Consider the following 56,574-nt stretch of genomic DNA (forward strand, 5'->3'; position numbering starts at 1 on the left):
CAGCCCGGGCTGCTGAATCACGCGCTGGATTTCACCGAAACGGAGCACCAGCGCCTGCTGGCGTTCCGAGACGATGAAGGCCGAGTTCCAGACGAACAGCAACGCGACAGCGACCGTCGCCAGCACGGCATAGAAACGGTTGCTCATCAGTTGCGCCCCTGCGTGTTCGCGGATGTGCCGGACGGCGGTATCGATGCGGCGCCGGCGCCGTTGCCGGTTCCGCCCTGGTTGGTGTTGTTGCCGTTATTGGTGTTGCGCAGCCTGTCGATCTCGGTCAGGGGCAGATAAGGCACGACGCCGCTGGCATTGCCGTTGCTGTCCATGATGACCTTGTTTGAATCGCGCAGCACGCCTTCCATCGTCTCCAGATAAAGCCGGCGGCGCGTCACTTCCGGCGCCTGTTCGTAGGCCTCGAGGATGGACGCGAAGCGCTGCGATTCACCGATCGCTTCCTGTACGACGCGGTTGCGATAGGCCAGTGCGTCCTCGTTGATCTGCGCCGCCTCTCCCCGCGCGCGGCCAAGCTGCTGGTTGCGGTAGATGTTCGCCTCGTCCACGAAGCGATCCTGATCCTGCGTTGCGCGCTGCACCTCCTCGAAGGCGCTGGCAACCTGCGTCGGAGGCGCGGTTTCCTCGATGGACACGGCGTTGATGGTGATGCCGGCGCCATAATTGTCGAGGGTCTGCTGCGTGATGGCGCGCACCATCTCGGCGATGGCGGCACGGTCGTCGCGGAAGAGGTCGTCCACCGGGTTGCGGCCCACCACTTCGCGCATCGCGCTTTCGGAAACCTGGCGCAGCATGCCCGGCGCGTCGTCCACGTTGAACAGGTAGGCCTGCGGATCGGAAACGAAGGAGAGGACCGAGAACTTGACGTCGACGAGGTTCTGGTCCCCCGAAAGCATCAGGCCCGACGTGTCGCTGCCGCCCGTCCCGCCGATCTGAAGGCGATTCTCGACGGCTGGCACGGTCTCGAAGGTTTCGAGAGGCCAGAGGGTCATGTGCAGGCCCGGCGGCGACAGTTCCTCGCGCGGCTGTCCGAGGAGGATCTTGACGCCGTTTTCGCCCGGCTCGACGACATGGATGGCGTTGAGCGCCCAGATGACGGCCAGGCCGGCCAGCACGAGGCCGCCGAAGGCCAATCCGCTGCCGCGGCTGCCGCCACCCGATCCGCCGCCGCCCGGCATGGCGCGGCGCAGCCTGTCCTGGCCACGGCGCAGGATTTCCTCAAGGTCGGGCGAGCCGCCACCGCCGCCCGGGCGGGGGTTCTGCGGCCCCTGCCCCCATGGGCCGCCATTGTTGCCACCGCCGCCTTTCCAGCCGCCGTTCCCGCTCTGATTACTCCAGGGCATCTATGTCCTCTCGCACAAGGGCACGCCCACCACGGACATGGCGGCGACCTGACGTTTCAGGCCCTTATAGGAATTGCCTATTCGGCATTCAATGACGGCCGGTGGATTCCGCAAAGCACAAATCCGAGATTTGCGCCTAAATCGCAACGCGCCGTCGTTCCAGGGTCAGGAAACGGGCGTCCGCGTCGTCGCGCGTCCCGCGCCTCATCGGCGCGTCCCGCACCATTTGCCATTCCTCGTCGGAAATGTCCGGGAAGACGGCATCGCCGTTCATCTCGGCTTCGATCAGCGTCATTTCTATACGGTTCGCCATCGGTAGGAACTGGCGGAAGATGTCTTCGCCGCCGACCACCATGATGGCGTCGGAGCCTCGCTCCGCAGCGCTGGCGCGCGCCAGCCTCAGCGCGGTTTCGAGGGTGTCGGCGTGCCAGGCGCCGTAGCGCACCCGCCCCGCATCGTGGGACAGCACGATCGAGTCGCGGCCATCGAGAAGGCGCCCGATTGCGTCCAGCGTACGACGCCCCATGATCATCGGCCGTCCCATCGTCAGGCGTCGATAGCGGGCGAGATCGGTGGGCAGCGTCCAGGGCATGCCGCCATCCGCGCCGATCACGCGGTTGCGGGCCATTGCGACGACGAGGACGATCGGAATGTCTGTCATGGGCGGCATCATGACCCTTTGCGGGTCGGAGCGATAGGCCCCGCCTCAAGGGCGGTAAAGGGCTTCCAGTTCCGGGAACGGCTCCCATCGCAGGCCGGGCCGCGCGCAGAGCGGATCGTTCAGCGCGGTGGCGACCGGACGCTCGTTTCGGACGAAGACGGCCATGGCCTTGCGCCCCAGATCCTCACCGCCCGTATTTGCGGCGTCAGCGCGGACGCAAACGTAATGGCGATCGCGCAGGGCATCGAACGGCATGGTCGAAATCTCGGCCCGGCGCAGGACATACGGCCCCGCCATATAGGTGCGCGCGCCGTTGACGATAGCCGTCCTGACGGATTCCGGCGCGGGGCCGGCCTCCATCTCAGCTCTGTCCATCTGGCTGGTGGCGACACAACCGCCAAGGCTCAGTCCGAGGGCCAGCAGAACGAGCTTGTGCACGGGCATTCTCCGAATCGGGTTTCAGCCGGAGAGTATCTGAAGCGATGTCGGGATCAGTCAAACACGACGCCCGGGATCCGATACTCCAAGACGCTCCGGTCCATGCCGCCGGAACCCTTGCTTTGCTGAAGTTAAAACATCGGACCGCCCGCGCCTCCGCCGATCAACCGATCCTGCGTACGCATGACCAAGGCAGCGATCAAGCACCGACCATCGGGGCAACCTGTTCGGCAAGCAGGATGATGGCAATGACGATCATGGCAGTGCCCGAGAAGCAACCAAGGCCGAGGTGAACAAGCCCCTTCTAGGTGCGTCAGGCCATGCGCGTTGAGCCGCTACCGCTTCTGACGTAGGGGTGAGTTGGTTGCATCCGTTGCGTGGAGCAGCTCGTCCAAACGGCAGGCTGCGCGGTAGATTGCGCTCCTGGTGCCATTGTTCGCGCCCTCCCCGTCCATGCGCTCCAGACACGCGAGAACAATGGGCTTGAACTTCTCGACTTCTGTTGTTCCAGCCGGGAGGCCCATGATCGCGTTGGCGATGGGCAGAACCTCCGACGCATCCTTTGGCTCTACGACCACCCCTGATGTGAAACCTTCGAGTATTCGCGCCGGTCTCCCTAGGTGGACCTTGTGGGCACTCTCCTCCCTCCGCAACCGCTTCACGACCGCAGCCCGACTAGAGGGGAGAGAAGACACCCGCGCCATTAGATCATCTACGATGGCATCCACTTTGCGGTCCGCCTGCGCCACGTAGTACCACACGGGAAGCCACTTGCGCTGGCAGTGCGCCTGGGCGTGGATGTACTGCATCGGGTCATAGACCTTCTCACTTTTGAGGAAGTTGCTGATGACGGCGTCTGGAGTGACGTTCTCCCGGATGATCCGAGCCCGTTCTTTTTCCAAGTCGGACACGGGCTCCACGTCGCCGATGAGCCGTAGCGCAGGAGCCCCTTTTACTTCGCTGAACTCCCCCTCCCGGATGAACTGGATGCTGGGCAGGAGGTCTTCGTCGATCACGAAGCTACCGCTTCTTCCAGTCACCTGCCCGGTATCAAGATCGACGGTGGCTGCTGCGCCCGATGCAATTTGGTTCATCCTTCGAGTGAACTCTGCGACTGCCCGCTGCTCCCGGTTGGCAATGATCTTCCTCAACTCACCCGGTTTAATGGACCGAGTTTCGCCCACGTACCGGTAGTAGATCGTCCCTTCTTTGAAGACGCCCCCACCAATGTTTTTAAGCGCGATGACCGGGGCGTTCTCGTGCTTCTCCACGTACAGCGCGCCGATAGTTTTCCCACCAATCGTCACGGAGGTCTTGGTGACGTGCGGGACTGGATCGAGAGCCCCGGCAAGGCAACGGTTGATGTCTGCTGGATCGGTCTTGACGAAGTATTCTGCCGTTAGCCCATCGACCGATTGCGTCTTGTCGTTCACGCCAAACAAGACGTGTCCACCCTTGTTGTTCGCAAATCCAGCAATCGTCTTAATCACATCTGCAAATCGCTCCTCCGGCATGAGGCGGAAGTTCTGTTTGCACTCGGCTTGATCGGTCTCGCCCAGCCGCAAAGTCCAGACACCCTGGGTCTCCGTGAACATAGCAATGATGGTTTCAGGATCGGTTGGAGACGCTGGCCCCCTCGCCGCTCCTGTCAGTTGTCGAGACTGCCAGTTGGAAATGAAAGTGCCCAGTTCAGCCGGGGTAGCCACAGGAACTGCCGCGCCATACTGACCCTGTTTGATCTGGGTGATGCGGCCAGTGCTGATCAGGCGGTCAGCGCGGTTAAAGTAGAAGTGCGCCTCGTCGTTCTTCATGCCCTTTGCGAGCATCGCCTTGATGAGGCCAATCTCCTCATCCGTGAGGGTCCTTTCGCGACCCTTCTTCTTTGCCATCTGCCCGCCCCTGGCCCAACATCCTTAATAGGATGTTTACCCTATTCATCAGCAGGTTCGGCAGTGGCCAATGAACAGAGCCCAACTATCCACAGCCCCTCGCCGGGGCATGTTCTAGCTGCGCGAGTGAAGAAAGAGTGTTCGATAAGGGAAGGATAGATCACCAGATGGGGGCTTATGCGGTGCAAATCACGATGCCGTACATCCGGGATACCAGTTTGGGCTACCAGAGCCGAACTCCACTCCCGCAGGTTATTGATTAACTGCATTTTAAGGAGCCAAGAAAGGATGGCTGGGGCGCCTGGATTCGAACCAGGGAATGGCGGTACCAAAAACCGCTGCCTTACCGCTTGGCTACGCCCCACCGGCCGCTGTCGCAGCGTGGGGTCTATACCCTCTCGCGGACGGGCTGGCAATCCGGGACAGGAGGCCAAATTTTGCCGAAAGAACCGCTTGCGTGGCAGCCCCCTCCCGGCTATACGGACGGCGGTTTCGGAGTGTAGCGCAGCCTGGTAGCGCACCTCGTTCGGGACGAGGGGGTCGCAGGTTCGAATCCTGCCACTCCGACCAGCAAGCTCCCTCACATCATCGATGCATTGTCCCAGCCCTTCGGGGCGGCAGCCCGCAGTCCGTTCGCGTCGTCGACAGGCCGGCCTGTCTCTGCCGAGATCTCCGGCAGGGCTCCGGCTAATGCGCGCGCTCGCGCCAGCCGAACCAGATCGCGTATAGCGTTGGCAGCACGATCAGCGTCAGTAGCGTCGCAACCAGCAGCCCGCCCATGATCGCAAAGGCCATCGGCCCCCAGAACACCGTCGGCGCAATCGGGATCATGCCGAGCACCGTCGACACGGTGGTCAACATGATCGGCCTGAATCGCGCGCTGCTGGCATCCATGACCGCTTCGGCTACGGCCTTGCCCGACCGTCTTTCGGTGTCGATCTGGCCGATGAGGATCACCGCGTTCTTGATGATCATTCCCATCAGCGCCAGGATGCCGAGAATGGCGACGAAGCCGAGCGGCTTGCCGGATAGCATCAAGGCGCCGACCACACCGATCAAGCCAAGCGGTGCGACGCTGAGCACCAGCGCAAGCCGCTGGAAGCTCTTCAATTGGAAGATCAGCACGGTGAACATGATGAGCAGCATCACCGGCACCACCGCGACGACCGATTCCTGCGACCTGGCGCTTTCCTCCACGGTGCCGCCCAGGTCGATATGGTAGGAGCGCGGCAAGGTGGCGGCCAGAGCCTCGACCTGTGGCGTCAACGCCGAAACCACGGTTTCGGGCAGCACGCCCGGCGTCACGTCGGCCTGGATGGTCAGGGTGGGTACGCGGTCCCGCCGCCAGACAAGCGGATAGGACTGCTCATATTCGAAACTGGCGACCTGGCCCAGCGGCACCGTGCGCCCGCCGGGCAGCGGCAACGCCAGCATACGCAGCGAGGCTAGCGATACGCGCTGCTCGTCCGTGGCGCGGGCAACCACATCGACGAGGTAAATATCGTCGCGCACCTGCGTCAGCGGCATGCCGGTGATGACCGTGTCGAGCACCGAGGAGATCGCCTGCGAGCTCAGGCCGAGACGCCGCGCCTCGTTCTGGTCGACACGAATGCGCACCTCCCGGGTCGGCTCGATCCAGTCGAAATTGACCATCTTGGTGTCGCTGTTGGCCGCCACGATCTCGGCCACATCGAAAGAGATGTCGCGCACCGTTTCGATATCCGGTCCGCTGACGCGGTACTGGACCGGCCAGCCGACGGGCGGCCCCAGCTCGAGCGGGTAGACGCGGGCGACAAGGCTGGGAAACTCTTCGGCCAGAAGTGCCTCGAGCCGGACCTGCAGGCGCTCGCGCGCAGCCACATCCTTGGCCACCACCACCGCCTGGGCAAAGAAATCATTGGGAAGCTGCGCGTTGAGCGGCAGATAGAAGCGGATCGCACCGCGCCCCACATAGCTGCTCCACCGTTCCACGTCCGGATCGCCCCTGAGGGCATCGTCGAAGCGCCTTGCGACGCTTTCGCTGGCATGGATGGAGGCGCTTTGCGGCAGGCGAAGGTCGACGAGCAGTTCGGGCCGGTCGGAAGAGGGAAAGAACTGGCGCGGCACCAGCGGCAGCAGCAGCACCGCCCCGAAGAACATCGCCAGCGTCACGGCAATGGTCACCCATTTGAACCGTATGGCCTTCGACAGGAAGCCGCGATAGGCGCCGATCACCCTGCCCGGTTGCGATGTCCCGGTCCGCTTTGGCGCCTTTAGTATGAAAACGCCGAGCAGCGGTGCGAAAACCACCGCCACGAACCATGAGACGACCAGCGATATGCTCACCACGGCAAACAGCGAATAGGTGTATTCGCCCGCCGAACTCGCGGCAAAGCCGATGGGGACGAAACCGGCGATGGTGACCAGCGTTCCGGCCAGCATCGCGAAGGCATAGGTGCGGAAGGCGAAGGTGGCGGCAGTGTGCTTGTCGTCGCCGGCTGCAAGCCGGTTCAGCATCGCATCGGTCGTCGTCATCGCGTCGTCGACCAGGAGGGCAAGAGCGATTATGAGCGCTCCCAGCGACACGCGCTGCATGTCGATACCGGCAATGTCCATCACGGAAAAGACGATGGCCAGCGTCAGCGGTATGGACAGCGCCACCACCAGCCCCGGCCGCAGCCCCAGCGCGATGAAGCTGACGACCAGGATGATGGCGATCGCCTGGAACAGCGATGTCATGAAATCGGCGATCGCCAGTTCCACCGTCACCGCCTGGTCGGCCACCAGATGGGCCTCGATGCCGACGGGCAGTTCGGCGGTGATCTCGGCCATGCTGTCGGTGACGTTCTGCCCGAGCGCCAGTATGTCGCCGCCATCGCGCATGGCGATGGCCAGCCCGATCGCCTCGGTCCCGTTAACCCGGAACAAGGGTTGCGGCGGGTCGCTCTCGTCACGCCGCACCACGGCGATATCGCTGAGGCGCAGCAGCCTGTTGCCGACGAAGAAGTCGACATTCCTGATATCGTCCTCGGTCTCGAACGAGCCGGAAACCTGCAATGCGAGGTTTTCATCGCCGGTGCGTATGGTGCCGGATGGGCGCACCACGTTCTGCGCCTGCAGCGCCGCGATCAGCGCCGTGCGGTCGACGCCCAGATTCGCCAGTTGCTCCATCGAGAATTCGATGAAGATCTGCTCGTCCTGCGCGCCGATGATGTCGATCTTGGAGACGTCCGCCACATGCAGGAGCCTGGATCTTGCATCTTCGACAAAGTCCCGAAGCTCGCGGGACGAGAAGCCATCGGCGGTAAAGCCGTAGATGATGCCGAACGTGTCGCCGAACTCGTCGTCGAAGCCCGGCCCGACGATACCCACGGGCAGCGTGTGGCGCATGTCGCCGACGCTCTTGCGCACATGGTACCAGGTGTCGTTCACCTCTGCGGGCGTCGCCTTGCCCTGCAGGTTGACGAAGATGGTCGTCAGCCCGGCGCTTGTGTAGCTGCGCAGGAAATCCAGCTGGGGCGTTTCCTGCAGCGTGCGCTCCAGCCGCTCGGTGACCTGGGACAGCGTTTCCTGCACGCTGGCGCCCGGCCACGCCGCCTGCACCACCATGGTCTTGATGACGAAGCTCGGGTCCTCGTTGCGGCCCAGCGTATTGTAGGACGCCAAACCGATGACCACCGCGATCATCATCAGATAGACGACGATCGAACGGTTCCGGAGCGCCCAGTCCGAAAGGTTGAATCCCCTCATTGCTGCGAACCGAGCAGCCGGACGACCTGCCCGGGGTGCAGCGCCTGCACGCCGGCCGTGACGACGATCTCACCGAGGTCGAGCCCCTGCGCCACCGTCACGAATGCCGGGTCGAAACCAGCGATCTCGACATTGCGGAGCGCTACCGCGTTGCTGGCCGGATCGACCACCCAGACGGCGGGGGCGTTGTCGACGCGCGTCAGCGCGGATGCCGGCAGGCTGATCGCCGAGGCGCTCTCCGCGGTGACGCTGCCGGTCACGCTGGCGCCCAGCCGCATCGCCGCGGGCGGGTCTATCAGGCCGACGCGCACGGCAAAGGTACGCGTGACGGGATCGGCCTGTGGCGCAACCTCGCGGACACGGCCCAGTGCCGAAACCGCATTGTCGTCCGTCAGGCTGACGGTGACTTCTGGGTCCGCGGGCAGGTTGCGCAGCAGCTGCGCGGGAACGTCGAACACCGCGTCCTGCCCGTTCTGCCGGGCGATCTGCAGGATCATCCGGCCGGCCTGCACCACTTCGCCCGGCTCGGCGCCGCGCGCCGTGACGACCCCGGCCGTGTCCGCCTTCAGCTCGGTGAAGGCAACCTGATCATGAGCAATTTTCAGCCGCGCCGTCGCGTCGTCCACCTGCGAGGTCGCCGTCTGCAGGGCCTGTTGCGCCTGGTCGTGAAGGGCGCGCGTGGTGAACCCCCTGTCCAGCAGTTGCCGCTGGCGCTCGAAGGCGTTGCGCGCCGTGCGGAGTTGCCCCTCGGCCGCCGCCAGCGCCGCCTGGGCCGAACTGAGCGCGTTCAATTCGTTCTGCGGGTCAAGCCGCGCAACCACCTGCCCCGGCGTCACCGCGTCGCCCACATTGACGGAACGCTCGACCATGCGGCCGGCAATACGAAAGGCCAATGCCGCCTCGTTGCGGGCCTCGACCCGGCCCGACAGCACGATCGGGTCCATGCTCCGGCTCATTGCAACCTGCACGGTCCGGACCGGACGGGGCGCCGCGGCCTGCGGCTCTTCGTCGCCACTGCACCCCGTCAACAGCAGCGTGGCCAGCACCACAGGCAGAACATGCGATAGGTTCAACCGGTCGCAAGAGTGTTCCTTGTAGGCGTTCACCGCTCTTCCCCCTCTTTGCGAGCATCAACCTGGCTGGGACGTGACAGCCATGCAGTCATTGTTTGTTACGGTTGATGGACAGATAAAAAACCAGCGGCACGAGCACGAGCCCGATCGCCGCACCAAGGTGCAGTATGTCTCTGTTGCCGTCCCATGCGACGGCCTCCTTGAGAAACAGAACCGACAGTACAGCGATGACAACACTGACGAGATGATCCTTGAGATCATCGAGGTTACTGATGATCAACCACTTCGGCAGGGGGGCCTTATCATCGACAAACAAGCTGTAGAGCCCAATGGAGATGATATAGACGGCGATGGAGATCAGAAAGACATCGACTGCCTCGATCACCTGGATCGCCAGCAGTTTCGTGTCACCGGAATGCCCCCCAAGGAACTCCGACATCCGGAATGCCGTCATGATGATGCTGACGCTCTGATGAAGCATCAGGAACAGAGAGCAGCCAAGCGTTATGATAACCGGAATGATCAACATGTAACGACTTGCCGCGAAGACTTTCCGGATCAATGAGCGCCCCTCCTGAAACTCCATGAGCCATGTCGCTGACGTAGACGAGGCCATCCACGGCCCCGTCGCGCCATGGTCAGAATGACCCGACATATGTCCCAAGAAGAAGAACCACGATCAACGAGATCACGACGCCGACGATGACGGTCATGACCATGTCCTTGTAACTTTCGGCGTGCGTCAGCCTGCTGATCTGCAGCAGCATCAGCACGGTGCCGTTATGCGGAAGGGCATCCAGTGTTCCCGCGCTGATCACCGTTATTCGGTGCATCAGGGCCGGGTCGATACCGTATGTCGCAGCCAGCTCCAGGAAGTGGTCGCCCAGTGCGGCCAGCGCGATGGCCGAGCCGCCAGAGGCCGTACCCGTAAGGGCGGCAAGCGTGTTCATGGCGACCGTCAGTGAAATCAACGGGCCACCCGGGATCGACAGAACCGCATCCCGAACGGCAGTGAAGGCCGGCAGGGCGGCGACGACGGCCCCGAAGCCGACGAGGCTGGCGATGGTCAGCATCGGCAGTGCAGCGGAATTGGCGCCCGCGTCGAGACTTTCCCGAATATTAGGCAGTCGACGGAAGTTCAGGATGATGACGGTCAGGTTGGCGGCCGCCAGGGCCACGATGACCGCCCATACACCACCGACGGCTGCGAAGCTGGTGGCGCCCCATTGCGGTTCGGCTAGAAAGGCGAAGTCCAGGCGGGGAAGCACCACCAAAGCCATCAGGAAATTCACGATGATGACAACGGCGAGCGGCATGGCCGCAGCGATGAAGGGTGGCTCCGCATCCGCCCTTTTCCCGTGCTCCAGCTCTGCCGGATCGAATTCGCCGGAGGCGCTTGCCCGCTCGCGCAGCTTTTCGTCGATCGGTGCCGGTGTTTCGACAACGACGCCGAAGCCTTCGCCCGCACGGCGTGCCGCGGCTTCCGCGCGTGCCAGCCACCACAGGCCGAAGGCCAATGTAATCAACGAAGCGATGATGCCGATACCGGGCGCGGCGAAGGTCGTGGTGCCGAAATAGGGCATGGGGATCGCGTTGTTGACCGAGGGCGTTCCGGGCAGAGCCGTCATGGTGAAGGTGAAAGCACCCAGCCCGATGGTGGCCGGCATAAGCCGGCGCGGAATATCGGCCGCCTCGAACATGCGCTGCGCCATCGGCACGAGAACGAAGAACGCAACGAAAACGCTGACGCCGCCATAGGTTACGACGGCCGATGCCAGAACCACCGACAGGATCGTTCTTTTCGTTCCCAGGCGGCGGGTCAGGAAATTGGCGATGGATGCAATCGAACCGCTGTCGTCCATGAGCTTCCCGAACAGGCCGCCCAGCAGGAAGATCGGAAACCATTGCGCCACGAAGCGCGCAACTCCCGGCATGAAGGTTTGTGTCCAATGCGGAAGGGCCGGCTCGCCGGCCAGCAAGGCCGCCGTCAGGCCAGCCGCCGGGGCCACCAGAAGGACGCTCCACCCGCGATATGCGAACCATATCAACAACGCCAGGGCGACAAGGATACCGATCAATCCCACGGTTGAAACTCCACTTCCAAATCATGCAATCGACGCCGGACGGCCGGCGCGATCCAGATCATCCACCGGGTGCGTCAGCCACGTTCAGGGCCAGAAGCACCGAGACGATAGCGCTGCGTGTTGGCCTCCGGCGTTATCGCATCTGCCGGCGCAACCGGCCGAAGGGCGCCGAAGCCATGCGCCCCGATGAGCATGAGCCAGGTGACGAGAACGAAAGCCGAGGTCAGCACAGGCATTCCAATCGGTTCGAGGAAGATCGCGACGGACGCCCAAAGCCAGGTCGTCAGCACGATCCCGAAGAGTGTGTACAGAAAGCTTTGCCAGGTCAGCACAAGAAAGAAGCCGCCGAGGGCAATGGCCGTCAGGGCGGCATTGTAGCCGAACAGGCCGTCGCGGATCGCCCCTTCCGGCCCCCCGAACACCACGGCCACCAATGCGGCGAAGGCAGCGCCCAGAAGGGCCATTGCCGCACTGATGCGGGAATTGACGGCAATTCCTGCCAGGATCAGATAACCCGCTATCCAGTTGTCCTGGAAGAATATCTGACCGATCGCATTGCCTATTCCCATGTACCAGGTCGGCAGGACGTAGACGGCCGTGGCGACATAATCGTCTGGCGAAACCGGCTTCGATAAGGGCCCCGCCTCGATATTGGAGAATTTGAGGACGGCGAACAGGAAGAGCCAGCCCACAAGAACGAAGGGCATCGTCAGCGCGGCCACCTTGTAGGGTTGCAGGATGGAGCCGATGGCCGAAAACACGACACTGGTCATGGCCGCCGCGAAGATGATGTAGACCAGCATATGAGCCGACGGAATTGCACCGGTGCGAAAGTCCGCGCTCGTGAAGGCAACGAGAGACAGGCCGACAAGAGCGCCGTTGAAGCCGTAAAGGCCGTTTTCGATCAGCCCGTCGTCTGCCTTGAGCACTCTCGCGGTCGCGGTGGCGACGACCGCGCCGAGAAGGCAGATCACGCCGTAGATCCAGGAATTGAAGAAAAGGGCGGCCAGGATGATGAGCCCGGACACTGGGTTGTTCTGGAAGACGACCTGGCCGATCCCGCGGAGGACATGGTCGCCGAAAGCGGCAACCGGATTACCCGGAACCCATCGCGTTTGCATCCGGCAACTCCTCCACCACCACGCTCGGGATGAGTCGGCATCGCGACGCACGCTCGCCATGCCGACTCGATCTGGCTCGTTCTGCCGCGTTGTCCAACGCCGAAACGATTCCGCTTCGGCTGGAGATGCTCAGAACAGAAAGTAACGCTGCGTCATCGGCAGTGAGCTTGCCGGTTCACAGGTAATCAATTCTCCGTCGATCCGCACCTGATAGTTCTGCGGGTCGACTTCGATGTTGGGTGTCAACGTATTATGGATCATATCCTTCTTGCGGATACCGCGCGTGCCTTTGACGGCGACGAGTTGCTTGCTCAAGTGCAGCTTCTCGCCGATATCGTCGTCCAGTGCAGCCTGCGAGACGAACGTCACGCCGGTCTTGCCCCGCGCCCGCCCCAGAACACCGTACATCGGCCGATAGTGGACCGGCTGGGGCGTCGAGATCGACGCGTTCGGGTCTCCCATCGGGGCCGTCGCGATCATGCCTCCCAACAGGACAAGCGATGGCTTCACACCGAAGAAAGCCGATTTCCAGAGGACGAGATCGGCGCGCTTGCCGACTTCCACGGAGCCGATCTCATGGGCGAAGCCATGGGTGATGGCCGGGTTGATCGTGTATTTGGCGACATAGCGCTTGCAGCGGAAATTGTCGTTCCGCTCGCTGTCCTCGGGCAAGGGGCCGCGCTGGACCTTCATCTTGTGCGCGGTCTGCCAGCACCGGAGGGTCGTCTCGCCGATCCGCCCCATGGCCTGCGAATCCGACGACATCATCGAGAACGCGCCCAGATCGTGGAGGATATCTTCGGCGGCGATCGTTTCCTTGCGGATGCGGGATTCTGCGAAAGCCACGTCTTCCGGTATCTGCGGGCTGAGGTGATGGCACACCATCAGCATGTCCAGATGTTCATCGATCGTGTTGACCGTGTAGGGCCGCGTCGGGTTGGTGGACGAGGGCAGGATGTTCTCCTGCCCGGCAGCCGTGATGATATCGGGTGCGTGGCCGCCGCCCGCCCCCTCGGTGTGGAACGAGTGGATGGCGCGGCCCTTCATGGCCGCGAAGGTGTCGGCAACGAAGCCGCTCTCGTTCAGCGTATCCGAATGCAGCGCCACCTGGACATCCATCTCGTCGGCGACGGCAAGGCAGTTGTCGATCGCCGCCGGAGTCGTGCCCCAGTCTTCGTGAAGCTTCAGGCCGATGGCGCCGGCACGAATCTGCTCGCGGAGCGGCTCGGGCAGGCTGGCATTGCCCTTGCCCAGCAGGCCGACATTGATCGGCAGCTCCTCGGTGGCCTCCAGCATGCGGTGAATGTACCATGGCCCCGGCGTGACCGTGGTCGCGAGCGTACCGACGGAAGGCCCCGTACCGCCACCGACAAGCGTTGTCGTGCCACTGGTCAGAGCTTCTTCGGCCTGCTGCGGCGCGATGAAATGGATATGGGTATCGATGCCGCCAGCGGTGAGGATCTTTCCCTCACCGGCGATGACATCGGTTCCCGGGCCGATGACGATATCGACGCCGGGCTGGATATCGGGATTGCCAGCCTTTCCGATTGCCGCGATACGTCCATCCTTGATACCGACGTCCGCCTTGATGATGCCCCAGTGGTCGAGGATGACGACATTGGTGATGACGAGATCGACGACATCGGCGGCGTTGCGCTGGCTTTGCCCCATGCCGTCGCGGATGACCTTGCCGCCACCGAAGGTGACTTCGTCACCATAAACCGTCCTGTCTTCCTCGATCTCGATCGTCAATTCGGTATCTGCCAGGCGGATACGGTCGCCCTTGGTCGGGCCGTAGAGCGAAGCGTAAGTCTCGCGGGAAATGCTCGGCATCTCAGACCTCCAGTTTTCCCATGACCTTTGCATTGAAACCGTAGACCGTCCGGTCGCCGGCCAGCGCCACCAGTTCGACGGTGCGCGATTGCCCCGGCTCGAACCGGACGGCCGTGCCGGCCGGAATGGCGAGACGGTAGCCCCGTGCCATGTCCCGGTCGAAATGAAGGGCGGCGTTGGTTTCGAAGAAATGGTAGTGCGATCCGACCTGTATCGGCCTGTCGCCCGAATTGGCCACCTCCATGGACCGCGTCTCACGACCGGCATTCAGTTCGATCGTGCCATCCTCGATGAAAAACTCGCCTGGGATCATACCGGAACCTCACGGAATAGGGCTGTGGACTGTGACCAGCTTGGTCCCGTCCGGGAATGTGGCCTCGACCTGAATGTCGTAGATCATCTCCGGAACCCCATCCATGACATCGTCACGGGTCAGCAGGGTAGCGCCGTAGGACATGAGATCTGCAACGGACCGGCCATCGCGCGCGCCTTCGAGAATTGCCGCTGAGATGAAGGCGATCGCTTCCGGATAATTCAACTTGAGCCCCCGCTCCTTTCTGCGTTCGGCAAGCAAGGCAGCGGTGAAAAGTAGAAGTTTGTCCTTTTCTCGGGGTAGAAGCTCCATCGGTCACCTCTTTGCTTTCATGTTCCGGTCACGTTGCCCAGATACGGGGAGCACACGCCGCTTTGTTCTGCATCAGCATTCGCAATGCATCCCATGCCCTGACGAATAATCGCTTGCCATCGGCAACGCGTGGCCCGAGATAACGGCACACCACGACCTCTTCCATCTGGCTGACGGAGAATATGCCTTCGCCGGTGCTGCCGACCGCCTCCCGCACCTTGTCCGCGGCATCGTCTGCAATGGCGCCGGCGTAGATCATGGTCCCCCAGGTCGGCTGCCCTGCAAGAACGAAAGGCGCGGGAATCAGGGGCGAGCCGCCCGCAAGGTCGATCCGCTCGATCCATATGGGGCGGCCGTCCCGCCGGATCTCGGTGCGTTGGATCAGTCTGCCGGTCTCGAAGCGCTCATTGGCCGCCGGGCGGCCAAGGCAAATGAAATCCCAGCCGACGTAAGTGCCGTCCGATGACAGCGACACATCGTTGCGCAGACGGGCTTCGGCCCCGTCGAAAATAATGGATTCCTGGGGCAGGTATTCGCATGTCGCGCCCGCGCCGACATGGATGCGGACGGACTGGGTACTGGCATGCGGTTCGCTTCGGTAGAATTTCGTCGCCCCCGGCGTCGTCAGAACCGCCCGCGCCTCGGCATCCAGATGGAAATCCATATCTAGCCGATCCCCCCCGGCAAGCCCCGCCGGCGGATGCAGGATATAGACATGGCACGTTCCATCCTTCTCGGGATGGAAAGGCTGCTGCACGACAAGGGGACCAACGTGCCGGCGACGCATCAGGCGGGTCTTGCCCGCATTGCGCGCGAACCACAATTCCAGTTCCGCACGCCAGTGACTTGGCTCCGCCAAGTAACTTACACGATGATTCGCATTGTGACCAAGATTTACAACCGCACTCATAGCACGCCACCCCAGCCACGGCAGACGATTGCCGCTGCGGTTCATCACGATAATGATCGTAGACTAATAAAATCTCCTTTTGTCAATTGGTGCGTGCAATTTTGACGCAGGATGAACATATTTCAACAATCTTTATACGTAATTTCACACAGCATCACGCCCCTCGCAGATGCAAGGTTGAATATATATCAGTCCAGATCGGGAGACGATCATCCCCCAGGTGTGACTAAACCGTACAAATATCCAAATTATGCCAATCGATAACCTTTCGTTCAGGATTGAAAAAGGCGACTATACTGGGTCTCGTGCCAGGCGCTGGCCATGGCCAATGCGGGGGCCATGTTGCCGATGTCGTCATCCGCCATCGAAGCGGCACGCGCCGCTGCCCGCTCGATCGGCTCCACCGCGTGTATCAGGATGCGCTGCCCGGCCGTATGTCCAAGCGGCACCAGCCTGATCGCGGCCGTTACCTGCCCTTCCACGAAGATCCACATCAACCCTTGCAGCGCCACCATCGGCGCGATCCGCCAGTGATGAACGGCCAGGGCGAAAACTGCGGCAAAGGTGAGTTGCCTGTTATGGCCGCGGCGCGCGCCCGGCACATCGAGGTCGGTCAGCAAGCGCAGCAGCGCCTGGCCCAGCCGCCTGTCCTCGAGCTGGAACTCGCGGCTTTCGCGGCTGGCGGCCAGCCATGCATCGGCCGCCAGGAAGCGTTCCTCGTCGCCCTGGGCCAGCGCCGATGCCAGACGCCAGAACAGCGCGCCATCCAGCTGCGCGAAACTCGACTGCAAAACCCCGATGATCCACTCCCGCGCGGAAGCCTCGTCGCAGACCCAGCCCGCCAGAATGGCCGGCTCCAGACCCCTGGAATAGGAGAACCCGCCGATCGGCAGGGTCTGGCTGACGAGGCGCAGCAAATGCAGATGCGCCGTCTCGCCCCCGCCGAAGGATGCCGAAGCTGGATCCATCGTCCTATGGCCTTCCCACGCCGGCCGCCTTGTCGTGCCCCACGGCAAGACCACCGTGCTCCACGATGAACTCGATGACCCGGTCGAGCCCCTTGCCACGCGACAGATCGGTGAAGCCGAAGGGCCGGGCTCCGCGCATACGGTTCGCATCCCGTTCCATCACGTCCAGGTCGACATCGACATACTGGGCCAGATCCGACTTGTTGATGACGAGGAAGTCTGAGCGGGTAATTCCCGGTCCTCCCTTGCGGGGGATTTCCTCCCCCTGACATACGGAAATGACATAGAGGGTCAGATCGGCCAGATCGGGCGAGAACGTGGCGGCAAGGTTGTCGCCGCCGGACTCGATGAAGACGATATCGAGATCGGGGATCCTGCGGGTAAGCTCGGCGATGGCCTGGAGGTTGATCGAGGCATCCTCGCGTATCGCCGTGTGCGGACACCCCCCCGTTTCGACACCCACGATCCGGTCTTCGGACAAAGCCTGGCGTCGCGCCAGTATCAGGGCGTCTTCCTTGGTATAGATATCGTTGGTTACGACGGCGACGGAAAAGTCTTCCCGCATCGCCTTGCAGAGTTTTTCCGTCAACGTCGTCTTGCCCGAACCGACCGGGCCACCAATGCCGACGCGGAGAGGCCCGTTGCTGGATGCCATGGTTCGTATCCTCCAAATTGGTAAACCGGTCTCAAGCGTTGATCCGTCGCGCCCTGTGGCGCCTCAATGCGCGCTGTGTCCCGGATGGGCGTGGCCATGCGCGTGGCCATGTCCATGGCCATGGCCGGAATAAGCGCCGCGCATGGGGTTGAACGGCATCACGACGTCATGGACATGGGCGCCGAGCCCCTCCAGCATTGCCTTGATGACATGGTCGCGCAGGATGAGGATCCGTTCCGCGTCGATCGCCGCCGCAAGATGACGGTTTCCGATGTGCCACACGAGTTCCATCATATGGATCGGATCGCGTCCGTGCACCTCGTAGAGGTCTTCGTCGGCTGCCGCGATCTCGACGAGGCCACCGTCCTCGATCACCAGCCGGTCGCCAGCGCCCAGGACAACCGTTGCTGGAAGATCCACCAGCACGGAGCGACCATCGTCCAACCGAATCGTGCGCCGCCGCAGATGACGCTCGTCATGCGGCAGAACCGCCCTGCCCACCACCGGTGTGTCGTCCGGAGCCTCGCCCACCGCCATCTTGACGGCTGTTGCCTTCAACATCCTGGCCCCATCATGGCAACGCGGTTGACAATGCCGGGTGCGGGCTGTGCCAAAACACCACACCAGGCCAATACAAACTACAACTGATGAGGTAAGTCCATGCCTTCGCTGTCGGGCCTGGCCCGACCGCCGGAAACCGGGCTGGCGAACGGTAGCCGCATAGGCGGCCCAGCCTTCCAGAAAAGGATGTCGGATGATCAGGGCTCAGCTGGGTGCGATAATCTCCGGGACAAGTCTCATACAGCTTGCCAACGGCTTCTTCACGACCGTCGTTTCCCTGAACATCGGGTCGGCGGACCTTGCACCTCTTCTCGATGGATTGATCGTCAGCTCTTATTTCCTGGGCTTTACCGTCGGCGCGGCGACAGCCGGCCGCCTTCTGTCGCGTACCGGCCACGTCCGGGCCTATGCTGCCTTCGCCGCGATCGTGATTGCGTCGACGGCCGGGATGGCGATGCAGTTCGATGCCATCACCTGGGCCATATTGCGCACCCTGATCGGCTATGGGTGCGCCGGGCTGTTCGTGACCGCCGAGAGTTGGCTGCATACCCGCGCGCCCGCTCAGGCCCGCGGGCGCGTGTTCGCGATCTACATGATCGGGACGTTTCTGGCGCTCGCGCTCGGCCAACTGCTCACGGGCCTGGTCAACCTGAACGGGCCGGTTCCGTTCAGCATCATCACCGCCCTGTTCGCGCTTGCGATCGTCGTCGTCAGCACGACCTATGCGGACCAGCCGGCGATGACCGTGGCCAAGAGCGTGCAGTATCGCGAAATTCTGGGCAAAGCGCCTCTTGCCGTCGTCGGATGCGTCCTGTCCGGCATGATCAGCGCCACCTTCTACGCGGTCTTCCCGGCGTGGATGCTGGTGACGGGTTTCTCGCAGGTCACGATCTCGATGTTCATGCTGGCCGCCGTTCTCGGCGGCCTCTCGTTTCAATATCCGGTCGGGCGCCTGTCCGATCGATTCGACCGGCGCAGTGTCCTTTCCGGCATCGGCATCGGCCTCGGCGTGATGGCGCTGGCCATCACCTTCGCACCGAGGACCTACCCGAGCATCCTGCCGATCGCCTTCGTGCTCGGCGGCGCAATGTCCACCATCTATCCCGTGGCCGTGTCCCACGCGCTCGACCAGCTGGCGCCAGACAAGATCGCGTCCGTCAGTTCACGGATGATCCTGCTCAGCGGGCTGGGGTCGATCACCGGCCCCATTGGTGCGTTCTGGGTCATGGAGCGGCTGGACATCGATGGGGTTGCCTACATGATCTCCATCCTGGCCACCCTGCTGGCGGTCAGCGGGGTTCTCATGATCCGGTTCGGCGCATCGCCGAAGGCAAAGTCGGAGCACCACCTCGGCGTCGTCGCCCCCCAGGCCATCAGCATCGATGAATCCTGACTTGCCCGATCGTCGGGGAATGGCCGTCTTCGCGGACGAGATACACTTTCGTTTTTGCTTCGTACCGATTTCGTTTTATGAAGCGATGACGACGCGAGCGAAGGAGGGAGGCCGATGCTTTCGGAACGGCAGAACGCCATCATGGAGCAGGCGCGCAGCGAGGGCCGCGTCCTGGTGGATACGCTGGCCGGCCGCTTCGCCGTCAGCGTGCAGACGATCCGGAAAGACCTGAACGAGCTTTGCGATGCGCGCCTTCTGTCGCGCATCCATGGCGGAGCGGTTCTCGGCTCGGGCGCAGAGAACCTCAATTACGATGCACGACGCGCCATCGCCGCCAGCGAAAAGGCGGCCATCGGCAGGGCCGCCGCGGACCTGATCCCCGACCGTTCTTCCCTGTTCATCAACATCGGCACCACCACCGAAGCAGCCGCCCGCGCGCTGCTGCATCATTCGGGCCTGATGGTCATCACCAACAACCTCAATGTCGCGCACGCGCTGCGGGCCAGCCCGGAAATCGAGGTCATCGTGGCCGGCGGGCTGATCCGCCGCTCGGACGGCGGCATCGTCGGCGAAGCAGCCGTCGACTTCATCCGGCAGTTCAAGGTGGACTTTGCCGTCATCGGCGCATCGGCCATCGACGAGGATGGCGCGCTGCTGGACTTCGACTATCGGGAAGTCCGCGTCGCGCAGGCCATCATCGCCAATGCGCGCCATGTCGTACTCGTCTCCGATTCGACCAAGTTCGAACGCACCGCGCCCGTGCGCCTTGCCCGCCTGGAGCAGATCGGAACTTTCGTCACCGACCGCTGTCCGAGCGAAAGGGTGCGGGCCCTGTGCGAGGCGGCCGGAGTCCGCCTGATCGAAACGAGCATTCAGGCCGATTCTGTCGCTTGACTTTCGTTTATCTTCGTTTCTAAATCACATCGCTTTCGAAATTGCCCGTCAGTGTTGCAATGCGAAAGCAGGGGTGGCGACGAAACATGCTGGATGTCTTCATCATCGGCGGCGGTATCAACGGCTGCGGCATCGCGCGGGACGCGTCCGGCCGTGGGTTCTCCGTCATGCTGGCGGAGCGCGGCGACCTCGGCTGCGGCACCTCGTCATGGAGCACGAAGCTCATCCATGGCGGGTTGCGCTATCTCGAACATTACGAGTTCCGGCTGGTCCGCGAAGCGCTCGCCGAGCGTGAGGTCATCTGGGGCATCGCCCCGCATATCGTGCGGCCCCTGCGCTTCATCCTGCCGTTGCACAAGGGGCTGCGGCCCGCCTGGCTGCTGCGCATCGGGCTTTTTCTCTACGATCACCTCGGTGGTCGAAAGCGGCTGAGGGCGACGACCGCCGTGGACCTGACCGGTCCAATGGGAGCCCCGCTCAAACCCGAGTTTCGCAAGGGCTTCGAATATTCCGACGCTCGCGTGGACGATACGCGCCTCGTCGTCCTGAATGCGCGGGACGCGGCGGCGCGCGGCGCCAGGATCGCCGTGCGTACCGAGGTCGTGACCGCGCGGCGCATTGCGGGCGGCTGGCAGATCAGGCTTCGCGATGTGCGCACGGGTGCCGAAAGCGATGTCGAGGCACGGTTTCTGGTCAATGCCGCCGGACCATGGGTGGACGGGGTGCTGGCGAATGTCGTCGGGCACGTCGCGCCCCATAACGTCCGCCTCGTCCAGGGCTCGCACATCGTGCTGCGCAAGCTGTACGAGCATGACCGGGCCTACATCTTCCAGAATGCCGATGGCCGTATCATCTTCGCCATTCCCTATCATTCCGGCACCACGCTCGTCGGAACAACGGACCGCGACTACGAAGGCGACCCGGCCAAGGCTGCCATCGCCGACGAAGAGATCGACTACCTGATCGCCGCCGCGAGCGAGTACTTTGAAAAGCCGCTGCGGCGCGACGACATCGTCTGGAGCTTCTCGGGCGTCCGCCCGCTGTTCGACGATCATGCCGGCAAGGCGCAGGAGGCGACGCGCGACTACGTCCTGAAGACGGAGGGCGGCGCCGGCGAAGCGCCGCTGCTCAACATCTTCGGCGGCAAGATCACCACCTACCGCAAGCTGGCGGAAGACGTTCTGGGGGAGGTCGAAAGCCGCCTCGGCGTCCGCAAACCCGCCTTTACCGGCACGCAGCAATTGCCCGGCGGCGATTTCCCCCTGGATGGCGTCGCCACGCTGGAAGCGCGTCTCGGCGAAATCGCGCCCGGCTTGGATTCGGCGACGCGGACGCGCATGGTGAGCGCCTACGGCACGGATGCCCTCGCCATCGCCGGCGATCTCGGGGCCGATCTCGGCCATGGCCTGCACGAGGGGGAAGTGCGGTGGATGGTGGAACGGGAATGGGCCATGAGCGCCGAGGACATCCTTTGGCGACGGTCCAAGCTGGGGCTCGTTTTCGCCCCCGATGAAACACAAGCCCTGGAGAACAGGGTCGAGGAAATCGCAAGGCCGCAACTGGCGGCAGAGTAACATCTGTCCGGTGCACGCACGGGAGGAAACGGTGCTGCAACTCATCGATGTGGAGAAGCGTGTCGGGGCCGAGACGCATATCGGCGGCGTATCCCTGTCGCTCGAGCATGGAACGCTGACCGTTCTTCTCGGCGCCACGCTGAGCGGCAAGACGAGCCTCATGCGCCTGATGGCCGGCCTCGACAAGCCCACCAGCGGGCGCATCCTGATGGATGGGGTCGATGTGACGGGAGTGTCCGTGCGCCGTCGCAACGTGGCCATGGTGTACCAGCAATTCATCAACTATCCGGCGATGACCGTGCGCGAGAACATCGGCTCTCCCCTGCGCGTCGCCGGGCGCAGCCCCGGCGAGATCGACGCCGCGGTGTCGCGTGCCGCGCGCCTGATGAAGCTGGAGCCCTATCTCGACAGGACGCCGCTGAACCTGTCCGGCGGACAGCAGCAACGCACCGCACTGGCCCGCGCCATCGTCAAGGGCGCGGATCTGGTGCTGCTGGACGAGCCGCTGGCCAATCTCGACTACAAGCTGCGCGAGGAGCTGCGGGAGGAGTTGCCCCGCATCTTCAGCGAGACGGGGGCGATCTTCGTCTACGCCACGACCGAGCCCACCGAGGCCCTGCTGCTGGGCGGGCGCACGGTGACCTTGCGCGAGGGCCGCGTCACGGCCATCGGCCCCACCAGCGAACTCTACAGGCAGCCGGCCGACCTGGAAACGGCGCGCATCATGTCGGACCCGCCCCTCAACGTCATAGAGCTGACGGTCTCCGGCGGCGTCCTGGTGGGGTCCGACGGCCTGACGCTGCCCGCCGGCGCGCTCGCCGGGCTTGGCGACGGCGCCTATGCACTCGGCATCAGGGCGCACCGGCTGCATCCGGGCGCGGCCACCGCGGCCGAGGGGAGGCTTGTTGCCCGGCTTTTGACGTCCGAGGTCACCGGCTCGCAGACCTTCGCCCACGCGGACGGCGCGGGCGCCCGCCTTGTCGCCGTGCTGCCGGGGGTGCGCCGCCTGCAGCCGGGTGAAACGATGGAGCTGGCCTTCGATGCGGCCGACATGATGCTGTTCACCGCCGATGGCCGCCGCATCGACCGGACGCGCGCCGCCAGCCGGGCGGCTTGAGGGAAAACGCCGATGGCCAGTATCCGCCTGGATCGCCTCCGCCACGCCTACACGCCGCAACTGGCGGCTGCCGGCACCTATGCGCTGCGGCAGATCGACCATACGTTCGACGATGGCGGTGCCTATGCGCTGCTGGGCCCGTCCGGCTGCGGCAAGACCACGCTGCTCAACATCATGTCGGGCCTGCTGACCCCCACCGAGGGGCGCATCCTTTTCGACGAGCGTGACGTGACCGACCTGTCGCCCGAGCGCCGCAACATCGCGCAGGTGTTCCAGTTCCCCGTGATCTACGACACGATGACCGTTGCGGAAAACCTCGCCTTCCCCTTGCGCAACCGCCGCGTGCCCGAGGCCGAGATCGGCCGTCGCGTGGCCGCCATGCTGGAGCGGCTCGGGCTTGCCGGCAAGGCAGGCCGCAAGGCGCGCGGCCTGACCGCCGACGAAAAGCAGAAGATATCGCTGGGGCGCGGGCTGGTCCGCTCGGACGTCGCCGCCATCCTGTTCGACGAACCGCTGACCGTCATCGACCCGCACATGAAATGGATCCTGCGTTCGCAATTGAAGGAACTGCACGGCCAGTTCGGCACGACGATGATCTACGTCACCCACGATCAGACGGAAGCCCTGACCTTCGCCGACAAGGTGGTGGTAATGTACGAGGGCGAAGTGGTGCAGATCGGTACGCCGGAGGAGCTGTTCGAGCGGCCGCGTCACACCTTCGTCGGCTATTTCATCGGCTCTCCCGGCATGAACGTTCTGTCCTGCCGCCTCGCCGATGGCGTCGCCTTCGTCGGCGGGCAGCGCCTGCCCTTGCCACCGGGCCTGACCGCATCGGCGGATGCCCGCACGCAGATCGGCGTCCGCCCGGAATTCGTCCGCGTCGTGCCCGCGGGCACGCACGGTGCGCTTCCGATCACCGTCGACAAGGTCGAGGATATCGGCTCCAGCCGCATCGTGCGATCGCGCCTGGGCAACGAGACGCTGGCGGCGGTGCTGACCGACGACACACCGGTTCCGGCCGACGCCGCGGTGCTTTTCGAGCCGCACGCCGTCAACCTGTATGCCGATTCCTGGCTTGTGGGCGGGAGGGCCTGACCGATGGACAAAACCTGGAACAACCGCGCCTGGCTGATGGTCCTGCCGGTGCTGGTCCTCGTCGCGTTTTCGGCGGTGATCCCGCTGATGACGGTCGTCAACTACTCCGTCCAGGACACGTTCGGCCAGAACGAGTTCTTCTGGGCCGGCACGGAGTGGTTCACCGAGATCCTGCAATCGTCGAGATTCCACGACGCCCTGGGGCGCAACCTTCTGTTCTCGGCCATCATCCTGGCGATCGAGGTGCCGCTGGGCATCGTGGTGGCGCTTGCGATGCCGCGCAAGGGTTTCTGGGTGCCGGTCTGCCTGGTGCTGATGGCACTGCCGCTGCTGATCCCGTGGAACGTGGTCGGCACCATCTGGCAGGTCTTCGGGCGCACCGATATCGGCCTTCTCGGCGCCACGCTGACGCGGTTCGGCATCGACTACAATTACGTGCAGAACCCGCTGGACGCCTGGATCACCGTCATCGTGATGGATGTCTGGCACTGGACGAGCCTTGTCGTGCTTCTGTGCTATGCGGGCCTCGTCTCCATTCCCGACGCCTATTACCAGGCAGCCCGCATCGACGGCGCCTCGCGCTGGGCGGTCTTCCGCTACATCCAGTTGCCGAAGATGAGCCGCGTCCTGGTGATCGCCGTCCTGCTGCGTTTCATGGATTCCTTCATGATCTACACCGAGCCGTTCGTCGTCACCGGCGGCGGACCCGGCAATTCGACCACCTTCCTGTCGATCGACCTCGTCAAGACGGCGGTCGGCCAGTTCGACCTCGGCCCCGCGGCGGCGATGAGCCTGATCTACTTCCTGATCGTGCTCGCCCTGTCGTGGGTGTTCTACACCGTGATGACCAATGTCGGCGTGGACCGGCCACAGGGCCAGGGAGACCAGTGATGAGCAGCGTAACCCATCCGGCCTCGTCCGTGCCGCCCGCCCTGCATGCCGAGGATGCCCTGAAGCGCCGCTCGGCACAGGCCGCCAGCCGGCGCTTCCACCCCAAGGCGCTGATACCCGCCCTCTACATTCTGTTCCTGCTGGTGCCGATCTACTGGCTGGTCAACATGAGCTTCAAGACGAACCAGGAGATCATCAGCGGCGTCACGCTGTGGCCGGCCAATCCGACGCTGGACAATTACCGTACCATCCTGACCGATCCGTCCTGGTATCGCGGCTACATCAACTCGATGATCTACGTGGCGATGAACACGGTCATCTCCGTGGCCGTGGCGCTGCCGGCCGCCTATGCCTTCTCGCGCTATCGCTTCCTGGGCGACAAGCATCTCTTCTTCTGGCTCCTGACCAACCGGATGGCGCCGCCGGCCGTGTTCGCCCTGCCCTTCTTCCAGCTCTACTCGGCGTTCGGCCTCATCGACACGCATATCGCGGTGGCGCTGGCGCACTGCCTGTTCAACGTGCCGCTGGCGGTCTGGATCCTGGAAGGATTCATGTCGGGCGTGCCGAAGGAAATCGACGAGACCGCCTATATCGACGGCTACTCGTTCCCGCGCTTCTTCTTCAAGATATTCATGCCGCTCATTGCCAGCGGCATCGGGGTGGCGGCCTTCTTCTGCTTCATGTTCTCATGGGTCGAACTCCTGATCGCCCGCACGCTGACGGTGACGGATGCCAAGCCCATCTCGGCCATCATGACACGCACCGTCTCGGCTTCCGGAATGGACTGGGGCGTACTCGCCGCTGCCGGCGCGCTAACGATCATCCCCGGAGCGATCGTCATCTGGTTCGTGCGCAACTACATCGCCAAGGGCTTTGCCCTGGGCCGGGTCTGACGGAGGTGACCATGCCCGATTTTTCCTGGATGGCCTGGACCTGGCCAACGGCGATCTTCTTCATGACCATCGCCCTCCTGATCGCCCTCATGGGCGTCTGGGAGGCCGTGTCGCCAGGGGGCGGCCCGCGCTACGGCATACTGCGCTTCGAGACGACGCGCGGCGACCGCCTGTTCCTGTCGCTGCTCGGCTCGGCCTTCATCTGCCTTGGCTCCCTGTTCTTCTTCGAGGACGCGACCTTGTGGCCGGCGCTTCTCGTCTGCCTCGCCTATGCGGGGCTGGTGTTCCGCTTCGTGTGAAGCGGTTTGCCTCTTGCCCGCCGCGCGCCACCGGTCGCGCGGGAACGGGTTTATCTCCGGTCAACATCGTTCCTGGGAGGGAATCTTCATGAAGACGAGATGGATGCTCGGTGCCGCAAGCCTTGCGATCATGGTCGCGGCCGGCCCCGCTGCGGCGGACATGGACGCCGCGAAGGCATTCCTGGACAGCGAGATCGGCGAATTGTCGACGCTGGATCGCGCGCAGCAGGAAGCGGAGATGCAATGGTTCATCGATGCGGCGAAGCCCTTCGCCGGCATGGAGATCAAGGTCGTCTCCGAAAACATAACCACCCACGACTATGAGTCGAAGGTGCTTGCCAAGGCGTTTTCCGACATCACGGGCATCAAGCTGACGCACGACATCATCGGCGAAGGCGACGTGATCGAGAAGCTGCAGACGCAGATGCAGTCTGGCGAGAACATCTATGACGCCTATGTCAACGATTCCGATCTCATCGGCACGCACTGGCGCTACAATCAGGTGCGCAACCTGACCGACTGGATGGCCGGCGAAGGCGCCGACGTGACCAATCCGGGGCTGGACCTGGCCGACTTCATCGGCACCAGCTTCACCACCGCGCCGGACGGCAAGCTGTACCAGCTGCCCGACCAGCAGTTCGCGAACCTGTACTGGTTCCGGTACGACTGGTTCAACGACGAGAAGAACAAGGCCGACTTCAAGGCCGAATACGGCTACGACCTCGGCGTGCCGGTCAACTGGTCGGCCTATGAGGATATCGCCAAGTTCTTCACCGGCCGCGAGATCGACGGCAAGAAGGTCTACGGCCATATGGATTATGGCAAGAAGGACCCGTCGCTCGGCTGGCGCTTCACCGATGCCTGGCTGTCCATGGCCGGCAATGGCGACAAGGGCCTGCCCAACGGCGTGCCGGTGGACGAATGGGGCATTCGCGTCAACGACAAGTCGCAGCCGGTCGGCTCCTGCGTCGCCCGGGGCGGCGATACCAACGGTCCTGCCGCCGTCTACTCCATCGAAAAGTACCTGGAGTGGCTGAAGGCCTACGCACCGCCATCCGCACAGGGCATGACCTTCTCGGAAAGCGGTCCGGTGCCGGCGCAGGGCGAGATCGCCCAGCAGATCTTCTGGTACACGGCCTTCACCGCCGATGCCGTCAAGAAGGGCCTGCCCGTCGTCAACGAGGACGGCACCCCGAAATGGCGCATGGCACCCTCGCCGCACGGCGTCTACTGGGTGGAAGGCATGAAGCTCGGCTATCAGGACGTCGGCTCCTGGACGTTGATGCAGTCCACCCCCACCGAACGGGCCAAGGCTGCCTGGCTCTATGCGCAGTTCGTGTCGTCCAAGACGGTGGACGTCAAGAAAAGCCATATGGGCCTGACCTTCGTGCGCGAATCCACCATCCGCGACAAGAGCTTCACCGAGCGGTCCAAGGATCTCGGCGGTCTTGTCGAGTTCTATCGGTCGCCGGCCCGCAAGCAATGGTCGCCCACGGGCACCAACGTGCCGGATTATCCGAAGCTGGCGCAGCTCTGGTGGCAGGCCATCGGCGATGCGGCGGCCGGCAACAAGACCCCGCAGGAGGCGATGGACTCGCTCTGCGAGGAGCAGGAGCGCGTCATGGCGCGTCTGGAACGCGCCGGCGTGCAGGGCGACAAGGGCCCCCTGCTGAACGAGGAGCACGACATGGAGTACTGGGTGGAGCAGGCCAAGGCCAACGGAACGCTCGCGCCGCAGCCCAAGAAAGAAAACGAGAAGGAAACGCCCATCACCGTCAACTACGACGAGCTGGTGAAAAGCTGGGCCGATGCGGCCGGCGGCGACCGCGCGGACGCGGCCCCGGCCAATTGAGCCCCTGGCGTATATCTGTCATCCAACGGAGGGGGCCGGGCCGGGAGGTCCGGCCCCTTCTTTTCACCGCCGTCGCCACAGACCCAACGGGAGGACCCCCAACCCATGTCCGGCTATATCCTCGCCATCGACCAGGGCACGACATCCACGCGCGCCATCGTCTTCGACGCGTCCTTCCGTGTGGTCGGTGTCGCGCAGGAAGAGTTCGGGCAGATCCTGCCGCAATCCGGCTGGGTGGAGCACGATCCGGAGGAAATCTGGCGCACCGTGGTCGCCACGGTGAAGCGGGCCCTGGCCGATGCATCGCTGTCGGCGGCGGACATTGCCGGCCTCGGCATCACCAACCAGCGTGAAACGACCATCGTCTGGGAGCGGGACACGGGCCGGCCCATCCACAACGCCATCGTCTGGCAGGACAGGCGGACGGCCGAACGCTGCCGGCAACTGGTACGCGACGGGGCGGAAGCGACCGTCATGGACAAGACCGGGCTTGTCATCGATTCCTATTTCTCGGGCACCAAGATCGCCTGGATCCTCGACAATGTGGACGGCGCGCGGGCAAGGGCCGAAGAGGGCAAGCTGGCCTTCGGGACGGTCGACACATTTCTGCTCTGGCGGCTGACGGGGGGCCGCACACACCTCACCGATGCAACGAACGCCGCCCGCACCATGCTGTTCGATACTGCGGCCAACGCCTGGGACGAAGAGCTTTTGCGCCTGGTCGGCGTGCCGGCTGCGCTGCTGCCGGAGATACGCGACTGCGCCGCCGATTTCGGCGAAACCGACCCTGCCCTCTTCGGGAGCGCCATCCGCATCTGCGGAATGGCCGGCGATCAGCACGCCGCCGTGCTGGGCAATGCCTGCTTCAGGCCGGGCATGATGAAATCCACCTACGGCACCGGCTGCTTCGCCGTCCTCAACACCGGGACGGAGCGGGTTCGCTCCGGCAACCGCCTTCTGTCGACGCTGGCCTACCGGCTCGACGGACAGTCCACCTATGCCTTGGAAGGCTCCATCTTCATCGCGGGTGCGGCGGTGCAATGGCTGCGCGACGGGCTGAAGATCGTGCAGCGCGCCTCCGATACGGGCTTGATGGCCGAACGTGTCGACGACAGGCAGGATGTATACCTCGTTCCTGCCTTTACCGGGCTCGGCGCGCCCTGGTGGGATGCGGACGCGCGTGGGGCGATCTTCGGGCTGACGCGCGATACCGGGCCGGACGACCTTGCCAAGGCGGCGCTGGAAGCCGTCTGCTATCAGACGGCCGACCTGCTGCACGCCATGCGGCGCGACTGGCCCGCCGCCTCCGACACCGTGCTGCGCGTGGACGGCGGCATGGTGGCGAGCGACTGGACGATGCAGCGGCTTGCCGATCTTCTGGACGCCCCGGTGGACCGCCCGACCGTCCTGGAAACCACCGCCCTTGGCGCGGCCTGGCTGGCGGGCCGCCATTGCGGGGTCTGGCCGGACATGGAGGGTTTCGCCGAGCGCTGGAACCTCGACCGGCGGTTCGAGCCGTCGATGCGGCAAGACCTGCGGCGCCGCAAGCTGGCGGGATGGGAAGATGCCGTCCGGCGCGTTCTCAGCGACCGGGCGTGATCAACTGCTGCTTGCGCCGATCCTCGGTGTAGAGAGACCAGACGGTCACGAAAAGGGCGGCGATCAGTGGACCGATGATAAAGCCGTTGATGCCGAGCAGCGTCAGGCCGCCGACCGTCGAAAACAGGACCATGTAGTCGGGAAGCCGCGTTTCCTTGCCCACCAGCGGCGGCCGCAGCACGTTGTCGACGAGGCCGATGACCGCGACGCCGACGCCGATCAGGATCGCGCCCTTGACGTATTCGCCGGTGATCAGGAAGTGAATCGCGACCGGCATCCACACGATGGCCGCGCCGACGGCCGGCAGCAGCGACAGGAAGGCCATGACGGTTCCCCACAGCACGGCGCCGTTGACGCCCAGCGCCCAGAAGGCGATGCCGCCGATGGCGCCCTGCAACGCCGCGATAATGAAATTTCCCCGGACGGTTGCGCGCACCACCGAGATGAAGCGGCTCAGGATCGCTTCGGTATGATCCGGCCGCAGCGGCGATGCGTTGCGCACGGCGCGGGCGATCCGGTCGCCATCGCGGAACAGGAAGAACAGAAGATAGATCATCAGGCCCGCGGCGACGAAGAAGCCCAGTGTGCCCTGCCCGAAATTCCATGCCTGCCCGGCCACGATCTGCCCGGCCTGCGCCGCGGCCGAGGTGATGCGCTCCGAAAGATTGTCGGCGCCCAGCCCCTGCAGAAACTCCTGCAGCTCGGTCGGCAGGCGGTCGTAGAGGGCCTGCCCGTAGGCCGCCGGCTCGAAGCCTCCGCTCGTCATGCGGCTGTAGAGGCTTCGCCCCTCCTGCACGATCGAGCCCACCAGGAAGGCCATCGGAATGATCGCCACGAGAATGCACACGAGGACGCTGATCGCCGCTGCAAGCGAGTCGCGGCCGTTCATGCCGGACTGGATACGGCGGTGGACCGGGTCGAAGATGACGGCCAGCACGATGGCCCACAGCACGGCGCCCATATAGGGCTGGATCAGCCACAGGAAGCCGATCGTCACGACCGTCAGGAAGATCATGAAGGCCCGTCGCTGCGTACCATCGCTCATCGGTGATCTTCCTTTTTTCCGAATGCCGTCTTAGAGCGTTTCGGAAGCCTGATCCAGCCTCGGGGCGCTTGCCAGAAGCGACCGCGTATAGGCGGCCCGGGGCGCAGCGAACAGCCTTTCGGCCGGCCCCGTCTCCACGATCTCGCCCCCTTGCATCACCATGACCCGATCGCAGATCGCCTCGACGACCGCAAGGTCGTGGCTGATGAAGACATAGGTCAGGTCGAATTCGGCCTTGAGCCTGTCCAGCAGCAGCAGAACCTGCGCCTGTACGGATACGTCCAGCGCACTGACGGGCTCGTCCAGCACGATGATGCGCGCCTGTGCCGCCAGCGCCCTTGCAATGGCGATGCGCTGTGCCTGTCCGCCCGAAAATTCATGCGGGTAGCGCTGCAGCGCCTCGGCCTCCAGCCCCACATGATGCAGCAGCTCTTCCATGCGGGCGCGGCGTCCGGCCGCGTCGGCCATCCCGGCAAGCCGTTTGAGCGTATTGCCGAGTATCTCGCCGATCCGGTGGCGCGAGTTCAAGGACGCGACCGGGTCCTGGAACACGTACTGGATGCAGCGCCCGAGCATGCGCCGGTCCCGCCCTTTCAGCGTGGACAGATCCTCTCCCTCGAGGCGGATCGCCCCGCCGGTCGGCCTGTCGAGGCCGACGAGCATGCGCGCAATGGTGGATTTGCCGGAGCCGGACTCCCCGACGATCGCCAGGGTCTCGCCCCGTGCGACCGCAAAGGTAGCATCGCGCACGGCAACGATTTCGGCGCCGCGCGACAGCCAGCCGCCGCGCCGGAAGGTGCGGTTGAGGTTCTCGGCCTCGATGACGGGCTGGTCGATCATGCGCGCGCCTTGAGGGCGTCCATGTCCCGCATGGCCCGGACGCGCGACAGGAAATGCCGGCCTTCGCCCGGCCTCGGCACGCTGGCGATCAGGCGGCGCGTATAGGCATGCGCCGGCGCATGGAGCACGCTCCGCGTGGCGCCCTCTTCCACGATGGAGCCATCCTTCATCACCGCGACCCTGTCGCACATGCCGGCGACGACGCCGAAGTCATGCGTGATCAGCAGCAGGGACAGCCCGCGCTGCCGCTGCAGATCCTTCAACAGCGCCAGGATGCGGGCCTGCACCGTCACGTCCAGCGCCGTCGTCGGTTCGTCTGCAATGAGGATTTCGGGATCGTTGGCGAGCGCCATGGCGATGCCCACACGCTGGCGCTGGCCGCCGGACAGTTGATGCGGATAGGCCCCGTATCGCCCGGCCGGGTCCGGCAATCCCACCTGTTCCATCAGGGCCAGCGTTCGGCGCCGCGCCTCGGCCCGGCCGACCGGGCGATGGGCCGTGACCGCTTCGGCGATCTGGCGGCCCACGGGCATCATGGGATGCAGGCTGGTCAGCGGATCCTGGAAGATGTAGGCCACCCTTGCACCCCGCAGGGACGCCATGTGCGAAGGCTGCTCCAGCAGGTCGTGTCCGTCCAGCCGGATCGCGCCGGCGGTGATGACGCCGGGCGGCGAGGTGACGAGGCCCATGATCGACAATGCGGTCACGCTTTTGCCCGAGCCCGACTCGCCGATCACGCCAAGGCATTCGCCCTGCCGCAGCGTCAGGGAAACGTCGCGCACGGCCGGGCGTATCGTCCGCCCGGACCGAAAGCCGACGGATAGCGCCTCAACCGCCAGGGGCGCCCTCATCTGCGGGGTGGATGTCTGTGCCCCTGCCCCCGGAGCGGCCTGCCGCGCGACCTCCGTAACGGCCTGCGGGCGCGCAAGGGCGCCCGAGCGAAGACGCGGGTCGAGGACATCGCGGATGCCATCGCCGGCAAGATTGATGCTCATCACCAGAACGAAGATCATCAGGCCGGGAACCAGCGCCACATGCGCCGCGGTAAAAAGCTGCGCCCGCCCCTGTCCGAGCATCGAGCCGAGGTCCGCTTGCGGCGGCTGCGCGCCGAGCCCCAGGAACGACAGGCCGGCCGTCTCCAGGATCATCCAGCCGACGGTCGACGACATGGTCACCACGATGACCGGCAGTATGTTGGGGAAGATTTCCGTTGCCAGGATCGCCAGATTGCCCTTGCCCGACAGGCGCGCCGCGTCCACGAAAGGCTGGTGGCTCAGCCCCAGGACCCGCCCCCTTATGTTGCGCGCGAAGAAGGGTATGTTGACGACCGCGATGGCGTAGAGGGCGTTGACCAGCCCCGGCCCCAGCACGGCGACGATGGCCAGCGCCAGCAACACGTAGGGAAAGGCCATCAGCATGTCCACGAGGCGCATCAGCACCGTATCGGTGCGCGGGCCGGCGTAGCCGGCCACCAGCCCCAGAGCCGTGCCAAGCACCGCCGCTACCAGCGTAGCGCCGATTCCGACGGCAAGGGAGACGCGGGTGCCCCAGACGAGGCGGGCAAGGACATCGCGGCCGAGCGGGTCGGTGCCGAGCGGATGCCCGGGCGAAAAGGGTGGCCGCAATCTTGCGGCCGTGTCCGTCGCATCGGGGTCCGGCAGCGGCAGCAGCGGCGCGGCAAGCGCGATTAGCAGGATCAGGACAAACAGCGCCATGCCGATCGCCGAGAGGCGGTTGGCAAGGATGAGGCGCAGGGTGGAGGGGCGCGCCTGCACCGTCATGCCCGCAACCTCGGATCGACCATCGCCTGCGCGATATCGGCCGCCAGATTGACGAGGACGTAGCAGCCGGCCGCAATCAGGACGCCGCCCTGCACCAGCAGGAGATCGCGCGTCGACACCGCCTGCACCAGCATGGCTCCCAGCCCCGGCCACTGGAACACCGTTTCGACATAGACGGCCCCGCCCAGGACGAAACCGGCCTGCAGCCCGACTATGGGAATGATCTGCACCAGCGCTGCGCGCAAGGCATGGCGTCCGATCACGAGGCGTTCGGGCAGCCCCTTGGCGCGGGCGGTACGGATGAAGTCCTGCCGCAGCACCTCCAGCATGGCCGCGCGAGACAGCCGGGCGATGACGCCGGCCGCTATGATCGCCAAAGTGGACGCGGGCAGGATGAGATGCAGCATGATATCGCCGGGCCCGCCCCCGCCATACACCGCCGTCATGCCAGAGGCCGGCAGCCAGCGCAGCCGCACGGCGAAGACGAGGATGAAGACGAGCCCCAGCAGGAAGGCCGGCATCGAGATGCCGATCAGCACGGCAAAGGTGACGATACGGTCCGCCCAGCCGAACTGCCGGACCGCCGAGATCACCCCGGCAAGGATGCCGAGCAGCGAGGCGAGGACGAGCGCCGTTCCGGCAAGGATCAGGGTTGCGGAAAACCGCTCGGCCACCTCGTCCAGCACCGGCCGGTTGAGGATGTAGGATTGGCCCAGATCGCCATGCAGCAAATTGCCGGCCCAGATCAGGTATTGTTCGGGCAGGCTGCGGTCGAGGCCGAGTTGCGCGTTCAGCCGCGCGACGTTTTCAGGCGTCGCATAGGATCCCAGTATGGCCAGCGCCGTATCGCCCGGTATCATCGCCATGATGGCGAAGACGAGGATCGACAGGCCGACCAGCACCGGCACGGCCGCCAGCAGGCGCTTCAGGATCGTGGCCGCCATGCCGGCCTCAGTTCTTCACGACGTCGCGCAGGATCAGGGTGAAATCGGGCTGCAGGGTGAACCCCTCCACCCGTGACGTCGTCACGGCGTTCTGCTTCCAGTTGGCGACGAAGAGCCAGGGCGCCTCCTCATGCACGAGGCCCTGAATTTCGCGGTAGAGGTCCGCTCGCTCCTCGAAGTCGATCGCCGTGCGGGCCTGATCCAGCAAGCCGTCCAGATGCGGGTTGCTATAATATCCGGAATTGAAGCCACCCGCCTCCGGCATCGCGTTGGAATGCAGGGTCAGGAAGGGCAGCGTATCCGGATCGTTCGTCATCCACGCCATTTCCGCCATGTCGCCCTTGCCGGACAGCCCGCCATTCACCTGTGCAAGGTAGCTGTTCCACTCATGGGTCTGGATATTGGCGTTCAGCCCGACGGCGGCGAGGTCCGACTGGATGGCCGTCGCCATCTGGACCGGGTCCAGCATGCCGGAACCGCCTTCCGTCGCAAGGAAGGTCATGTCCGCCTCGGTGACGCCGGCCTCCGCCAGCAGCGCCTTGGCGCGTTCGGGATCGTGCGGATACGGTGCGATGCCAGGGTCGGTCGCCCAGTCGAAGGCGGGCGGGATCGGGCCGGCGGCTACCTCCGCCGTACCCTGGAGGATGTTGTCCACGATGCCCTGCTTGTCGACCGCATAATTGACCGCCTGCCGCACCCGCTTGTCCGCGAACGGGCCGTCACGCGTATTCAGGATCAGGAACCAGACATGCGGGCCGACCGTCTCGTGCACGGCGAAGGCCGGATCGTCGCGGAAGGTCGCGACATTGTCCGGTGGCGTCTCCACGAGGACGTCGATACCGCCGGCCATCATCTCGGCGATCCGTGTATTGGCATCGGTGATGGGCCGAAAGACGACCGCCTGGAGCTGCGGCGCGCCGTCCCAGTAGTCCGGGTTGGCTTCCACGACCACCCTCTGGTTCGCCACCCACTCGGCAAAACGGAAAGGCCCGGTGCCCGAAGGGCTGCGGCCAAACTCGCCGCCCGACGCTTCCACCCCGGCGGGGGAAACGATCAAACCCACCGGTGCGGCCAGATTGGACAGGAAGGGCGCAAAGGGCTCCTTCAGCGTGAACTCGACCGTCAGCGGATCGACCGCCGTGACGCTGTCGACGGCATCGAACTGGAAGGACAGCGGAAATGGCCCCGTATTGTGGAACGGATGGGCCTCGTCGAGCATCCGGTCGAAATTGAACTTCACCGCCTGCGCGTCGAAGGGCGACCCATCGTGAAAGGTCACGCCCTCGCGCAGGGTGAACGTGTAGGTAAGCCCGTCCTCCGAGATGTCCCAGGCGGTGGCGAGCGCCGGTTCCAGGTCGAGCGTACCCGCTTCGTACCGAACCAGGCCATCATAGACGTTCATCAGGATCCGGAAGTCGTTGGCGGCCGTCACGCGGTGCGGGTCCAGCGATTGCGGCTCGGCGATCTGTCCGACGATCAGCACGCCCGGCGGCGTCTGCGCCATTGCCGGCGCGGCCCCGGCAAAGATGACCGAGGCTGCGAGGGCCAGTGCGGCAAGGCGGCTCCGAACGGCTGTCATCATCATCCCCCATCCTGTGCTCGTGGAGGGGAAGCCTAGGTCAGCCGGGCGTCATAACAACCCCGAAAACGCGTCAGGCCGTCGCTTTCCTGCTACCGACGAGCCCGAAAACCGCGCCCTCCGGGTCGAGGCACTTGAGTGCGAACGCGCCGCCGGGCACCTCATGCGGGCCGTGCACGACGGTGCCGCCGGCATCGCGTACCCGGCCTGCCGCGGCGTCGATATCGTCCACCGCCACATAGAACGTCCAACCGGGTTGCATTCCCGCCGGGGCATTCATCATGCCGCCCTGGTCGGTCCCCGCGCTGCCGTAGATCTGGTAGGTGCCCATCGGCCCCATATCCATCGCCTGCCCTTTTTCCCATCCGAACAGCGTCTGGAAAAACGAAAAGCTTGCCTGCCAGTCGCTCGCCACAAGCTCGTTCCAGCATACGGTGCCGAGCGGCCCGGCAGCGGCGCGCGGGTCCTCGTCGCAGTCCACGAGGCCCTTTCCGACATAGAACGGCAGGCCGTCGCGGTCCGCCAGCAGCGCGAATCGGATAGCGCCCGGCACCTCGGTCTCCGGCATCAGCACCCGGGCGCCCTCACCGTTTGCTGCGGATACGACCGAGGCCACGTCATCGACATCCACGTAGCCGGCCCAGCGCGGCGGTTCGCCCGACTGGGTGCGGCGCGCACCCGCAACGCTGCCATGCCCCATCGACAGCAGGAAATACCCGGCAGTGCCCGGCGCCGGCTCGGGCTGCCAGCCGACAACCTCGCCGTAGAAGCGCAGGGCCGCATCGAGATCGCGCGCGGCGATCTCGTGCCAGAAGAAACGACCGTTCGACATGGGGAACCTCCCGTCCGATTTTTTTACGTTGATATCAACTATATTCCGATCCGTAAAGCCGCCAGTCGGCCTCTGCGGTGGAGACGGCACGGATTTCGTGCGATAGCAGGCCTATCGAATTGGGAGACATGGACATGACACACGCTTTTCCCGCCGGTGGGCAGCCTGCGATGGGCCGGTTCGACTGGGCGGACGCGTTCATGCTGGAGGCGCAACTGACCGAGGAAGAGCGGCTGATCCGCGACTCCGCCCGGGATTTCGCCCAGGAAAAGCTGCAGCCGCGAATCCTCGAAGCCTATGAGCGCGAGACGGTCGAGCCGGAGATCTTTCGCGAGATGGGGTCGCTCGGCCTGCTCGGCGTTACCCTGCCCGAGGATTACGGCTGCGCCGGTGCATCCTACGTCGCCTACGGCCTCGTCGCGCGCGAGGTGGAGCGGGTCGATTCCGGCTATCGCTCAATGATGAGCGTGCAGTCATCGCTGGTCATGTATCCGATCTACGCCTACGGCACGGAAGAGCAGCGCCGGACATACCTGCCCCGGCTGGCATCCGGAGAATGGATCGGTTGCTTCGGCCTGACGGAGCCCGATGCCGGCTCTGATCCGAACGGCATGAAGACGCGTGCCGAGAAGGTCGCCGATGGGTATCGCATCAGCGGCACCAAGATGTGGATCTCGAATTCGCCCATCGCCGACGTCTTCGTGGTGTGGGCGAAGTCCGATGCCCATGACGGCGCCATACGCGGTTTCGTGCTGGAAAAGGGCATGGCGGGGCTTTCCGCGCCCAAGATCAACGGCAAGCTGTCGCTGCGTGCCTCCGTTACCGGCGAGATCGTCATGGACGGGGTCGTCGTGCCCGAGACCGCGCTCCTGCCGCATGTCAGCGGGCTGAAAGGGCCATTCGGCTGCCTCAACCGGGCTCGCTACGGCATCTCCTGGGGTGTGCTGGGGGCCGCCGAAGACTGCTGGCATCGTGCCCGCAACTACACGCTGGAACGCATCCAGTTCGATCGCCCGCTCGCGGCCACGCAGCTTGTCCAGAAGAAGCTGGCCGACATGCAGACCGAGATCGCGCTGGGCCTCCAGGCTTCGTTGCGCGTCGGCCGCCTGTTCGACGAGGATGCGCTGGCGCCGGAAGCGATCAGCCTCGTCAAGCGCAACAATTGCGGCAAGGCGCTGGACATCGCGCGGATGGCTCGCGACATGCATGGCGGCAACGGCATCATGGGCGAGTATCACGTGATGCGGCACCTCCAGAACCTCGAGACGGTCAACACCTATGAGGGGACGCACGACGTGCATGCCCTTATCCTGGGCCGCGCCCAGACGGGTTTGCAGGCCTTCGCCTGATCGCCATCGCCTCGGCCGGCCGGGCGGCGGATTTTTTTGCCCGGTCGCCGCCACTGTGCCCTATCTGCACGGAATAGAGCGAAAGGACGCGATCCATGGACAAACCCATCCCCGATCTCGAGCTGAATGATGGCACGCAGCTTCCGGCTCTCGGATTCGGCACCTACAAGCTGAACGGGCGCGCCGGCGTCGATACGATAGTGCGGGCCATGCGCAATGGCTACGGCCTGCTGGATTCGGCCTTCAATTACGAGAACGAGGGCGCCGTCGGCGCGGCCGTGAAGGCGTCCGGCCTGGCGCGCGACACGATCCGAGTCACCTCCAAGCTGCCGGGCCGCAGGCATCGCTATGCGGAGGCACGGGCGACGGTCGAGGAATCCTTGTTCCGCACCGGCCTCGACCATCTGGACATCTACCTCATCCATTGGCCCAACCCGAAGACGGGCCTTTACGTAGAGGCCTGGCAGGCCCTCGTGGATGCGCAGAAGGCGGGCCTTGTCCGCACCATCGGCGTCTGCAACTTCCTGCCTGAGCATATCGAGCGCATCGTCGCGGAGACCGGGGTGGTGCCCGCCATCAACCAGGTGGAACTCCATCCGTATTTTCCGCAGGCCGAGCAACTCGCCTTCGATCGTTCCAAAGGCATCGTCACGCAAGCGTGGAGCCCGCTCGGACGCGCCAACGACATCATCCGAAACGAGACAATCGGCGAGATCGCGCGGCGGCACGGCAGGTCCATTCCGCAGATCATCCTGCGCTGGCAGGTGCAGCAGGGAGCCGTTCCGCTGCCCAAGGCGACATCGGACGAGCGCCAGGTCGAGAACCGGTCCGTCTTCGATTTCGAGTTGTCGCGATCCGACATGGACACGATCGCATCGCTGGCGCGGCCGGATGGCAGGCTCGCCGACCAGGATCCCGCCCGCTACGAAGAGTTCTGAACGCCATGGCGGACGAGGCTGCATGCTGGCTGTGCGGCCGCCCGCTGGGCAGCCGCGTGGAATGGCATCACCCCATCCCGAAAAGTCGCGGCGGCCGGCAGATCGTGCCGGTCCATCCGATCTGCCACCGCACCATGCACACGCATTTCACCAACACGGAACTGGCCCGGATGGAGGCGGAGGGGCAGAGCCTGCGCGAGCGGCCGGAGCTTGCCGGCTTCCTGAAATGGATCGCCCGCCGCCCGCCCGACTTCCATGCCCCGACGCGCCGGAAAGTTTAAGGATAGGAGATAGCACCTGTCGATGCGATCGACGGCCTTGCCCCTAGCGCGCGGCAGTCTGCCGGGCGGCCGCGAAGGTTTCGTCCAGGGCGTAGCCGGCACCGCGGACGGTGCGGATAGGGTCGCGCTGGCGGCCACGGTTGATCGCCTTGCGCAGGCGGCCGACATGCACGTCCACGGTGCGCTCGTCGACGTAGATGTCCCGTCCCCAGACGCCGTCCAGCAACTGCTCCCGCGAGAAGACCCGGCCGGGGGCCTGCAGCAGGAACTCCAGCAGCTTGAACTCCGTCGGCCCCAGCTTCACCTCACGGCCGCCGCGGCGCACGCGGTGCGTCTCGCGGTCGAGGTCGATGTCGCCTGCCGTCAATTGCGACGAGATACGCTCGGGCTTTGCGCGCCGCAGGAGCCCTTTCACGCGGGCCATCAGCTCCGGCGTGGAGAAGGGCTTGACCACGTAATCGTCGGCGCCGACGGACAGCCCGCGCACACGCTCGCTCTCTTCGCCGCGCGCGGTAAGAAGGATGATCGGCATGCGCTCGGTTTCCGGCCGCAGACGCAGGCGGCGGCACAGTTCGACGCCGGAAAGGCCCGGCAGCATCCAGTCGAGGATCAGGAGGTCCGGCACCTCCTCCTTGAGACGCAGGTCGGCTTCGTCGCCGCGCATGATCGTGTCGACGGTGAAGCCCTCGGCCTCGAGATTATAGCGCAGGAGGACGCTGAGGGCCTCCTCGTCCTCGACAACGGTAACCCTGGCGTTCATCCCGGTGTCCTCACTTTTCCGTATCGGCGTTCACCGGCAGCACCATGGAGGTGGTGCGGTCGCCCTTCGGCCGTTCGTCCTCGATCTGCTGGCCCGTCTTGATGTAGTAGATCGTCTCGGCGATGTTGGTCGCATGGTCGCCGATGCGCTCGATGTTCTTGGCACTGAACAGAAGATGCGTGCAGGCCGAGATGTTGCGCGGATCTTCCATCATGTAGGTCAGAAGCTCGCGGAAGATCGACGTGTACATGGCGTCGATATCCTCGTCGCGGGCACGCACCGCCTCTGCACGGTCGGTATCGCGCGTCGCATAGGAATCCAGCACGTCCTTCAACTGGTCCAGGGCAAGCTCGGCCATATGCTCGATGCCGCGCGTCAACTGGACCGGCTGCCCGAATTCGTGGACCGCCATGACGCGCTTGGCGATGTTCTTGCCGAGGTCGCCGATGCGCTCCAGGTCGGAGGCGATGCGGATCGAGCCGACGATCTCGCGCAGGTCCTGCGCCATCGGCTGGCGCTTGGCGATCGTCAGGATGGCGCGCTCCTCCAGCTCCCGCTGGGCGGCGTCCAGAAGAACGTCGTCCGCCACCACCGACTGGGCAAGCGAGAAATCGCTCCGGGTCAGGGCGCGTACCGATTGCTCCACCATGCGCTCGGCCTGACCGCCCATCTCGGAGATGCGGCGCATGATGTATTTCAGCTCTTCGTCGTAAGAGCGTACGATATGGTCTTCCATGGTTTCCCCTCCCCCGGTCAGCCGAAGCGTCCGGTGATGTAATCCTGCGTACGCTTGTCGTCCGGGTTTGAGAACATCTTCTCCGTCGGTCCGACTTCCACGATCCGCCCGAGGTGGAACATGGCCGTGCTTTGCGATACGCGCGCCGCCTGTTGCATGGAGTGCGTCACGATGACGATCGTGAAGTTCTGCTTCAATTCGTCGATCAGCTCTTCCACGGTCGCGGTGGCGATCGGATCGAGTGCCGAGCATGGCTCGTCCATCAGGATCACCTCCGGCGACACGGCGATGGCGCGCGCGATGCACAGGCGCTGCTGCTGGCCGCCCGACAACCCGGTGCCGGCTTCGTGGAGGCGATCCTTCACTTCCTCAAACAGGCCGGCCCTCTTGAGGCTGGTGACGACGATTTCCTCGAGGTCGGCCTTGTTGCGGGCCAGGCCATGGATTTTCGGCCCATATCCGACATTCTCGAAGATGGACTTCGGGAAAGGGTTCGGCTTCTGGAACACCATGCCGACGCGGGCGCGCAGTTCCACCACGTCGAGATCGCGGTCGTAGATGTCGTCCCCGTCGAGCGTGATCTTCCCTTCGACGCGGCAACCCTCGATCGTGTCGTTCATGCGGTTGAGCGTCCGCAGGAAGGTCGACTTGCCACAACCCGACGGGCCGATCAGGGCCGTCACCTGCCGTTCCGCGACATTCAGGTCCACCTCGTACAGCGCCTGCTTGGCGCCGTAGAAGACCGAGACTTTCTCACCACGCATCTTGATGGGCATGTCGAGCTTTCCTGCTGGCCGGGCGGCCTTGATGTGAAGATGTTCCATCATGATCTGCTCCTGCCGCTCCTACCAGCGACGTTCGAACCGGCGGCGCAGAAGCACCGCAGCGATATTCATGAATGCAAGGAACGCAAGCAGCACGATGATCGCGCCGGAGGTACGCTCCACGAAGGCGCGGTCGGCCTCGTTGGCCCACATGAAGATCTGCACGGGCAGCGCCGTCGCCGGGCTCATGGGACCGGAGGGAAAGTCGGCGACGAAGGCCACCATGCCGATCAGCAGAAGTGGAGCCGTTTCCCCGAGCGCCTGGGCGAGGCCGATGATGGTGCCGGTGAGGATGCCCGGCGCAGCGAGCGGCAGCACATGCTGGAACACCATCTGGTTGCGTGAGGCCCCAAGCCCGAGGGCTGCCGCGCGGATGGAGGGCGGCACGGCCTTCAACGCCGCGCGGGTGGCGATGATGATCGTCGGCAGGGTCATCAGCGTCAGCACCAGCCCGCCCACCAGCGAGGCCGAGCGCGGCAGGCCGAACCAGTTGATGAATACGGCGAGGCCGAGAAGGCCGAAGACGATGGATGGCACCGCCGCCAGATTGTTGATGTTCACCTCGATGAGATCGGTCAGCTTGTTCTTCGGCGCGAACTCCTCGAGGTAGATCGCCGCCGCGACACCGATGGGCAGCGACAGAACGAGCACGATCAGCATCATGTAGAGCGAGCCGAGGATGGCAACGCCGACGCCGGCCGTTTCCGCGCGGCTCGATGCACCGCTGGTGAAGAAGTCCGTGTTGAAGCGCTGCGCGAGGTCTCCGGCCTGCTCGAGATCGTCCATCCAGCCTAGCTGCATGTCGTTCAGCGGCCTGCGGCCTTCCTCGACGGTCAGGTCGAACTGGCCCTTCAGGGCGCTGTCCACCGTGGAGTTGGCGAAGATCCAGACGTCCTGGGTGGTGCCGATGATGGACGGATCCTCGAGCACCATCTGGCGGAGTTGCAGTCTTACGCCCTGCGATATCAACCCGACGGCGCGCTGCACTTCCTGCCGGTTGGACGGGTCGATGCCGAGGCGCTGGACGATGGCGTCCTGCGCCAGGCGCGGATAGTTTGCACGCATCAGGGCCGACGCATCCTGACCGCCGGTACCCTCGGGGTCGATGATCTCCTGCGAGAAGGTGATCGGCAACCGGATCTCGGTCTGCCAGAAGGCCGTGTAGCCCTGCGAGATGACCGTCCAGAGCAGCGTGCAGAGGAAGATCAGGCCGATGGCGATCGCGGTGACGCCGTAAGCCTTGAAGCGCCGTTCGGCGGCATAGCGACGCTTGATGCCGATGTCGCGGCGTGGGGGCGCCTTGCTGACCGCGCCGGCCTTGTCCATGGAAATGTCGGTCATCAGTCGTACTGCTCCCGGTATTTGCGCACGATGTAGAGGGCGACGACGTTGAGGATCAGCGTCATGACGAAAAGCGTAATGCCGAGCGCGAAGGCCACGAGGCTCTGCGGCGAGGTGAAGTCGAGATCGCCCGTCAGCTGGCTGACGATCTTGATCGTCACCGTCGTCATGGCCTCGAAGGGGTTGATGGTGATGTTGGCGGCGATGCCCGCGGCCAGCACCACGATCATGGTTTCGCCGATGGCGCGCGAGGCGGTCAGCAGCAAGGCCGACACGATGCCCGGCAGCGCCGCCGGCAGCACCACGCGCTTGATCGTCTCCGAGCGCGTCGCGCCCAGCCCCAGCGATCCGTCACGGAGCGAGCGCGGCACGGCGGTGATGATGTCGTCGGACAGGGACGACACGAAGGGGATCAGCATGATGCCCATGACCAGGCCGGCCGTCAGCACGCTCTGCGCCTGGATGAAGGCGGTGTAGTTGCCGGTTGCCAGCCCGGCGAGCTGCGCCGACAAATCGCGCAGGAACGGGCCGACGGTGATGAGCGCGAAGAAGCCGTAGACGATGGTGGGAATGCCGGCCAGAACCTCAAGCAGAGGCTTGACGAACGCGCGCACGGGGTTGCTCGCATATTCCGCCATGTAGATGGCCGCGAACAGGCCCACGGGCACAGCGAACAGCATGGCCACGAAGCCGATATAGAGCGTGCCGAGAAGCAGCGGGATCAGGCCGAACTGCCCTTGCACGCTGGAGCCCGCGGCGGCGAAACGCGGCTCCCACACGGTGCCGAAGAAGAAGTCCGCCGGGGGAATGCGCGAGAAGAAATCCAGGGATTCGAACAGCATCGAGAACACGATGCCGACCGTCGTCAGGATGGCGATCGACGACGCCAGGATGAGAAACCCCCTGACGACGCCCTCTACCGCGTTGCGGGCCTTCAGGCGCCGGTGGATGCGCGACAGCGCGAAGACGAGGCCGGCGGCCGCGACGGCCAGAACGGCGATGCTCATGCCGAGGCGGCTGTAATCGTCCAGGGCGATCTGCCGCAACGCCAGCGGAACCATGAAGTCCTGCGTCTCCGCCGCCAGCGGAATGCCGCGGCGCTGCAGCACGGGCCGCAACTCGGCGACGGTCGCATTATCGAGGTTCTGCTTTTCGTCGGCGGGCAGCGCGCGGATGCCGGCGGCGAGCGATGCGACCATGTTCGACGCCAGATGGGGCGGCAGGGTCGTCTCGACCTCGGCGAGGCGGCCGGAAATGTCATTGGCCGTCAGGACCGGCGCGAAGGCGACCCATGCAGCCAGAAGCGCGATCGCCGGAACGGCCACGAAACTGAAGACATAGGAGCCATGGTAGACGGGGCGCGAATGAAGCTTGACGCCCCCATCGCCCGACAGGCGCATGGCGCGGGCCCGGCCCATGAAAAATCCCGCCAGTGCAATCAGCAGGACGGTAGCAACGATCGAAAGTGTGGACATCGTTTCACGCTCGTCGAAGGCCGGGTGAGCGCGCGGGCAGGTTTGCACCGCGGGCAGGCGATGACCGGGCGCTCACGCGCCCGGTCGCTATGGATGCATCAGCCTTCGATGGTGGTTCCGGCCGTGAACTTCTCACGGACGGCATCACGCTCGGCGTCCGGCGCCGGCACCAGGCCATACTGGGCCAGCGGGCCGTCAGGGCCGACCATCTGGTCGTCCAGGAAGAACTCGACGAACTCCTGAAGGCCGGGGACGACGCCGACATGCGCCTTCTTGACGTAGAAGAACAGCGGGCGCGAAACCGGGTACTCGCCGGCCGAAATCGTTTCGACGCTCGGCGTCACGCCGCTGATCGTCGCAACCTTCAGGCGGTCCTGGTTCTGCTCGTAGAAGGCGAGGCCGAACACGCCGACGCTCTGCGGGTTGGCGTCGATGCGCGACAGGGTCTCGGTGTAGTCGCCGGAAATGTCGGTGGTGATGTTGCCGCCGCGAACCGAGATGCACTGGTCGTGCGCGGCCTTCTTGTCCATGCCGGAAGCCGTGAACGCTTCGAGGGCGCCGGAAGCCTCGCAACCCGCGGCCAGGAGCTTCTCGTCGAACACTTCACGCGTGCCGTGGTTTTCGGCCGGGATGAAGGCCGAGATCGGCTGTGCCGGCAGCGAGGAGTCGACATCGGCCCAGGTGGCGGCGGTGTTGTCGACGATCTGGCCGTCCTTCACCACCTTGGCAGCCAGAGCCTTGTAGACCAGCTCCGGCGTCAGGGCGAAGTCGGGGCCGGAAGCGGCCGAGGCGAAGACGATGCCGTCATAGCCGAACTGCACTTCCTGGATATCGGTCACGCCGGCATCCTGGCAGGCCTTGCGCTCGCTGTCGCTGATGGGGCGCGAGGCATTGGCGATGTCGACCGTCTGCGAGCCGACACCCTGGCAGAACTGACGGAAGCCGCCGGACGTGCCGCCCGATTCGACGATCGGGGTGGGGAAATCGGGATAGACCTCGCCGAAATTCTCGGCGACGATCTGGGCATAGGGCAGTACGGTGGAGGAGCCGGCGATCTGGATCTGTTCGACCGACTGGGCATGCGCCCCGGCGGACATGAAGAAGGCGGCGCCGAGCGCTAGGCTCGCTAGGGTCTTGGTGGTCACGGATTCTACTCCTTCGGGAGTTGTCGTAGTAAATTTGCCTCGACCCGCGCAGCGTCGTCGCGCCGCCGTCTTCGGGTCGGCTAACCCTCTACCGGTTTGCCGCGAATGATATATGACGGCCGGGTTTCCAATTTATGACAGCGCAATAGACTGAAATATATCGGCTTTTTGGCTACGATCGATTCTTCGTCATGATCGGGAAGCGCATTGCAAAGGTGGAACCCTCGCCGGGGCGAGACTGAATCAGCAATCGCGTGTTGTGGCGCTGCAGGATATTGCGCACGATGGACAGGCCGAGACCGGTACCGTCCGCCTTCGCCGCCTTCCCCTCTTCGACCCGGTAGAAGCGTTCCGTCAGGCGTGGAACATGCTCGGCGGGGATGCCCCGGCCGAAATCCTGCACGAAGGCTTCCGCCGTCGACGGCATGTTCGGCACAGGACGTATCCCCAACAGGATGCGTTCGCCGCCGCCGGCGTATTTGATGGCGTTTTCGACGAGGTTCGAGAACACCTGCGACAACTCGTCATGGCTGCCGTTCACCGCGACGGCGGTGTCGGGCACCTCCAGTTCCAGACTCAGGCCGGCCGCGCCGGCGCGCGCCTCGAGCGCGTCCCTGACCTCCTCCAGCATCCGGCAGAGATCGACGCGCTCCGCCGGGCCAAGCGCGGGGCGCGTCTCGATCCGCGACAGGGACAGAAGGTCGTCGATCAGCCTGGACATGCGGCCGGCCTGCTCGCGCATGATGGCCAGGAATCTTTCGCGGGCGGCGGTGTCGTTGCGCGCGGGGCCCTGGAGCGTCTCGATGAAGCCGATCAGGGAGGCAAGCGGCGTGCGCAGCTCGTGGCTGGCATTGGCGACGAAATCGGTGCGCATCCGCTCGATCTGTCGCTCGGCCGTGCGGTCCTGCATGGTGAACAACAACAGTTCCGGCGCGTCGTCTGGCGCCTTGCGGATGCCGACGATCTCCACGCCGAAAGAGCGTGCGCGCGGCGCCCTCTCGGCCAGTTCCACCCGCCGCGGCGTACCGGTTTCCAGCACCGACTGCGCGGCCGACAGAAGTTCGGGCGCCCGAAACCTGATGGACAGGGGATCGCCGACCGCCATGGGGCCGAACGTCGCCTGCGTCGTCGAATTGCAGAATCGAATGACGAGCGCCTGGTCCACCAGCAAAGCCGGCTCCTGCATGGCCTCCAGAACAGCCTTCATTCCCGCATCGGGCCATTGGGTCGATGCGCGTGGCCCACCGGGGCCGCCCTGCACTTCCGCGCCGAGGCGCGAGGCCAGGCGGGCCGTGGCGCGGGACAAGAAGGAGCGGTCGTCCGCCATAAAAAGCCGGCCTTATCCGATAACGCGCATCCGCACGGCGAAAAGATCGAGGTCGGAGCCTTCGCCGCCGACACCCGGGGCGATGGCCAAAGTGGCAGGGCTGGCGGCATCGCCCGGCACGGCGATATCGAAGACGAAGGCTTCTTCCTGCATGCTGGTCACGAATCGCTGCCGGTCGCAGATGCTGCTGCTGGCGAAAAGGCAGCGCACGCTGAACTCGCGCGCGCGGGAATCGGGCGAGCCGGCCGTCAGTTCGACCCGCACCGTCGATCCGGCGATCTCGCCGACGAGCCCCGGCCCGACGGCCAGCATCACTTCGCTGGTCTGGCCGCTGGGCGATTGCATGCGCACCGCCTCGCGCCCATTGGCGGTGATCGCCTCGACGCGGCCGCCCTCGGGCGTCGACAGCGTTTCGATATTGCCGCCGGAAAACACATTGATCCAGGAGATGTCGGTTGGCGACGTGGCCTCGCCGGTCACGGTCGCATTGTCGCCCTCGCCTGCGGGGACGGCCGCGTCGGACTGGAAGATCGTGCTGACGACATAGAGCGCGATGACGAGGAAAAGCGCGGCGCCGATGCCGATGAGGGTCGGCATCGATACGAGGCCCCGCCGGGGTGGGTGCCGGTCCGTGCCGGGCTCGTAGTCCGCATACGGATCCTGCGGCTGGTGAGCGGCGTGCTCGTCGTCGAAGTCGATGTCATGGTCGGCATGCGCCGGTGCGCCCTCGTCGGCCGGCAGGGCGCCGGCCTCGAAATCGTCTTCGATCCGCGAGATCGCTTCCGCCAACGCATGGCGGCGCTGCTGTGCCTCGTTCGCCGGCACGGCCTTTTCGGCCAGCATCTTCTCGAGGGCGCGCTCGGATGCCTGATAGATGGAAAGCCTGTATTCGGGGTCCGCTGCATCGCCGAGGTTCAGGGCGCGCCGCAGGCTTTCTTCCAATGCACTCATTACACCTCCGCTCGGGCTTGCGGCCCTGTGCATCATGCACCACCCGCATGACACGAACCTTGTGTCTCATAGCCGACACCGGCTTGCCAAGTCGGAACTGCCAACGGCGAAGAAGCTTTATAGGGTGCAATGCGCGGTCAGCCCGCGCCCCGCCCTTCCGCTCCATCCCCTCCAGCCGGCGAGATACTCCGCATCATGAACGCAGCATCCAGAGGCACCGTGCCAAACCGCATCGCAGATCATGGCGTGATCGGCGATATGCGGACGGCAGCGCTCGTGGCGGTTGACGGCACCATCGACTATTTCTGCCACCCGGACCTGGACGCGCCCAGCCTCTTCTGCAGCCTTCTGCATCCGGGCGCCGGCTTCTTCAGCCTGTGCGTGGACAATGACGGGTTCGAAACACGGCAGATCTATCTGCCCGACACCAACATCCTCCTGACGCGCTTCCTGAACGACGGGGCAATCGGCGAGGTCTCCGATTTCATGCCGACAGACGGTTCGGGCCGTATCGTGCGCCGCGCCAAGGCCGTGCTGGGCGAGGTCACTTTCGCGCTCAAGATCGTACCCCGCCCGGATTACGGGCGGATCGTGCCGGCGCTGGAATCCATCGAGAGTGGCTTTTCGGTATCGTGGACACGGGACGGCACGGACCACCGGCTCTTCTTCTACAGCGACCGTCCCATGACGATCGAAGAGGATGAGGCAACCGGCCGCTGGACCCTGAAGGAGGGCGAAACCCTTTACGTCGTCTTCTGCCCCGGCCGTGCCGAAATGCCCCGGATTGATGACGATTATGTGCGCGAGGCCTTCCGGCAGACCAGCGAGTACTGGCACGAATGGGTCGGCCTTGGCAGCTATCCTAGCAACTGGCGGGAACTCGTCGTCCGCTCGGCCCTGACGCTGAAGCTTCTGACATCGCAGAAGCACGGGTCCATTGCAGCGGCAGCCACCTTCGGCCTACCGGAGGTTCTGGGTGGAGAGCGCAACTGGGATTACCGCTACTGCTGGGTTCGCGACTCGGCTTTCACGCTCTATGCCTTTTCCCGCCTGAACTATTACGACGAGGCGGAAGCCTTCACCCATTTTCTGCTGGAGCGGATGATGGAAGAGCCGGAAGATGGCGGACCGGGCCTGCAGATCATGTATGCGATGGACGGCAACGACCATCTGCAGGAATACACCCTCGACCATATGGACGGTTTCCAGAACTCGCGCCCGGTCCGGGTGGGCAACGAGGCGTATACCCAGCGGCAGATGGACATTTTCGGCGAGTTCATGGACGCCGTCTACATTTCCACGAAGGCGCGCGGCAAGCCCACCACCAGCGCCTGGAAGAAGATGCGCCGCATGCTGGACTGGGTTGCCGCCAACTGGCACCTGCCGGACAAGGGCATCTGGGAAAGCCGCGGCGAAGACGAGGAATATCTCTCGTCTCGCCTGATGTGCTGGGTTGCGCTGGACCGCGCCATGCGCATCGCGCTGCGGCAGTCGCTCCCCTGTGACATGGAGACATGGCGCGCGGCGCGCGACACGATCCAGGAAAGCATCCTCGACGAGTTCTGGAACCCGGATATCGGCGCCTTTACCCAGGTCAAGGGTGGCGTCGCGCTGGATGCGGTTGTGCTGTTGATGCCGCTCGTACGGTTCATCAATCCGCGCGATCCGATGTGGGTATCGACGCTCAAGGCAGTCCAGGAAAACCTGGTCCATGACTGCCTCGTCCATCGTTACAACAACGCCGAAGCCAGCCATGACGGCCTGGAGGGCCGCGAAGGCTCGTTCACCATATGCTCCTTCTGGTATGTCGAGGCGCTGGCGCGGACAGGCCATGTGGCGGAAGCGCGGCTGATGTTCGAGAAGCTTCACTCCTATGCCAATCATCTCGGTCTCTATGCCGAGGAACTGTCCTCATCGGGCGATCATCTCGGCAATTTTCCGCAAGGGCTGACGCACCTGTCGCTGATCTCGGCGGCAATCTGGCTGGATCGCGCTCTCGCCGACCGCAGCGTCGGCGAGCACAGGCACCTACTGGAGGATCCTGATGGCATATCCTGACATGCTTTCGTTGAAGGGGCAGTCCGCCCTCGTCACCGGTGCCTCGTCCGGCATCGGGCGCGCCGTCGCGGTTGCGCTGGCCGAGGCCGGGGCCGATGTCGCGGTCAACTATCATGGGTCGCGGGAGGGTGCGGAACGGACGGTGGAGATGATCCACGCTCTCGGCGGCACAGCCGTCGCCATAAGGGCCGACGTCGCTTCCGAAAGCGATGTGAAGGCGCTGTACGATACGGCTGAGCAGGCGCTCGGCCCGCTGGATATCGTGGTATCCAATGCCGGCCGTCAAAAGGACGCCGCCATCGGCGATATGAGCCTGGACGCGTGGAATGCCGTCATCGCGACCAACCTGACGGGCGCATTCCTTGTCGGGCGGGAAGCCGTCCTGCGCTTCCGCAGAAAGGGCATGCGGCCCGAGGTCAGCCGGGCGCTCGGCAAGCTGATCTTCAATTCATCGGTACACGAGCGGATTCCCTGGGCCTTCCGCGTCAACTACGCGGCCTCCAAGGGGGGATTGAAGCTGCTGATGGAATCGCTGGCGCAGGAAGTTTCCCAGGAGCGGATTCGCGTCAATTCCGTCGCGCCAGGCGCCATCGCCACCGAAATCAACAGGGCCGAGCGCGAAAAGGACGATGGGGAAAAGGCGATGCTGGCGCTGATCCCCTACAAGCGGATCGGCGATCCGGACGATATCGGACGCGCCAGTGCATGGCTTGCGTCCGACGCTTCGGACTATGTCGTGGGCCAGACGCTTTTCATCGATGGCGGCATGACCCTGTATCCCGAGTTCCGGGGCGGCGGCTGACCGGCCGGCCCCGCCACCCGTTTCCGGCAGACAGCTCAGTAGCTGTCTTCCTCTTCGTCTTCCTTCGGCGCATTGCGCATCGAGCTGAGCTTGGCAAAGACGGCGGCGGCGTCCAGCTCCTCGCTGTCGGCGCCCGAACGGCCATCCTGGTAATCCTGCGTCTGGGCCGCAGCCAGCAGCCGCTCTTCCTCGTCCTGCTCCGGACGGGGCAACCCGCGCGACGCCTTCTCCACCTCCAGGTCGAGGTCGATCTGCGAGCAGAGGCCCAGCGTCACCGGGTCCATCGGCTGCAGATTGGCCGAGTTCCAGTGGGTACGTTCACGGATCTGCTCGATCGTGTGCTTGGTCGTGCCGACCAGGCGGGAAATCTGCGCGTCCTTCAATTCCGGATGGTTGCGAACCAGCCAAAGGATGGCGTTGGGGCGGTCCTGCCGCTTGGAGACCGGCGTGTAGCGCGGCCCCTTCTTCTTGGCTTCCGGCACGCGCACCTTGGGCGGCGCCAGCTTCAGGCGATAATTCTCGTCACCTTCGGCGCGCTTGATCTCCTCGCGGGTCAGCTGGCCGGTGATGATGGGGTCCATGCCCTTGATGCCCTGCGCCGACTCGCCATCCGCGATCGCCTTGATCTCGAGCGGATGCATCTTGCAGAATTCGGCGATCTGGTCGAACGACAGGGCGGTGTTGTCCACCAGCCAGACTGCGGTCGCCTTTGGCATCAGAAGCTGCTGGGCCATGGGATAAAGGTCTCCTGTTCGCCCGCTCGTCCGAGCGGGCCGTGGTCAAGCGCCACATGTAGGGAAATTCGGGCGTAGTATAGGCATCCGGTCGCCGCTCCGCAAGGAAGCGTCGGCGAATTCGGCAGCCTCCCTCACAGATCGGCGTGCTGCGCCGTGGTCAGCACGATCTTGCCGAAATGATCGGCGTCGATGGCCCGGTGTGCTTCCGCCGCCTGCTCCAGCGGGAAGGTGCGGTCGATGACGGGGCGCACCCTTCCCTCTTCCACGAGCGGCCAGACATGTGTCTCGATCGCCTGGGCGATGGCGGCCTTGAAGCCTGCGTCCCGGGCCCGCAGTGTCGACCCCGTGACTGTGATGCGACGCGCCATCAGGAGGCCGATGTCGAGCTCGGCCTTCTGGCCACGCAGGAAGGCGATCTGGACGATCCGCGCATCGGCGGCGGCCGCCTTGAGGTTCCGTGCCAGATAGTCGCCGCCCACCATATCCAGGATGACGTCGGCCCCGCGTCCGCTGGTTGCTTCGCGCACCACCTCGACGAAATCTTCCGTGTGGTAGTCCACCGCCCTGTCGGCGCCCAGATCCACCAGCCGCGCGCATTTTTCGGCGCTGCCGGCCGTCGCGACCACGCGCGCGTTGCGGGCGCGCGCCAACTGGATGGCCGTCGTGCCGATGCCGGAGGAGCCGCCGTGCACGAGCAGGGTTTCTCCGGCCATCAGGCCGCCACGCTCGATGACGTTGTGCCACACGGTGAAGAAGGTTTCCGGCATCGCCGCCGCCTCGACCATGGAGACGCCAGCCGGCACGGGCAGGACGGAGCCCGCCGGTGCCACGGCATACTCCGCGTAACCACCGCCCGGCAGAAGCGCCATGACCGGTTCTCCAACGGCGAAGCGGTCGACGCCTTCGCCGAGTTCGGCAACCGTGCCGGCCACTTCGAGGCCCGGCCATGCAGGCGCGCCGCTCGGCGGCGGATAAGCCCCCTTGCGTTGCAGGACATCGGGCCGGTTCACCCCGGCGGCCTGAACCTCGATCAGGATTTCGCCCGGGCCCGGCCGGGGCCGCGCAACCTTGGCCGCCTTCAGAACCTCGGGCCCACCGAACCCATCCAGCACGACCGCCGTCATCTCCGTCACGAACGCCACCTTCCCATCTTGTCCACAGAAGCTTAACGTGAATTAACCAAGGACATAGTCCATCCTTGCCTTATGGACAGCATCGCAGCACTTTCCGGGCCAGGTCGATGGCGATTCCGCCAGGCGGCTGCAACTTTCAACACGAGTCCGCCGTTTTCGACACCATGAACACTGGCTTCCACGACGACCCCTCTGTCCAAGGCCCGATCCGGCTTGCGGAGCGTCATGCCTGCGGTCAATCCTTCCAGAGCCTGTTCCGCGAAGGCATGGCTCTCGTGGACGAAACGGCCACCTACCTCGATGGAGAGGGCCGCCGCGACAGCGAAATTCTGAATCGTTCCGGCGCCACCCTCTATGCCGCGGAATCCATGCGGCTGACGACGCGGTTGATGCATCTGGCCTCCTGGCTGCTTCTGCAGCGCGCGGCGATCCAGGGCGAGATGTCGGCAGAACAGGTCGCGGCGGAAAAGGCGAAGGTGCGCCTGGACGGCACATCCGCGGCACAGGATTCGGCAAATTTTTCGGAATTGCCGGAGACTTTCCTGCATCTGGTGCGCCGCACCGACCGGCTTGAAGACAGGGTCCGCCAGCTCGACGCCGGCCTGACCGGGCGCACGCCCCTGCGCGAGGCGCCCCGCAACGCCGTCGCCGAGCAGATCAACCTTCTGAAGACCGCGTTCTCCTTCTAGATACCCGTTATCCTTCTAGATACCCGTTATCCTTCCAGGCCGGGTGCCTTCCCGTAACGCTATCGCTGTCGATGATTCGATCGGGTGCGTGTTGTCGCGGCCGCGCCCCTAGCGATGCCTGCCGTCACGATTGCCGCTACAGACGCAAAAGGCCCCGTCGAAGAGGTGACGGGGCCTTCTGCAGAAATCTGTACGGGAGCTTCCGAGGCTTAGATGCCCAGGCCTTCGTAGCGCTTCTTGAAGCGCGACACGCGGCCGCCACGGTCCATCAGCTGCTGATTGCCGCCCGTCCAGGCCGGATGGCTGGTCGGGTCGATGTCGAGGTTGAGCTTGTCGCCCTCGCGGCCGTAGGTGGAGCGCGTCTGGTACTCGGTACCATTGGTCATCACCACGGTAATGCTGTGGTAATCGGGATGAATCTTGGCTTTCATGCTTCCTGGTCCTTTAGGCGTCGGCAGCGCGTCATGACCTCTTGCCACCCGGTGGCGCCAAAAGGCCGGCTCCCGAAGAACCCTCGCGCAAATGCTTCCAAATTCGAGGGTGAGCCTATACATCAGCGGCCCATGGGGCACAAGGGTCCGATACAGGAGAGTTGAGCTTGGCCGAAACATCCGTGGCGCCGGGAGGGGCGAAACGTCGAAACCTGCGCCCGCTGCGCAAGCTGCTGCCGTATCTTGCCGCCAATCGCGGCCTCGTGGCCGGCGCCGTCATATTCCTCGCCCTCGCCTCTTTGACCACCCTGTCCCTGCCGCTGGCCGTGCGCCGCGTCATCGATCTCGGCTTCGACACGCCGGACACCCGCTTCGTCGATACCTATTTCGCGATGCTTGTCGTCTTGGCCGGATTGCTGGCCGTGGCCAGCGCCGGCCGCTATTATTTCGTCGTCACGCTGGGCGAGCGCGTCGTCGCCAGCCTGCGCAAGGACGTCTTCGCGCAGGTAACCCTGCTCTCCCAGGACTTCTACGACAGGACGATGTCCGGCGAAATCGTTTCGCGACTCACCGCCGACACGACACAGGTCAAATCCGCCGTCGGCTCGACGGCGTCGCTGGCCCTGCGCAACGCCATCCTGGTCACGGGTTCGCTGGCGATGATGGTGTTCACGGCGCCGGCGCTGTCATTCATCGTCATCGCGGTCATCCCGGTCATCGTGGTGCCGCTGATCGCCATCGGCCGGCAGGTTCGGCGCAAATCCCGGGCGGCCCAGGATACGCTGGCCCATGCCAGCGCCTATGCCACGGAGGCTATCGGCGCGATGCGCACGGTGCAGGCCTTCACCGCCGAGGACATGGCGACAAGGCGCTACGCGCAGGCAGTGGACGATGCATTCGAGGCCGCTCGGGGCACCATCAAGGCGCGGGCCTTTCTGACGGCCTTCGCCATCTTCCTCGTCTTCTCGTCCATCGTGGCGGTTCTGTGGATCGGCTCGCAGCAGGTCATTACCGGGGACATGACTGCGGGCACGCTGGGCCAGTTCATTCTGTACGCCGTCTTCGCCGCCAGCGCGCTCGGGCAGTTGTCCGAAGTCTGGGGCGATCTCGCGCTGGCCGCTGGCGCAACGGAGCGCCTGACCGAACTGCTGGCCGAGGAACCATCGGTGCCCGAGGCGGTTCCGGCGCTTCCCATGCCGCAACCGGCGCGCGGCGCCATCGCCTTCCACGATGTCAGCTTCGCCTATCCGGCAGGCGGCATGCCGGCCGTGTCCAGCCTTTCCTTTACGATCCGGCCGGGCGAGACGGTGGCCATCGTCGGGCCGTCCGGGGCCGGCAAATCCACCGTCTTCTCGCTCATCGAACGGTTTTACGATCCGACGTCCGGCCGCATCCAGATGGATGGCTGCGATATCAGGGCGGTCAGCCTCAATGCGCTCAGAAGTCGCATCGCGCTGGTGCCGCAGGATGTCGCGGCCTTCGCCGCCAGCATCGCCGAGAACATCGCATTCGGCCGTTCCGATGCGACGCGTGACGAGATCGAGGCGGCGGCGCGTTCGGCCATGGCGGAAGGTTTCATCCGCGACCTGCCGGACGGTTACAATACCAGGGTCGGAGAGCGCGGCGTGACGCTGTCCGGTGGCCAGAGGCAGCGGCTGGCCATCGCGCGTGCGATCCTGCGCGACGCGCCCGTGCTGCTTCTGGACGAGGCAACCTCCGCGCTCGACTCGCAGAGCGAGCGAGCCGTGCAGGAGGCGCTGGAAACCCTGATGCGCGGCCGCACCACGCTTGTCATAGCGCATCGGCTTGCGACCGTCCTGAAGGCCGATCGCATCCTGGTCATGTCCGGCGGACGCATAATCGAGGAAGGCACCCATGCCAGCCTTTCCGCTTCGGGTGGCCTCTATTCGGAGCTGGCGCGCATGCAGTTCCGCGATGCGACGGAGCGGCCATTTCGCGGCGCGGCCGAGTAGCGACCCTCATTCTCGAAGGTCTGCCGTCTGAATGCCGCAGTCTTGGATAGTATGCCCGTCGGATACGAACGACAGGGTGACATGGCGGTTTCGACCAAGCCTCTCCAATTCTGCTTGCTCATGGCTTTGCTGGCGCTAACCGCGCCGGTGCGCGCCGACGATTCGATGGCCATCGCGCGGTGCGAGGCGGGCGTGGTCGCCGCGATCCAGAACCCGTCCAGCTATCGGCGCGGCGCGGTGGAGAGCAAGCGGGAGCCCGGCTCGAAAAACTACGTGATGGTCGTCAGTTTCGAAGCCGCCAACATCTATGGCGAGCCGATCGCGGCCAAGGCCTACTGCTTCTTCCGCCAGATGCCGCCTTCCCCGCGCGAGAAGGAAAATTGCCCGGAATGCCAGGTCTACGTTCTGGATGGCCTTAGCATCGCGGGCGCTTTCCGGCCCGGCGACACCGAGGAACCGAGGATCGTATCCGGCGGGTCGTGACGTGCGTCAGGGTGCCCGCTTGCCCCTGCCCGAGCCGCCGGGCTTTTTGCCGCCCCCATCCTGCTTGTTGACGGTGGCCCAGGCGCGGCGCTCGGCTTCCTTTTCCGAAAGGCCCTTGTCTTCGTAGCCTTCGGCGATGTGCTCCGCCTTGCGTTCCTGCTTGTCGGTGTATTTCGACTTGTCGCCCTGTGGCATGACACCCTCCCCGGCCGCTGGCCTGTCGCGGATCAACGAGAGCCCATGGCAGGTGGTTCCGCCGGTCAGCCTCGCCGCCCTGCCTGGCCCATGCGTCGCGCGACGATACGCTCGGCCGAGGAAAGCAGGTCCGATAAAAGCACCGCAAGCACGGCGACGATGAGCCCGCCCTGGACGATATAGGCAAGGTTGTTGGACAACAGCCCGGCAATGATGACCTCGCCCAGCGTGCGCGCCGCCACCGTGGAGCCGATGGTGGCCGTGGCCAGCCCGATGATGACCGACAGCCGGATGCCCGCAAGGATGACCGGTAGCGCCAGCGGCAGTTCCACCCGCCAAAGCCGCTGCCAGTTGGTCATACCGGTGCCGCGTGCCGCCTCCACCACGGCGGGCGGCAGACCCGTCAGCCCCGTCATCGC

Annotated in this window: 53 protein-coding genes, 2 tRNA genes and 1 pseudogene (2 of these 56 only partly in view); 19 read left to right on the forward strand and 37 right to left on the reverse strand. The window is 64.7% G+C overall.

Translation table 11 applies throughout. The features are described 5' to 3' along the window. The 6 genes from IGS74_RS16900 to IGS74_RS16925 form a co-directional block, all read right to left on the reverse strand. Positions 1–147 carry the 5' portion of a protease modulator HflC gene (locus IGS74_RS16900; protein WP_192387643.1) on the reverse strand. The gene continues 825 nt to the left of window position 1, outside the view, so the window shows 147 of its 972 coding nt (coding positions 1–147); its start codon is at positions 145–147; the stop codon falls past the left edge of the window. Next, the gene (gene hflK / locus IGS74_RS16905; RefSeq protein WP_192387644.1) at positions 147–1,352 is read right to left on the reverse strand and encodes an FtsH protease activity modulator HflK; all 1,206 of its coding nucleotides are present in this window, start codon (positions 1,350–1,352) and stop codon (positions 147–149) included. The genes IGS74_RS16900 and hflK overlap by 1 nt, the downstream gene beginning before the upstream one ends. Positions 1,353–1,488: 136 nt before the next feature. Continuing rightward, a complete protein-coding gene (locus IGS74_RS16910; protein WP_192387646.1) occupies positions 1,489–2,013 on the reverse strand; it encodes a dihydrofolate reductase in 525 nt (174 codons plus the stop codon). Between the two features lie 45 nt (positions 2,014–2,058). Beyond that, on the reverse strand, positions 2,059–2,451 hold the full coding sequence (locus tag IGS74_RS16915) for a hypothetical protein (RefSeq protein ID WP_192387648.1): 393 nt from the start codon (positions 2,449–2,451) through the stop codon (positions 2,059–2,061). A 335-nt stretch (positions 2,452–2,786) separates the two neighbouring features. Further along, positions 2,787–4,340 carry an ATP-binding protein gene (locus IGS74_RS16920; protein ID WP_192387650.1) on the reverse strand — a complete coding sequence of 518 codons (1,554 nt, stop codon included), beginning with the start codon at positions 4,338–4,340 and terminating at the stop codon, positions 2,787–2,789. Positions 4,341–4,629: 289 nt separating this feature from the next. Further along, a tRNA-Gln gene (locus IGS74_RS16925) sits at positions 4,630–4,704 on the reverse strand. Between the two features lie 129 nt (positions 4,705–4,833). On the opposite strand from IGS74_RS16925, the gene IGS74_RS16930 reads away from it, so the two are divergent. Continuing rightward, positions 4,834–4,910: transfer RNA gene (locus IGS74_RS16930), tRNA-Pro, on the forward strand. 117 nt (positions 4,911–5,027) lie between these two features. Here the strand turns inward: IGS74_RS16930 and IGS74_RS16935 are convergent. The 12 genes from IGS74_RS16935 to IGS74_RS16990 form a co-directional block, all read right to left on the reverse strand. Further along, positions 5,028–8,069 (reverse strand): efflux RND transporter permease subunit, encoded by a 3,042-nt coding sequence (locus IGS74_RS16935; protein WP_192387652.1) that lies wholly within the window; start codon positions 8,067–8,069, stop codon positions 5,028–5,030. After that, a complete protein-coding gene (locus IGS74_RS16940) occupies positions 8,066–9,175 on the reverse strand; it encodes an efflux RND transporter periplasmic adaptor subunit (protein WP_246722641.1) in 1,110 nt (369 codons plus the stop codon). The genes IGS74_RS16935 and IGS74_RS16940 overlap by 4 nt, the downstream gene beginning before the upstream one ends. Positions 9,176–9,230: 55 nt before the next feature. Further along, positions 9,231–9,728: a YqhA family protein gene (locus IGS74_RS16945; RefSeq protein ID WP_206688184.1), complete on the reverse strand. Its 498-nt coding sequence runs from the start codon at positions 9,726–9,728 to the stop codon at positions 9,231–9,233. Between the two features lie 52 nt (positions 9,729–9,780). Further along, entirely contained in the window at positions 9,781–11,226 is a 1,446-nt protein-coding gene (locus IGS74_RS16950) for a GntP family permease (protein ID WP_192387654.1), read from the reverse strand. A gap of 74 nt (positions 11,227–11,300) precedes the next feature. Continuing rightward, positions 11,301–12,347, reverse strand: a complete 1,047-nt coding sequence (locus tag IGS74_RS16955) for an urea transporter (RefSeq protein WP_192387656.1) — start codon at positions 12,345–12,347, stop codon at positions 11,301–11,303. A gap of 129 nt (positions 12,348–12,476) precedes the next feature. After that, positions 12,477–14,180, reverse strand: coding sequence for an urease subunit alpha (gene ureC, locus IGS74_RS16960; protein ID WP_192387659.1), 1,704 nt, complete (start codon positions 14,178–14,180; stop codon positions 12,477–12,479). A gap of 1 nt (position 14,181) precedes the next feature. Continuing rightward, the gene (locus IGS74_RS16965) at positions 14,182–14,493 is read right to left on the reverse strand and encodes an urease subunit beta (RefSeq protein ID WP_192387661.1); all 312 of its coding nucleotides are present in this window, start codon (positions 14,491–14,493) and stop codon (positions 14,182–14,184) included. Positions 14,494–14,502: 9 nt separating this feature from the next. Then, positions 14,503–14,805 (reverse strand): urease subunit gamma, encoded by a 303-nt coding sequence (locus IGS74_RS16970; protein WP_192387662.1) that lies wholly within the window; start codon positions 14,803–14,805, stop codon positions 14,503–14,505. A gap of 28 nt (positions 14,806–14,833) precedes the next feature. Then, on the reverse strand, positions 14,834–15,760 hold the full coding sequence (locus tag IGS74_RS16975) for an urease accessory protein UreD (RefSeq protein WP_246722649.1): 927 nt from the start codon (positions 15,758–15,760) through the stop codon (positions 14,834–14,836). 227 nt (positions 15,761–15,987) lie between these two features. After that, positions 15,988–16,683: an urease accessory UreF family protein gene (locus IGS74_RS16980; protein ID WP_192387663.1), complete on the reverse strand. Its 696-nt coding sequence runs from the start codon at positions 16,681–16,683 to the stop codon at positions 15,988–15,990. 4 nt (positions 16,684–16,687) lie between these two features. Continuing rightward, on the reverse strand, positions 16,688–17,338 hold the full coding sequence (gene ureG, locus IGS74_RS16985) for an urease accessory protein UreG (RefSeq protein ID WP_192387664.1): 651 nt from the start codon (positions 17,336–17,338) through the stop codon (positions 16,688–16,690). A gap of 63 nt (positions 17,339–17,401) precedes the next feature. Then, on the reverse strand, positions 17,402–17,875 hold the full coding sequence (locus tag IGS74_RS16990) for an urease accessory protein UreE (RefSeq protein ID WP_246723160.1): 474 nt from the start codon (positions 17,873–17,875) through the stop codon (positions 17,402–17,404). A gap of 217 nt (positions 17,876–18,092) precedes the next feature. Here IGS74_RS16990 and IGS74_RS16995 point away from each other — a divergent pair, with 217 nt between their 5' ends. The 10 genes from IGS74_RS16995 to glpK all read left to right on the forward strand — a co-directional run bounded on the left by IGS74_RS16995 (position 18,093) and on the right by glpK (position 29,506). Next, positions 18,093–19,292, forward strand: a complete 1,200-nt coding sequence (locus tag IGS74_RS16995) for an MFS transporter (RefSeq protein WP_192387666.1) — start codon at positions 18,093–18,095, stop codon at positions 19,290–19,292. Between the two features lie 114 nt (positions 19,293–19,406). Continuing rightward, complete coding sequence (locus IGS74_RS17000) at positions 19,407–20,186, forward strand: DeoR/GlpR family DNA-binding transcription regulator (protein WP_192387667.1); 780 nt, start codon at positions 19,407–19,409, stop codon at positions 20,184–20,186. Between the two features lie 86 nt (positions 20,187–20,272). Next, entirely contained in the window at positions 20,273–21,760 is a 1,488-nt protein-coding gene (glpD, locus tag IGS74_RS17005) for a glycerol-3-phosphate dehydrogenase (RefSeq protein ID WP_246722652.1), read from the forward strand. 31 nt (positions 21,761–21,791) lie between these two features. Continuing rightward, the gene (locus tag IGS74_RS17010) at positions 21,792–22,877 is read left to right on the forward strand and encodes an ABC transporter ATP-binding protein (protein WP_192387669.1); all 1,086 of its coding nucleotides are present in this window, start codon (positions 21,792–21,794) and stop codon (positions 22,875–22,877) included. A 12-nt stretch (positions 22,878–22,889) separates the two neighbouring features. Then, the gene (locus tag IGS74_RS17015; protein ID WP_192387671.1) at positions 22,890–23,972 is read left to right on the forward strand and encodes an ABC transporter ATP-binding protein; all 1,083 of its coding nucleotides are present in this window, start codon (positions 22,890–22,892) and stop codon (positions 23,970–23,972) included. 3 nt (positions 23,973–23,975) lie between these two features. Then, complete coding sequence (locus IGS74_RS17020; protein ID WP_039191633.1) at positions 23,976–24,863, forward strand: sugar ABC transporter permease; 888 nt, start codon at positions 23,976–23,978, stop codon at positions 24,861–24,863. Further along, positions 24,863–25,756, forward strand: coding sequence for a carbohydrate ABC transporter permease (locus tag IGS74_RS17025; RefSeq protein ID WP_192387673.1), 894 nt, complete (start codon positions 24,863–24,865; stop codon positions 25,754–25,756). Before IGS74_RS17020 ends, IGS74_RS17025 begins: the two co-directional genes overlap by 1 nt. Positions 25,757–25,767: 11 nt before the next feature. After that, the gene (locus IGS74_RS17030) at positions 25,768–26,055 is read left to right on the forward strand and encodes a DUF2160 domain-containing protein (protein ID WP_156122298.1); all 288 of its coding nucleotides are present in this window, start codon (positions 25,768–25,770) and stop codon (positions 26,053–26,055) included. 88 nt (positions 26,056–26,143) lie between these two features. Next, entirely contained in the window at positions 26,144–27,907 is a 1,764-nt protein-coding gene (locus IGS74_RS17035) for an ABC transporter substrate-binding protein (RefSeq protein ID WP_052194743.1), read from the forward strand. A gap of 105 nt (positions 27,908–28,012) precedes the next feature. Next, positions 28,013–29,506 (forward strand): glycerol kinase GlpK, encoded by a 1,494-nt coding sequence (gene glpK, locus IGS74_RS17040; protein WP_192387675.1) that lies wholly within the window; start codon positions 28,013–28,015, stop codon positions 29,504–29,506. Here the strand turns inward: glpK and IGS74_RS17045 are convergent. The 6 genes from IGS74_RS17045 to IGS74_RS17070 all read right to left on the reverse strand — a co-directional run bounded on the left by IGS74_RS17045 (position 29,490) and on the right by IGS74_RS17070 (position 36,527). After that, on the reverse strand, positions 29,490–30,551 hold the full coding sequence (locus tag IGS74_RS17045) for an AI-2E family transporter (RefSeq protein ID WP_192387677.1): 1,062 nt from the start codon (positions 30,549–30,551) through the stop codon (positions 29,490–29,492). The two genes, glpK and IGS74_RS17045, sit on opposite strands and share 17 nt — an antisense overlap. A 30-nt stretch (positions 30,552–30,581) precedes the next feature. After that, complete coding sequence (locus IGS74_RS17050) at positions 30,582–31,391, reverse strand: ATP-binding cassette domain-containing protein (protein WP_192387680.1); 810 nt, start codon at positions 31,389–31,391, stop codon at positions 30,582–30,584. Next, on the reverse strand, positions 31,388–33,172 hold the full coding sequence (locus tag IGS74_RS17055) for a dipeptide/oligopeptide/nickel ABC transporter permease/ATP-binding protein (RefSeq protein WP_192387682.1): 1,785 nt from the start codon (positions 33,170–33,172) through the stop codon (positions 31,388–31,390). Before IGS74_RS17055 ends, IGS74_RS17050 begins: the two co-directional genes overlap by 4 nt. After that, a complete protein-coding gene (locus IGS74_RS17060) occupies positions 33,169–34,116 on the reverse strand; it encodes an ABC transporter permease (protein WP_192387684.1) in 948 nt (315 codons plus the stop codon). The genes IGS74_RS17055 and IGS74_RS17060 overlap by 4 nt, the downstream gene beginning before the upstream one ends. A 7-nt stretch (positions 34,117–34,123) precedes the next feature. Beyond that, positions 34,124–35,698 carry an ABC transporter substrate-binding protein gene (locus tag IGS74_RS17065; protein WP_192391861.1) on the reverse strand — a complete coding sequence of 525 codons (1,575 nt, stop codon included), beginning with the start codon at positions 35,696–35,698 and terminating at the stop codon, positions 34,124–34,126. 70 nt (positions 35,699–35,768) lie between these two features. Beyond that, positions 35,769–36,527: a VOC family protein gene (locus IGS74_RS17070; RefSeq protein WP_192387685.1), complete on the reverse strand. Its 759-nt coding sequence runs from the start codon at positions 36,525–36,527 to the stop codon at positions 35,769–35,771. Positions 36,528–36,697: 170 nt separating this feature from the next. Here IGS74_RS17070 and IGS74_RS17075 point away from each other — a divergent pair, with 170 nt between their 5' ends. The 3 genes from IGS74_RS17075 (at position 36,698) to IGS74_RS17085 (ending at position 39,095) form a co-directional block, all read left to right on the forward strand. Continuing rightward, positions 36,698–37,876: an acyl-CoA dehydrogenase gene (locus IGS74_RS17075; protein WP_246723162.1), complete on the forward strand. Its 1,179-nt coding sequence runs from the start codon at positions 36,698–36,700 to the stop codon at positions 37,874–37,876. A gap of 95 nt (positions 37,877–37,971) precedes the next feature. Further along, a complete protein-coding gene (locus IGS74_RS17080; RefSeq protein WP_192387687.1) occupies positions 37,972–38,814 on the forward strand; it encodes an aldo/keto reductase in 843 nt (280 codons plus the stop codon). 5 nt (positions 38,815–38,819) lie between these two features. Beyond that, positions 38,820–39,095 carry an HNH endonuclease gene (locus IGS74_RS17085; protein ID WP_039191608.1) on the forward strand — a complete coding sequence of 92 codons (276 nt, stop codon included), beginning with the start codon at positions 38,820–38,822 and terminating at the stop codon, positions 39,093–39,095. A 43-nt stretch (positions 39,096–39,138) separates the two neighbouring features. Here the strand turns inward: IGS74_RS17085 and phoB are convergent, their stop codons facing one another. The 8 genes from phoB to IGS74_RS17125 all read right to left on the reverse strand — a co-directional run bounded on the left by phoB (position 39,139) and on the right by IGS74_RS17125 (position 47,654). Beyond that, positions 39,139–39,855, reverse strand: coding sequence for a phosphate regulon transcriptional regulator PhoB (gene phoB / locus IGS74_RS17090; RefSeq protein ID WP_192387688.1), 717 nt, complete (start codon positions 39,853–39,855; stop codon positions 39,139–39,141). 10 nt (positions 39,856–39,865) lie between these two features. After that, positions 39,866–40,591 carry a phosphate signaling complex protein PhoU gene (gene phoU, locus IGS74_RS17095; RefSeq protein ID WP_039191602.1) on the reverse strand — a complete coding sequence of 242 codons (726 nt, stop codon included), beginning with the start codon at positions 40,589–40,591 and terminating at the stop codon, positions 39,866–39,868. Positions 40,592–40,608: 17 nt separating this feature from the next. After that, positions 40,609–41,418: a phosphate ABC transporter ATP-binding protein PstB gene (pstB, locus tag IGS74_RS17100; protein WP_192387691.1), complete on the reverse strand. Its 810-nt coding sequence runs from the start codon at positions 41,416–41,418 to the stop codon at positions 40,609–40,611. Positions 41,419–41,436: 18 nt separating this feature from the next. Further along, positions 41,437–42,756 (reverse strand): phosphate ABC transporter permease PstA, encoded by a 1,320-nt coding sequence (gene pstA / locus IGS74_RS17105; protein WP_192387693.1) that lies wholly within the window; start codon positions 42,754–42,756, stop codon positions 41,437–41,439. Continuing rightward, positions 42,756–44,231 carry a phosphate ABC transporter permease subunit PstC gene (gene pstC, locus IGS74_RS17110; protein ID WP_039191596.1) on the reverse strand — a complete coding sequence of 492 codons (1,476 nt, stop codon included), beginning with the start codon at positions 44,229–44,231 and terminating at the stop codon, positions 42,756–42,758. Before pstC ends, pstA begins: the two co-directional genes overlap by 1 nt. A 98-nt stretch (positions 44,232–44,329) precedes the next feature. Continuing rightward, positions 44,330–45,328 (reverse strand): substrate-binding domain-containing protein, encoded by a 999-nt coding sequence (locus IGS74_RS17115; protein WP_192391862.1) that lies wholly within the window; start codon positions 45,326–45,328, stop codon positions 44,330–44,332. Positions 45,329–45,548: 220 nt separating this feature from the next. After that, complete coding sequence (locus IGS74_RS17120; RefSeq protein ID WP_192387696.1) at positions 45,549–46,703, reverse strand: ATP-binding protein; 1,155 nt, start codon at positions 46,701–46,703, stop codon at positions 45,549–45,551. A 12-nt stretch (positions 46,704–46,715) separates the two neighbouring features. After that, positions 46,716–47,654 carry a hypothetical protein gene (locus tag IGS74_RS17125; RefSeq protein WP_192387698.1) on the reverse strand — a complete coding sequence of 313 codons (939 nt, stop codon included), beginning with the start codon at positions 47,652–47,654 and terminating at the stop codon, positions 46,716–46,718. A gap of 195 nt (positions 47,655–47,849) precedes the next feature. Here IGS74_RS17125 and IGS74_RS17130 point away from each other — a divergent pair, with 195 nt between their 5' ends. Together IGS74_RS17130 and IGS74_RS17135 are read left to right on the forward strand one after the other, a co-directional pair. Next, positions 47,850–49,712: a glycoside hydrolase family 15 protein gene (locus IGS74_RS17130; RefSeq protein WP_246722655.1), complete on the forward strand. Its 1,863-nt coding sequence runs from the start codon at positions 47,850–47,852 to the stop codon at positions 49,710–49,712. Then, positions 49,699–50,514 (forward strand): SDR family oxidoreductase, encoded by an 816-nt coding sequence (locus IGS74_RS17135; RefSeq protein WP_192387700.1) that lies wholly within the window; start codon positions 49,699–49,701, stop codon positions 50,512–50,514. The genes IGS74_RS17130 and IGS74_RS17135 overlap by 14 nt, the downstream gene beginning before the upstream one ends. A 35-nt stretch (positions 50,515–50,549) precedes the next feature. Here the strand turns inward: IGS74_RS17135 and IGS74_RS17140 are convergent, their stop codons facing one another. Both IGS74_RS17140 and IGS74_RS17145 read right to left on the reverse strand, forming a co-directional pair. Continuing rightward, positions 50,550–51,248: a DUF1013 domain-containing protein gene (locus IGS74_RS17140; protein WP_039191580.1), complete on the reverse strand. Its 699-nt coding sequence runs from the start codon at positions 51,246–51,248 to the stop codon at positions 50,550–50,552. Positions 51,249–51,382: 134 nt separating this feature from the next. Further along, entirely contained in the window at positions 51,383–52,375 is a 993-nt protein-coding gene (locus IGS74_RS17145; RefSeq protein ID WP_192391864.1) for an NAD(P)H-quinone oxidoreductase, read from the reverse strand. Positions 52,376–52,548: 173 nt separating this feature from the next. On the opposite strand from IGS74_RS17145, the gene IGS74_RS17150 reads away from it, so the two are divergent. Then, positions 52,549–53,073 (forward strand): DUF1465 family protein, encoded by a 525-nt coding sequence (locus IGS74_RS17150; RefSeq protein ID WP_052194800.1) that lies wholly within the window; start codon positions 52,549–52,551, stop codon positions 53,071–53,073. Positions 53,074–53,282: 209 nt separating this feature from the next. Here the strand turns inward: IGS74_RS17150 and rpmE are convergent, their stop codons facing one another. Continuing rightward, positions 53,283–53,504, reverse strand: a complete 222-nt coding sequence (gene rpmE / locus IGS74_RS17155; protein WP_039191578.1) for a 50S ribosomal protein L31 — start codon at positions 53,502–53,504, stop codon at positions 53,283–53,285. A gap of 167 nt (positions 53,505–53,671) precedes the next feature. Between rpmE and IGS74_RS17160 the strand changes: the two genes are divergently transcribed. Both IGS74_RS17160 and IGS74_RS17165 read left to right on the forward strand, forming a co-directional pair. Continuing rightward, positions 53,672–55,477, forward strand: coding sequence for an ABC transporter transmembrane domain-containing protein (locus IGS74_RS17160; protein WP_192387702.1), 1,806 nt, complete (start codon positions 53,672–53,674; stop codon positions 55,475–55,477). Positions 55,478–55,558: 81 nt separating this feature from the next. Further along, positions 55,559–55,960, forward strand: a complete 402-nt coding sequence (locus IGS74_RS17165) for a hypothetical protein (protein ID WP_192387704.1) — start codon at positions 55,559–55,561, stop codon at positions 55,958–55,960. Between the two features lie 18 nt (positions 55,961–55,978). Here the strand turns inward: IGS74_RS17165 and IGS74_RS17170 are convergent. After that, positions 55,979–56,155: pseudogene (locus tag IGS74_RS17170) on the reverse strand (plasmid stabilization protein); the annotation flags it as partial. 65 nt (positions 56,156–56,220) lie between these two features. After that, positions 56,221–56,574, reverse strand: partial view of an ABC transporter permease gene (locus IGS74_RS17175; protein ID WP_192387706.1) — the end only. It continues 402 nt past the right edge of the window; the window shows 354 of its 756 coding nt (coding positions 403–756); its start codon lies off the right edge, out of view; its stop codon occupies positions 56,221–56,223.

The sequence above is a fragment of the Aureimonas sp. OT7 genome, assembly GCF_014844055.1.
Classification (GTDB): Bacteria; Pseudomonadota; Alphaproteobacteria; order Rhizobiales; family Rhizobiaceae; genus Aureimonas; species Aureimonas altamirensis_A.

Excerpts from the sequence above, each read along its gene's own strand:
- hflK (WP_192387644.1), bottom strand. The coding sequence starts at position 1,352 with ATGCCCTGGAGTAATCAGAGCGGGAACGGCGGCTGGAAAGGCGGCGGT.
- IGS74_RS16910 (WP_192387646.1), bottom strand. The coding sequence starts at position 2,013 with ATGACAGACATTCCGATCGTCCTCGTCGTCGCAATGGCCCGCAACCGC.
- IGS74_RS16920 (WP_192387650.1), bottom strand. The coding sequence starts at position 4,340 with ATGGCAAAGAAGAAGGGTCGCGAAAGGACCCTCACGGATGAGGAGATT.
- IGS74_RS16935 (WP_192387652.1), bottom strand. The coding sequence starts at position 8,069 with ATGAGGGGATTCAACCTTTCGGACTGGGCGCTCCGGAACCGTTCGATC.
- IGS74_RS16945 (WP_206688184.1), bottom strand. The coding sequence starts at position 9,728 with ATGGAGTTTCAGGAGGGGCGCTCATTGATCCGGAAAGTCTTCGCGGCA.
- IGS74_RS16955 (WP_192387656.1), bottom strand. The coding sequence starts at position 12,347 with ATGCAAACGCGATGGGTTCCGGGTAATCCGGTTGCCGCTTTCGGCGAC.
- ureC (WP_192387659.1), bottom strand. The coding sequence starts at position 14,180 with ATGCCGAGCATTTCCCGCGAGACTTACGCTTCGCTCTACGGCCCGACC.
- IGS74_RS16965 (WP_192387661.1), bottom strand. The coding sequence starts at position 14,493 with ATGATCCCAGGCGAGTTTTTCATCGAGGATGGCACGATCGAACTGAAT.
- IGS74_RS16970 (WP_192387662.1), bottom strand. The coding sequence starts at position 14,805 with ATGGAGCTTCTACCCCGAGAAAAGGACAAACTTCTACTTTTCACCGCT.
- IGS74_RS16975 (WP_246722649.1), bottom strand. The coding sequence starts at position 15,760 with ATGAACCGCAGCGGCAATCGTCTGCCGTGGCTGGGGTGGCGTGCTATG.
- IGS74_RS16980 (WP_192387663.1), bottom strand. The coding sequence starts at position 16,683 with ATGGATCCAGCTTCGGCATCCTTCGGCGGGGGCGAGACGGCGCATCTG.
- ureG (WP_192387664.1), bottom strand. The coding sequence starts at position 17,338 with ATGGCATCCAGCAACGGGCCTCTCCGCGTCGGCATTGGTGGCCCGGTC.
- IGS74_RS16990 (WP_246723160.1), bottom strand. The coding sequence starts at position 17,875 with ATGGCGGTGGGCGAGGCTCCGGACGACACACCGGTGGTGGGCAGGGCG.
- IGS74_RS16995 (WP_192387666.1), top strand. The coding sequence starts at position 18,093 with ATGATCAGGGCTCAGCTGGGTGCGATAATCTCCGGGACAAGTCTCATA.
- IGS74_RS17000 (WP_192387667.1), top strand. The coding sequence starts at position 19,407 with ATGCTTTCGGAACGGCAGAACGCCATCATGGAGCAGGCGCGCAGCGAG.
- glpD (WP_246722652.1), top strand. The coding sequence starts at position 20,273 with ATGCTGGATGTCTTCATCATCGGCGGCGGTATCAACGGCTGCGGCATC.
- IGS74_RS17015 (WP_192387671.1), top strand. The coding sequence starts at position 22,890 with ATGGCCAGTATCCGCCTGGATCGCCTCCGCCACGCCTACACGCCGCAA.
- IGS74_RS17020 (WP_039191633.1), top strand. The coding sequence starts at position 23,976 with ATGGACAAAACCTGGAACAACCGCGCCTGGCTGATGGTCCTGCCGGTG.
- IGS74_RS17025 (WP_192387673.1), top strand. The coding sequence starts at position 24,863 with ATGAGCAGCGTAACCCATCCGGCCTCGTCCGTGCCGCCCGCCCTGCAT.
- IGS74_RS17030 (WP_156122298.1), top strand. The coding sequence starts at position 25,768 with ATGCCCGATTTTTCCTGGATGGCCTGGACCTGGCCAACGGCGATCTTC.
- IGS74_RS17035 (WP_052194743.1), top strand. The coding sequence starts at position 26,144 with ATGAAGACGAGATGGATGCTCGGTGCCGCAAGCCTTGCGATCATGGTC.
- glpK (WP_192387675.1), top strand. The coding sequence starts at position 28,013 with ATGTCCGGCTATATCCTCGCCATCGACCAGGGCACGACATCCACGCGC.
- IGS74_RS17045 (WP_192387677.1), bottom strand. The coding sequence starts at position 30,551 with ATGAGCGATGGTACGCAGCGACGGGCCTTCATGATCTTCCTGACGGTC.
- IGS74_RS17050 (WP_192387680.1), bottom strand. The coding sequence starts at position 31,391 with ATGATCGACCAGCCCGTCATCGAGGCCGAGAACCTCAACCGCACCTTC.
- IGS74_RS17055 (WP_192387682.1), bottom strand. The coding sequence starts at position 33,172 with ATGACGGTGCAGGCGCGCCCCTCCACCCTGCGCCTCATCCTTGCCAAC.
- IGS74_RS17060 (WP_192387684.1), bottom strand. The coding sequence starts at position 34,116 with ATGGCGGCCACGATCCTGAAGCGCCTGCTGGCGGCCGTGCCGGTGCTG.
- IGS74_RS17065 (WP_192391861.1), bottom strand. The coding sequence starts at position 35,698 with ATGATGACAGCCGTTCGGAGCCGCCTTGCCGCACTGGCCCTCGCAGCC.
- IGS74_RS17070 (WP_192387685.1), bottom strand. The coding sequence starts at position 36,527 with ATGTCGAACGGTCGTTTCTTCTGGCACGAGATCGCCGCGCGCGATCTC.
- IGS74_RS17075 (WP_246723162.1), top strand. The coding sequence starts at position 36,698 with ATGGGCCGGTTCGACTGGGCGGACGCGTTCATGCTGGAGGCGCAACTG.
- IGS74_RS17080 (WP_192387687.1), top strand. The coding sequence starts at position 37,972 with ATGGACAAACCCATCCCCGATCTCGAGCTGAATGATGGCACGCAGCTT.
- IGS74_RS17085 (WP_039191608.1), top strand. The coding sequence starts at position 38,820 with ATGGCGGACGAGGCTGCATGCTGGCTGTGCGGCCGCCCGCTGGGCAGC.
- phoB (WP_192387688.1), bottom strand. The coding sequence starts at position 39,855 with ATGAACGCCAGGGTTACCGTTGTCGAGGACGAGGAGGCCCTCAGCGTC.
- phoU (WP_039191602.1), bottom strand. The coding sequence starts at position 40,591 with ATGGAAGACCATATCGTACGCTCTTACGACGAAGAGCTGAAATACATC.
- pstB (WP_192387691.1), bottom strand. The coding sequence starts at position 41,418 with ATGATGGAACATCTTCACATCAAGGCCGCCCGGCCAGCAGGAAAGCTC.
- pstA (WP_192387693.1), bottom strand. The coding sequence starts at position 42,756 with ATGACCGACATTTCCATGGACAAGGCCGGCGCGGTCAGCAAGGCGCCC.
- pstC (WP_039191596.1), bottom strand. The coding sequence starts at position 44,231 with ATGTCCACACTTTCGATCGTTGCTACCGTCCTGCTGATTGCACTGGCG.
- IGS74_RS17115 (WP_192391862.1), bottom strand. The coding sequence starts at position 45,328 with ATGTCCGCCGGGGCGCATGCCCAGTCGGTCGAACAGATCCAGATCGCC.
- IGS74_RS17120 (WP_192387696.1), bottom strand. The coding sequence starts at position 46,703 with ATGGCGGACGACCGCTCCTTCTTGTCCCGCGCCACGGCCCGCCTGGCC.
- IGS74_RS17125 (WP_192387698.1), bottom strand. The coding sequence starts at position 47,654 with ATGAGTGCATTGGAAGAAAGCCTGCGGCGCGCCCTGAACCTCGGCGAT.
- IGS74_RS17130 (WP_246722655.1), top strand. The coding sequence starts at position 47,850 with ATGAACGCAGCATCCAGAGGCACCGTGCCAAACCGCATCGCAGATCAT.
- IGS74_RS17135 (WP_192387700.1), top strand. The coding sequence starts at position 49,699 with ATGGCATATCCTGACATGCTTTCGTTGAAGGGGCAGTCCGCCCTCGTC.
- IGS74_RS17140 (WP_039191580.1), bottom strand. The coding sequence starts at position 51,248 with ATGGCCCAGCAGCTTCTGATGCCAAAGGCGACCGCAGTCTGGCTGGTG.
- IGS74_RS17145 (WP_192391864.1), bottom strand. The coding sequence starts at position 52,375 with ATGACGGCGGTCGTGCTGGATGGGTTCGGTGGGCCCGAGGTTCTGAAG.
- IGS74_RS17150 (WP_052194800.1), top strand. The coding sequence starts at position 52,549 with ATGAACACTGGCTTCCACGACGACCCCTCTGTCCAAGGCCCGATCCGG.
- rpmE (WP_039191578.1), bottom strand. The coding sequence starts at position 53,504 with ATGAAAGCCAAGATTCATCCCGATTACCACAGCATTACCGTGGTGATG.
- IGS74_RS17165 (WP_192387704.1), top strand. The coding sequence starts at position 55,559 with ATGGCGGTTTCGACCAAGCCTCTCCAATTCTGCTTGCTCATGGCTTTG.